Here is a 44,616-nt window from a genome sequence, read left to right on the forward strand (position 1 = left end):
ACCCACCCCGGGCCACCGGCCCGAACCGCAGATGCACCCCCTCCACCCGCGGCGAGTACACGAACACCTCACGCCACGGCCGCGGCAACGGCATCTCCGCCACCCCCACCGGATCAATCTTGAACACCACGAACGGGCGCTCCCGGAACCAGTTCGTCCGCACCGTCGCCGAAACCATCCCCAGAAACCCGCGCAGGATCCGATCCGCATCCAACCCGGCCACCTCATCGATCAACCCCGTCACCACCCCCAACGCATCGGCATGCGCACGCTCGCGCTCCTCGGCGGACAGCGCGGGGTCGAACCGGGCCCGGAACAGCTCGATCAGGCCGCGGGTCACCGCCGGGTGGGCGACGAGGGTCTCCGCGACGTACTCCGGCCCGAAGGGGCCGCCGAGCTGGCTCGCGTACCGGGCGTAGGCGCGCAGCAGCGCCGCCTCGCGCCACCCCAGCCCGGCGCGCAGCACCAGCGCGTTGAACCGATCGACCTCGGCGTCACCGCGCCAGGCCGCGCGGAAGGCCGCGCAGAACGCCCGCTCCACCTCCTGCGGACGCCGCCCGGCCAGCGCCCGCCGGGCCGCCTCGTCGAGCCGCAGCCCGAAGTCGTAGAGCCAGCAGCGGCTCCCGTCCGGCCGGACGATCGCGTAGGGCCGCTCGTCGAGCACGTCGACACCCAGGCTCTGCAGCACCGGCAGCACCGCGGACAGCGTGACGCCCGCGCCGACCAGGAACAACCGGAACCGCAGCTCGCCCGTCCCGGCGCCCGCGTCCCCGCCGGTCTCGACGGACAGCTCCATCTCCGGCCCCTCCAGGCCGCGGATGCGGCGCAGGTCGGCGACCGCCCGCACCGGATCGACGTCGTCCTTGTAACCCTCCGGCACCCCGGCCACGTAGTCGGCGATCTCGTCATCACCCGCGCCGGCCATGTCGAGCACCCAGTCGTCCCAGGTCAGGATCGCGGCGCCGAGCTGGCCCTGCAGCCGGGCCTCATCCGGTTCGGGTGCGAGGGGGTCGGCCTGGACGGTGAAGTGCACCAGCGCCAGGCGCGACTCGCCGACCCGGACGGTGTGGTCGATCCGCCAGCCGTTCAGCTCGCGCAGCAGCACCTTCTGCATGGCCAGCCGGGCCCGGGTGGAGTACCGGTCACGGGGCAGGTAGACCAGGCAGGAGAAGAATCGCCGGTAGGGCTCGCGGCGCAGGAACAGCCGCAGCCGCCGCGGCTCGGTGAGGGTCAGCACGCCGGTCGCGGTGTCGTGCAGGCTCTGCTCGTCGGCCCAGAACAGCTCTTCGCGGGGGTATTCGGCGATGATCTCGAGCATCTGCTGCCCGGCGTAGGACTCCAGCGGGAAGCCCGCCCGGTGGACGGCGGCGCGCACCCGGCGCTCGACCGCCGGGATGTCCAGCACGCTCTCGTGCAGCGCCGCCACGGTGAGCACGCCGAGGAACCGGTGCTCGCCGGTGACCCGGCCCCCGGTGTCGACGATCCGGACCCCGAGCTGGGAGGGATGGACGGGGCGGAACACACGGTTCGGTGTGCTCGCCCGGGTGAGCACCAGCGGTTGCCGGGCCGCACCGTCCGGGCCGGCGGCGGGCGCGAACGGTGCGCTGGTCAGATCGTCCCGGCGCAGCACGCCGAGGCCGGACGCGAGGACCCCGCGCAGCTGCGACTGCCCGCCGCCGGTCCGATCCAGCTCGTAGCGGCGGTAGCCGAGGAACGTGAAGTGCCCGGCGGCCAGCCATTCCAGCAGGTGCGCCGCGTCCTGGACCTCGGTGGCGGGCGACCGGGCGGCCAGCTGTGCGGCGAGGCCCTTCGCGGTGGCCGCCATCCGGTCGCGGTCCTCCACGACCTCGCGGACCTCGTCGAGCACCTGCCGCACCTCGCTCACGAGGTCCTCGGCCTCGTCGGCGGGGAACGGGTCCAGCTCGAGGCGCATCCAGACCTCGGCCAGCGCGCCCGGCGGCGGCGTACCCGGGGCGGCGGACGGCAGGACCTCGACGAGCTCCCCGGTCACCCTGCGGTGCAGCTCGACGACCGGATGGACGACCCGGCGGACCCGGGCCCCGATCCGCCCGAGTCCGGTCAGGACGGACTCCACGAGAAACGGCATGTCATCGGTGATGATGTCGACGACGGTGATCGCGCCCTCCGCAACCGGGCCGCGGAGGTCGATCAGCGGGCCGCCGGGGGCACGGCGCGCGGCCAGGGTCCGGTGGGCACGGGCCGCGTCGACGAGGGCGGCCGCGACCCCGGCCGCGTCGTCCGGGTCGACGACGTCGGCCGGGGCGTGCCGGGCGTAGAGCCGGTAGAGCTCGGCCAGTCCCGGGTCGGCCGCCTCCAGCGCGGCCCTCGTCTCGTCGCTGGTCCGACGCATCGCGCTTCCCGGATCCGGTGAGCCGCGGGGGCCGGCCCGCCGGGAGGCGGGCCGGGGCGGTCCTCAGTCCCCTGTCTCGTACTTGAAGGAGAGCGCCAGCCGGACCCGATATCCGGTGATACTGCCGTTCTCGATCGTGACGTCCTGCTTGACGACCTCCGCGATACGCAGATCGCGCACGGTCCGGGCTGCGGTATCCACGGCGTTGCGCGCCGCCGCTTCCCAGGACTCGGTGCTGGCCCCGATCACCTCGGTGACCCGGTACACGCTGTCGCTCATGGCGTCCTCCTGTGGTCGTCGGCGGTTACCGCACAGCACCCCCGCGCGACCGGGCGGTCGGACCCGGCCGGATCACCAGGGGACGGCGACCGTAGCGCCGTTGCCCCGTTCCACACGGCCACCATTGAGACCCCTTCGTGGGCCACCGAACGGCTCCGGGCCGGGCCCCGTCACCCGATCAGCGGCAGGCGGTTGTCACCGTGCGGCATCCACCCCGACGCTGCCTCGACCCGGTCGAGGTCGCCCGACAGGCCCGCCGGGCGACGCCCGACGGTGCGCCGTGCCAGGAGGTCGTCGAGGATCGCTGCCGCCAGGGCGTGCGGCCGCCGATGCTCGACCGCGTACCCGCCGCCCGGCGGTGAGCTGCGGCCATCCGCTCATGTCTCCCGGCGGCCGAGCCGCCAGGAGGCGATCGGCTCGTGCCGCGCGGTGCCACCGGGTCCGGCCCCCAGCCGGCTGCGCACCAGATGCAGTTCCTCGGCCGTCCATGACCGGCCGGCGAACTCGTCCAGCTCCGTGACGGCCGGGCGCAGGTCGGTGGCCGTCGCGCCGCTGCGGGCCAGGGTGAGATGCGGGCGGTACGGGCGGGCCTGGACCGGCAGCCGGGCGTGGCGGGCCGCCGCCTGCACCGAGGCCGCCATCCGCCGCAGCCCGTCGATCTCCCCCCGCACCCGCGTCCACAGCACCCGGTCGCCGAACCGGCCCCCGCCCCCCAGCGACAGCTCGAGCGGCTGGTGCCGAGCGGCCGCCCGGGCCAGCCGCTCGGTCAGGTCCTCGCGCGGCCGGTCGTCGACCTCGCCGAGGAAGACGAGCGTCAGGTGCCACTGTTCCGGCGGGGTCCAGCGCAGTTCCGGCCGGTCGGCCCGCAGCGGCTCCGTCGCCGTCCACAGCTCCTCGAGCACCGCCGTCGGCGGGGTCAGCGCGACGAACAAGCGCACGACCGAGATGGTCGCACGGGTGGCGGGCGGGATGTCGGCGTTGCACCGCCCGAGGTGACGATCACGCCGCTCTATCAGATGAAAATGATTCCCGTTAGTATCTGTCGCCGTGGAGTCTGAGTGGTCGGTCCCGCCCGACGGGGGGGCGTCGGTGTCGGCGCTCACCGTGCGTGACCTCGTGGTCGAGATCGGCGGCCGGCGCGTCCTCGACGGTGTCGGCCTGGACGTCGCCGCCGAGGAACGGGTGGCACTGCTCGGGGCGTCGGGTTCGGGCAAGACCCTCACCGCGATGGCGGTGCTGGGCCGGCTGCCCGCCGCGGCGTCGGCGCGCGGCAGCGTGCGGGTGCACGGGGCGGAGGTGCTCGGCGTACCGGCCGCCCGGCGCGGTCGCTCGCCGGGTGTGGCCGCGGTCTTCCAGGACTCGCTGTCCGCTCTCAATCCGCTGGTCCGCACCGGGGTCCAGTTGTGTGCGCCGCTGCGACGCCACCGCGGGCTCCGCCCCGGGGACGCCCGCAGCGCCGCGGCCGAACTGCTGGCCTCGGTCGGGTTCGACCGGCCGCACCGGATCCTGCGCAGCTACCCGGGCGAGCTGAGCGGTGGTCAGCGGCAGCGGGTGTGCATCGCCCTCGCGGTCGCCTGCGATCAGGATCTCGTCCTGGCCGACGAACCCACGACCGCGCTCGACATGGTCAGCCAGAGCCAGGTGCTGCAGGTGCTACGCGCGCAGACCGCCGCCCGCTCGGCCGCCCTGCTGCTCGTCACCCACGACATCGCGGTCGCCGCCGCGCTGTGCGAGCGGGCCGTCGTGCTGGACCGCGGGCGCGTCGTCGAGTCCGCCCCGATCACCGAGCTGATGGGTTCACCGCGACACGACTACACCCGTCTGCTCGTCGACGCGGCCCGCGCGACGAGCCTCGCCTCGGCCCGGATCGTCACGGCGACGCGCGAGCGGGCTGCCGCGCCGCACACCCCGGTCCCGATGCTGCGCGCCACCGGACTGCACCACGCCTACCGGCTGCGCAGGTCACGTCCGCCGGCCCCCGCGGAGCCGGTGCGCGCGCTGCGCGGTGTCGACCTCGACGTCGCGGCAGGCGAACGGATCGGCCTGGTGGGGGCCTCGGGGTCGGGGAAGTCGACGCTGCTGCGGATCCTGCTCGCTCTCACCGCACCCGACGCCGGGCGGGTCTGGTTCCGCGACCGGGAGATCCGCCCCGCCGGTACGGGCGCGCTGCGCTGGTACCGGCGCGCGGCGCAGTACATCGCCCAGGACCCGGCGAGTTCGCTGGACCCCCGGATGAGCGTCGCGGACCTGGTCGCCGAGCCGTTGGCCCGGCTGCGGGTGCCCGGCGACCACCGGGCCGCGGTCGCCCGTGCCCTCGAGCAGGTCGGGCTGCCCGCCGGGTACGCCGCCCGGCGACCCGACGAGCTGTCGGGCGGCCAGGCCCAGCGGGTCGCGATCGCCCGCGCCATCGCGACCCGCCCCGCCCTGCTGATCGCCGACGAGCCGGTGAGCGGCCTCGACCTGCCGCTGCGCGAGCAGGTCGTCGAGGTGCTCGACCGGATGTGCACGGCGACCGGGATGGGACTGCTGCTGGTCTCCCACGACCTCTCGGTCGTCGCCGCGCTGTGTGAGCGCACCGCCGTGATGTCGGCCGGCCAGATCGTGGAGGACCGGCCGACCGGCGCCCTGCTGCGCGCCCCCGAACATCCGCGGACCCGCGAACTGCTCGCCGCGATCCCGGAGCTGCCGACCTTCGAAGCGCCGGTCCCCCGAGCCGGCTGACACCCCATCGACCCCACCCGTCCGATCCTCAGGAGATCCATGTCGATCATGCCCGCCCGGCGTGGTGGCGGCCTCTGCGCCGCGCTCACCGCCTCCGCCCTCGCCCTGGCCGGCTGCTTCGCCGCGCCCCCGGCCCCGAGCGAAGACAGCGGTGAGCGCATCGGCCTCGCCATGCTGCTGCCCCCGCGCTCCGGCCTGACCCCGTTCAGCGACGACGCGTTCAAGCTCTCCCGCTGGAACACCGCCGAGACCCTCGTGGTGCTCGACGCGGACGGCGACGCGCAACCGGGCCTCGCGACCCGCTGGGAGCGGGTCGACGGCCGGACCTGGCGCTTCGACATCCGCGACGGCGTCCGCTTCCACGACGGCACCGGGCTGACGGCCGAGCACGTCGCCGCCGCGCTCACCGCCGCCACGAAGGCCTCGCCGAAGCCGCGCATCCTCGACGGGGTCGAGCTGACCGCGCGGGCCGACGGGAACGCGGTGCTGGTCGGTACCGCCGATGTCGATCCGCTCGTGCCGCAACGGCTCTCCAGCCCGCAGCTGTCGATCCTCGCCCCCGCGGCCTACGGCGCCGACGGGGTGGTGAACCCGGTGCGCGCGGGCACCGGCCCCTTCGTGCTCACCGCGGTCGACGGCTCGTCCGGCGCCACGCTCGACCGGTTCGACGGCTACTGGGGCGAGCCGGCCGCCGCGAGCGGCATCGACGTCGACTTCGTGCCCGACGGCACGGCGCGGGCGGCCGCGCTGCGCACCGGCACCGCCGACGTCGTCGAGGCGATCCCGGTGAGCCAGGTCGAACTGCTCGACGAGGCGCTCGTGCACGAGGTCCCGATGCCCCGGACCAACACGCTGTATCTCAACACCGAGCACGGCCCGTTCGCCGATCCGGCGGTGCGCGCCGCAGCCCGCGAGGCGATCGACCGCGCGACCCTGGTGGCCCGGGTCTACGAGGGCCGCGCCGACGAGGCGCGGGGACTGCTGGGCCCGGCGCTGCCGTGGGCGGCCCCGGGCCGCTCGGAGGGCGCCTACGCCACGGCGCTGGCCCGCCGGGCGCAGCCGGCCCCGGTCGCCGGCGTGCCGATCACGCTCGGCACCTTCACCGACCGGGCCGAGCTGCCCGAGGTCGCGGTGCTGCTCGAACAGCAACTGGAGGCCGCCGGGTTCGTCGTGACGCAGGACGTCCGGGAGTACTCCTTCATCGAGTCCGACGCCCTGGCCGGGGCGTTCGACGCGTTCATCCTGTCCCGCGCCACCGTGCTCGACTCCGGTGACCCGGTCGCCTACATGTTCAGCGACTTCGCCTGCGCGGGGTCGTTCAACATCGCCCAGCTGTGCGATCCGGCCGTCGACGCCGCGCTGCGGGAGGCGGCGGCGATCGAGGCCGGACCGCAGCGCCGGGCGGCGATCATGCGGGCGGAGGCCGCCGTGCTCGCCACCGACGCCGCCGTCCCGATGCTGCACGAGCGGGTCATCCAGGGTGAGGCGGCGGGCGTCGCGGGGGTCGCGCGCGACCCCCGCGAGCGGGAGCTGATCACCTCGGCGTCCACCGTGTCCGGAGACCAGCGGTGAGCGCTCGTCGATGACCCGGGAAACGCTGATCACCGGGGCGAGCCGGGTCCTGACGGTCGGCGCGGTGGTGGCCCTGATCGGGATCCTGCCCTGGCTGTCCGGCCGGTCACCGGAGCTGACGATCCTGCGCGCACGCTCGGCGGAGCAGGAGGCCACCCCCGAGGCGCTGGCGTCGATCCGGGGCCAGCTCGGCCTCGACGCCGGCCCGCTGACGCTGTTCGGGCGGTGGCTGGGCGGCCTGCTGACCGGGGACCCGGGCACCTCCTGGATCTCCGGGCGGCCGGTGCTGCCCGGCGTGCTTTCCGCCCTCGGGGTCTCGCTGACCCTGATGGTGTTCGCGGTGGCCGTCGCCGCCGTGCTGGCGGTGCTGCTCGCGCTGCCCGCGGTGGCGCGCGGGCTGCGGGGCACGGCGGGCCCGGCGTCCGGGGCGTGGGGCGCAGCGTTCACCGCGCTCCCGGAGTTCCTGCTGGCCGCGCTGCTGCTGGTGACCGGCGCGGTCTGGCTGGGGCTGTTCCCCCCCTACGGCTGGCAGGGACCGCAGCACGCGGTGCTGCCGGCGCTCGCCCTGGGCCTGCCTGCGGGCGGCCTCATCGGCCGGCTGCTCGCCGACGCCCTCTCCGCCACCTTCACCGAGCGGTGGCTGGCCACCTGGCAGGTCGCCGGGTTCTCCCGGACCCGGATCGCCGCCGCGGTCGCCCGCCGGACGCTGCCCGCGTTGGTACCCCAGATCGGCCTCGTGCTCGTCGGGCTGACCGGCGGGGCGGTCGCGGTGGAGCAGGTCTTCGCGATCCCCGGCCTCGGCCGGGCCACCCTGAGCGCGGCCGCGGCGCAGGACCTGCCGGCCCTGCAGCTGGGCGTCCTCGCCCTGCTCGGGGTCGCCGTGGCGGCCGGGGCCGGCGCCGGGCTGATCCGGCGCGTCCTGCTGGGACGCGCGCTGCGGTCCGGCGACCTCCCGGTGCCGTCGCCGGCGGCCGCCGGCGGCCGCCGGCAATGGGTGGTTCCGGCCGGGTCCGCGGCGGTGCTGGCGCTGGTGGTCACGGCCGGCCTGCTGCGGGATCCCTTCACCTCGGCGCACGACAGGCTGGCTCCGCCGAGCTGGGCGCTGCCGTTCGGGGCCGACGCGAGCGGCCGGGACCTGCTGGCCCGGGTCGGGCACGGCGCCCTGCTCACCGCCGGGACGGCGCTGGCCGTGGTGCTGGTCAGCCTGGCCGTCGGGGTCCTGATCGGCCTGTTCCCGCGGCTGTCCACCGGACCCGCCGAGGTCACCAACGCCGCCCCGCCGGTGATCGCGGGTCTCGTCGTCGCCGCGGTCGCCGGGCCGTCCGTCGCCGGCGCGGCGATCGCCGTCACGATCGTGAGCTGGGCCCCGCTGGCCGCCCACACCGCCGCGCTGGCAGTGGAGGCGCGGGCGCAGCCGTACGTGCGGATCCTGCCCGTCCTCGGGGTGGGTCCGGCCCGGCTGCTCGTCCGCCACGTGCTGCCGGCCGTGCTCGGCCCGGTCTTCCGGCACGCGATGCTGCGGCTGCCCGGTGTCGCCCTCGCGCTGGCCGCGCTGGGCTTCCTCGGGCTGGGCCCGCAGCCGCCCAGCCCGGAATGGGGACTGTTGCTCGCCGAGGGCCTGGCCTACGTCGAGCGAGCGCCCTGGGCCGTCCTCGTGCCGACCGGGGTGCTCGTGCTCACCTCGGTCCTCGCGGTCTCGCTCTCCTCCGTGTCGGGCCCGGCCGGCGGGCGGCGCCGCGGTGCCCCCCCCCGCGACGCCGACCCGCCGTCCGCGCCGGAGGCCGAAGCGGCCCGATGATCCGCTACGGCGCGTCGCGGTGCGCAGCGCCACCGGCCAGCGCACCGCGACGCGCCATCCGGCCCAGTACCGCGGCGCCGGCCAGCGGCACCGCGGCCAGCGCGAGCCACGGCAGCGGGGGCCACGCGGAGGACGCGTCCAGCAGGGCACCGGTGCCGGCGCTGCCCACCAGCACCGCCAGCCCGCCCGCCGAGGAGAGCACACCGAAGTAGCTGCCCAACCGCCGCTCCCCCGCCAGCCGGGGCACCAGGTCCTGCGCCAGCGGCACCACCAGCATCTGCCCGGCCGTGAGCAGCACCACCAGGGCGATCGCGGGCAGCAGCGTCCCGGGCAGCGGCCGGAGTACCGCGACGGACAGGAAGGCCGCGGACATCGTCGCGAACCCGATGACGAGGCCGCGCCCGTGCCCCAGCGCGCCCCGGGCCCAGGAGGCCACCGGGAGCTGCCCCAGCACGATCATCAGGGAGGCCAGGGCGAACAACGGGCCCAGGGCGGCCTCGTCCCCGGCGGCGCGGCGCAGCTCGAAGGGCAGCGCCAGGTAGAGCTGGTTGTAGCAGAGCAGGTAGCCGGAGTAGCCGGCGGCGAACAGCAGAAAGGTGCGGTTGCCCAGCACCTCACGCCAGCCGGCCAGCACCGGCTCGGCCGCGTGTGCGGCCGGCCGGGCGGGCAGCGCCTGGGCGTGCGCGATCCCGATGACCACGAACAACGCCGCGGCGACGAGGCACACCAGCTGGAAGTCGACCCCGAGCAGCGCCGCGCCGAGCAGCGGGCCGGTGACGGCCCCGACCTCGCCCGCGACGGCGAACAGGGCGAAGACGTCGGAGCGGCGCACCCGGCCGTCGCGTTCCAGCTCGCCCGCCTCGCCCGCCAGCGCGGATTCCACGGCCGGTGAGAACAGCGCCGCCGCGAACCCGGTCAGCACCGCCCCGCCGAGCACACCGGGCAGCGTGGTCGCGAGCCCGAGCAGCACGAATCCCGCGACCCGCAGCGCGCAGCCGGCCAGGATCACCGGCTTGGCCCCGAACCGGTCGGTCAGGACCCCGCCGACGACGAAGAGTCCCTGCTGGCTGAAGGTGCGCAGGCCGAGGACGAGACCGACGACGGCACCGCCCAGCGCGAGGTCGGCCGTCAGGTGCCCGGCCAGGTAGGGCAGCACCAGGTAGAAGCCGATGTTGAAGGCGAGCTGGGTGGCCACGAGCAGGCGCACCACCCCGGGGAGGTCCGGCAGCTGACGCAGCGTCGCCCAATGCCGGAACACGCCCTGCGAGCCCGTCACCCGGCGTGCTCCGGAACACAGGCGACCGCACGTGCCACCAGCACCGAGTTGACCACGTCGGTGCGGGGGTGCACCTCCAGGGCGACCTCGAGCCCCGGCAGGTCGTCCGGGCCGACCCGGGGGTAGAGCAGGGTGCGCAGCCCGGCGGCCGAGCGCGCCAGCACCGGGGTGCCCGGGGACAGCGCAGTGCCCAGCCATCGGCTGATCCCGGCCTTGGCGGTGGCGTCGGCGCCGACGAGCGCGGCGAGCACCACGGCGCCTGCGTCCCGGCACGCCGCCTCGACGACCTCCCGACCGGCCGGGTCCTCCAGGTCGGCGTGCACGCTGTCGACCCGGTCGCTCAGGCCGAGCGCGTGCATCAGCGCCGCGCTCAGGCGCAGGCTCTCCGCATCCCGGTCCACGTGCACGACGTGCGCGCCGTGCTCAGCGGCGAGCACCATGCCGGTGAGCGGCAACGGCCCGGCACCGAGCAGGACCACCCGCGAGGGCACCGGCTCCCCCACCGCCGCGAGGGCTGCGAGCTCGAGCCGCACGAGGTCCTGGTAGTTGGCCAGGTAGGGGAAGGCGCGTAGCGCGGCGTGCGGGTCGCGGGCCGCCACGATCCGGGCTGCCCAGTGCCGTTCCAGTTCGCACTCACCGGCGGCGCACAGGGCGCGCAGCGACGAGGCGTGGTCCACGACCTGCCGCAGCACCTCGTGGTCCACCGGTGACGGCGTCCGGCAGCACAGCTCGACCAGCTCCGAGAAGGTCGCGTTGACCTGCTCGGATGGCCGGAGGTCGGTGGCTGCCAGTCGTTCCCGCAGCTCGCGCAGCCGTCGTGCGACGGCCAGGGCAGTGGTGGCGATCGTCGTGCTCACCCGATCACCATAATGGAAATAATTTTCATGTTTGCCACTCGCCCGCCCCGGCCCCGCGAGTCGCCCTCTTTCGGCGTGCGAGTCGCCGGATCCTCGTCGAGGACCGATGAGTTCGCTGCGTTCGGACGGTCTTACGGCCACGAGCACCGGAGGACCCCTGGGCGTGGCTCGACCGCATGCACGACGGCGTGGTCGAGCCGGCCGGGGAGGTGCGAGACCAGGTGTCGCCGGCCTGGAGGGGGCGCCGGCGCCACCTGGTCGAACTCCGGTGGCGCCGGCCCTCTCGGACGGCGGCAGCTCAGGGGGCGAGCCCGGACCCGATGCCGGTCATCGCCCGCACCTCCATCTCGGCCTGCTTGCCGGGATCCGCCGGCTGCTTGCTGAACACGGTGGCGACGTAGCCGCACAGGAACGACAACGGGATGGACACGATCCCGGGGTTGCTCAGCGGGAACCAGTGGATGTCGAACCCGCGGAAGATCGACGTCGACGTGCCGGAGACGGTCGGCGAGAAGATGATCAAGATGAGGCAGGAGACGAGGCCGCTGTAGATGCTCGCCAGGGCCCCGGCCGTGTTGAACCGCCGCCAGTACAGCGTGTAGACGATCGTGGACAGGTTCGCCGACGCCGCCAGCGCCAGGGCCAGCGAGACCAGGAACGCGACGTTCTGACCGCGCGCGAGCACTCCGCCGACGATGGCGAGCGCGCCGACCAGCAGCGCGGTGACCCGCGCAACCTGCACCTCCGAGCGGTGACCACGATGGATCGGCCGGATGATGTTGGCGTAGACGTCGTGGGCGAACGAGGTCGACGCGGTCAGCGTCAACCCGGCGACCACGGCCAGGATCGTGGCGAACGCGACCGCCGACACGATCCCCAGCAGCACCGTGCCCCCGATCTTGTAGGCGAGCAGCGGCGCTGCGGAGTTCACCCCACCCGGAGCACTCATGATCGCGTCCGGGCCGACGAGAGCGGTGGCGCCGAATCCGACGACGAGAATGGCGAGATAGAACACGAACATCGTCCAGGAGCACCACACCACCGAACGACGCGCTTCCCGGGCGTTCGGCACGGTGTAGAAGCGCATCAGGACGTGCGGGAGGCTGGAGATCCCCAGCACCAGCGCCAGCGCCAGCGAGACGAAGTCCAGTTCGCTGGTGGCGGAGTCGCCGTACCAGCCGCCGGGGTCCAGCAACGCCGCGCCCAGCGAACTGCGCTGCGCGGCGTCCGACAGCAGCTGGGAGAAGTCGAACCCGTATCGGCCCAGCACGAAGGTGGCGAGGAGGAGCACGCACAGCAGCAGCAGGGCCGCCTTGATGATCTGCACCCAGGTGGTGCCCTTCATGCCGCCCATCAGCACGTAGAGCACCATGACCACGCCGACGACGGCGATGATCATCGCCTCCCCGACGCCGCCCCGCACGCCCAGCAGCAGGGCGACCAGGCCACCGGCGCCGGCCATCTGGGCGAGCATGTAGAACAGCGAGATCACCAGGGTGGAGACCGCAGCGGCGGCGCGAACCGGGCGCTGGCGCATCCGGTAGCCCATCACGTCGCCCACGGTGAAGCGCCCGGTGTTGCGCAGCGCCTCGCCGATCAGCAGCAGCGCAACGAGCCAGGCAACCATCCAGCCCACCGAGTACAGGAATCCGTCGTAGCCGTGGATGGCGATCGCTCCGGAGATCCCCAGGAACGACGCCGCGGACAAGAAGTCCCCGGACAGCGCCACCCCGTTCTGGGCGCCCGTGAACGCACTTCCGGCGGTGTAGTAATCGCTCGTCGTCGGATTGCGACTGCTCATCCGGTACACGACCGCCAGCGTGAGCACGACGAAGACCGCGAAGACCGACACCGATAATGTGGTGTCACCGACCGGGGCGCTCGAGGCGGCGGCGAGGAACAGGCTCATCTCAGTTCCCCTCGGCCCGATGGCGGATCTCCCGGGCCTGCGGATCGATTCTCGTCCTGGCGAACCGCCCGTAGGCCCAGACGATGAGCAGCGTCGACACGAACTGCAACAAGCCCAGAATCATTCCGACGTTGATCACGCCGATCACGGGCCGACTCATCATGTCGTGCGCATACGCCGACAAGATCACGAAGACGAGGTACCAGACGAGAAAAAGGCCGGTCACGGGGAAGATGAACCGCCGCAGATCGGCGCGTAGCCGGACGAACTCAGGACTGTTCTGGATGGCTACGAAGTCCGGGCCTGCAGAGTCCTCATCGACTGTTCCGAACATGGTCCCCGCGGGATCCGGATCGCCGGCGCGCCGTCCGACCGGTGGCCTGTTCAGCGTGTACGAGTGTGCACCCACGCCCTGCATCAGCGAGCACCCGCTACCGGTTGCGAGGCCGACCACTCAGCCCGATCCAGGTCGGAAATCCTGAGGTAACGCGGCCGACACCCGCCGGCACCGACGAGAGATGTCATGACACCGACGATATAAGCAGCACTTCCAGAGGCGACACCGAGGTGGTTATTCACCTCCACGGCATCACAACATCGCGCATTGTTCAATCGCCACCGCCGGACACGTGGCGTGACCACTTTTTCGGGCAATCAGAACCAACATCGCGAGCCGATTCCACGATCGAGTGATGCCGTCGTGGCCGACTGCGGGCGCGATTCCGACAGGTCACCGATCAGCGGTCACGCGGCATCCGATTCGTACATGTGGGTGCGCCGCCGAGAGCGGCCCTGCTGCGTGAATAGTCCTTTTTTGTAGTGATCGAGCGAGACGCGTCAGGCCGGGCGATGCCGGACGTCGCCGGGGCTCTTGTCCCCGCGCAGCCCCCGCCAGGCCGCGTGCCGCAGGCGCCCGTCGGGGGTCCACGTGCGGTACTCGACCTCGCCCACCAGGCGTGGCGCCACCCAGCAGGCGCGGCGGGCGTGGTCGCGGGGAACCGGCTCGTCGAACGGGCTGTCCGCCTGCCGCAGCGGCCGGAGCTGTTCGAGCAGGTGGGTCAGCATCCGCTCGGTGAACCCGGTGCCGACCTGTCCCAGGTATCGCAGCCGCCGCTTGTCGTCATAGGCACCCAGCAACAGCGATCCCAGAGTCGCGGCGCGGCGGCCCTCGCCCGGGCTCCAGCCGCCGATCACGGCCTCCTGGGTGTTCAGCAGCGCGGTCTTGATCCACGCGCTGGAACGGCGGCCGGGTTCGTAGCGAGCCGACCGCCGCTTCGCGACGATCCCCTCGAGCCCGTGCGAGCGGGCGATGTCGAGCAGCCGGGATCCCGCGACGCCGGTGTGGCTCGCCGGGACCCGAACGGTCGGGGCCGCCCGCTCCAGGTCGAGCTGCTCGAGGAGATCGCGACGGCGGTCCCAGGATTCGGCCAGCAGCGAGAGGCCGTCGAGGTGGAGCAGGTCGAACACGTAGAACGCGACCGGCGTGCGCGCGAGGAGCTCGGCGCCGGGAGCACGCACATGCATCCGGTGCTGCAGCAACCCGAAGTCGGGCCGGCCCGCCTCGTCCAGCGCGACGATCTCCCCGTCGAGCAGTACGGCGCGGCCGTCGAGGACCGCCGGCAGCCGGACCAGCTCGGGGTAGCCGGTGGTGATGTCGTTGCCGTTGCGGCTGCGCGGCTGCACCGTCTCCCCCGCTGCGGCGACGACCGCCCGCACACCGTCCCATTTGAACTCGAACGCCCACCCCGGCCCGACGGGCGGGGTGCCGGCCCTGGCCAGCATCGGGAAGACCGCAGCCGGCAGCCGTGCGCGGTCCGGGCTGCTCATCAGGGGTACACAGTGCACTCGGCACGGCCCGGCCGCCCGCGGAACCGCCCTATCGAGCGACACGATGGGATCCTCGGACCCCGGATGGCCGGTTCTCCCCGGCGCGATCGCGCCCACGCCGGGCCCGACACGTGGAGACTGGGCGCCGAAGGGAGGACGTCGACGATGACTCGCTTCTCGATCGTTCCCGAGCACTCGGAGCTGGCCGTCGAGGGCCGCTCCAGCGTGCACCCCATCCACGGCGAGGCCGGCCGGCTCTCCGGCTGGATCGAGGCCGTCGTCGTCGACGGGGAGGTCGACGCGACCCAGCCGGCAGGCGCCTACCTCGAACTGCGGACCACGGATCTCAGGGCCGACAACAGGCTGATCAACCGCGAGCTGCAGAGACGGCTCGACCCGCGCCGCTATCCCTCGGTGCGCGCCGAGATCAACGACGTCGCGCAGCTCGCCCCCGGGCGCTACCGGGTCCGCGGCACGCTGAGCTTCCACGGCGTCACCCGGGAGATGACCGCCGAAGCCGCGGCCACGGTCGACGAGCACGGTCGCATCTCGGTGACGGGAGAGACCTCCCTCGACGTGCGGGACTTCGACCTCGACCCGCCGAAGATGCTGGGGCTGCGGGTCGAGCCGGAGGTCGCCGTACACCTGACGGCCCTCGCCGTCCCGCAGGGCTGAGGTCCCGCCCGGGCCTCCGGGCGCCGGGGCGTCGGCGCGGTGCTCACGGCTACTCGAACCGGGAGGTGTCGCCGGCGCCCCGGCGCACGATCTCCGGTTCGTTCTGCGAGAAGTCGATCACTGTCGTCGGCTCGGTGCCGCAGTCGCCGGAGTCGATCACCGCGTCCACCACGTGATCGAGCCGCTCCTTGATCTCCCAGCCCTGGGTGAGCGGCTCGTCCTGGTCGGGCAGCAGCAACGTGCTCGACAACAGCGGCTCGCCGAGCTCGGTGAGCAGCGCCTGCGCGACGGCGTGCTGGGGAATCCTGACGCCGACGGTCCTCTTCTTCGGATGTTGCAACCGGCGGGGCACGTCCCTGGTGGCCGGCAGGATGAACGTGTAACTGCCGGGGGTCGACGCCTTGATCGAGCGGAAGACGATGTTGCTGACCTGAACGAACTGGCCGAGCTGGGCGAAGTCCCGGCACACCAGCGTGAAGTGGTGCCGGTCATCGAGGTCGCGGATCTCCCTGATCCGGTCGAGCCCCTCCCTGTTCCCCAGCTGGCACCCGAGTGCGAAACAGGAATCGGTCGGGTAGGCGATCAGCCCGCCGTCGCGGACGAGTTCGACGACCTGACCGATCGCACGCCGTTGCGGATTGTCCGGATGCACATCGAAGTACCTCGCCATGCATGCAGCTTAGGATCACGCCCCCGACCAGCGCCGACTCACGCGCCGACGCTCGACGGTTCGCAGACGGTTCACCGCGGAGGGCCGTGAGGTGGCGCCATCGCAGGCGCGCACGAGGCCGGTTGCTCCACGGGCACTACGCCGATGTGGCTACCCGTCGGGGCCGTCCGGAGGATTGCGTGTCACGTCCCCGAAACATCGAGCCGATCCGCTAACAGCCACGGTTTCCGTGGGCAACACCCCGGACATCGATGATCCTTTATCGTCACCCATCGGTTCTGACCGATGCGAGCATTTCCCCAGGTGGGAGACGTCTGCAGAGATGACGGGAGCTGCCCACCAGCGGTGATGGACAGCCACCGTTCCCACATTGGTACGCACGATCCGAATGTCATCGATGCGCCGCCGGCACCATGCTTGCCGGCCCGGAACCGGCGGCGCGCACGACCGCGACGACCAACCTCATCAGGTTGGGTGACGCGGGCGTGGCTGTCAAACCGCCTCGCAGACGCGTGGCGGCTGACCCTGGAGGGACGGCAATGCCACCGATCACCATCGTGTTCGTCATCACCGGACTGGCCGTGCTCGTGAACGCCTGCGCGTTCCTGGGCATCGGCAGCGAGCCGAAGGGTGACGGCCCCAGCCCGCTGGTCACCGTCGGCTGGATCACCCTCGCCGCCGGCATCGTCGACCTCATCGAGGCCGTCTACATCCTCGCCGTCCGGCCCAGCCCACGCCCCTCGGCGACCCGGCGTCGGTTCCGCTCGCCGGTCTGGTCACGTTCTACGGGACGTTCTTCGTGGCCCTGGGCGTGTCCCTGATCAAGGGCCTCGACCTGCGCCCGGTGGCCAACCTGTCGGTCGCGGTGGCGATCATGCCGCTGTTCTGGTGGGAGTTCTTCGCCGGCGGCTGGATGTTCCGCTCGATCCTGGTCGTCTGGGTGTTCGCGTTTCTCGCCGTCGCCGCGACGGTCTACGGGAAGCTCGCCGGCAAGGTCCTCGGCGGCGTGCTGGCCGTCACGTCGCTCTACACGTTCCTCACCCCGGCCGCCCTGCTCGCGCTCGGCGTGACGATCCCCTGATGAGCCCTTCGCGAGCGCGTTCCCTGTTCGCCCGGATCTTCTCCCCCGACACCGAACGCCCCGCCCGGGCCGTCGTCACGCCGGTCCCCGTAGCGAAAGCGAGCACCGTCATGTCCGTTCTGACCGACCTGGAGAAGCAGTCCCTCACCGAGATTCCGCACCCCTCGCTGCCGGAGGGGTCCAGCCTCTACGGCGGGACGAAGGTCTTCCCCGACTACCAGGCCGAGAACGGCGAGACCTACTTCACCCTGGTGCACGGCATCGCGCACGAGTCGTCGGTGAGCTTCGTGGCGATCCTGCAGGCCACCCGCGCGCTGCGGAAGGGCTTCGAGTCCGCGATCTACTTCTACGGACCGGGCTCGCTGAACTGCCTGGCCACCCGCGGGTTCCCGACCACCGGGACTTCGGCGTTCCCCGGCGAGCACAACATCAACAACTCGCTGGCGACGTTCATCGCCGAGGGTGGCAAGGTCTACTGCTGCCGGTTCGGGCTGTCGCTGCACGGCGCCCGCGAGGAGGACCTCATCGAGGGCGTCATCCCCACCCACCCGATCGACGTGCAGGACGCGCTGATCCACTACGCCCGCAAGGGCGCGATCATCAACTCCACCTACATGTTCTGAGCACGGCACGCCGCGCAGGGGCGCCTCCCCCGTAGGCAGCAACCCCTCCGTCCGGCCGGACCGCACGAAGGCCCGGCCGCCGGCCCCCTCCCCCAGGGTCCGGCGGTCGGGCCGCGGTCACGTGTCGTGATCAGGCCGGCCGGGCCCCGGCAGGCGAGTAGCGTCGGAAGATGCTCGGCCTCCCGGACGGGACGCGCGCTCTGTTGTTCGACCTCGACGGCGTGCTGACCGACACCGCCAGTACTCACGCCGCGGCCTGGCAGCAGGCGTTCGACGAGTTCCTCGCCGCCCGCGCACGGTCCACCGGCGAGCCGTTCGTGCCGTTCGACCCGGCCTCCGACTACACCGCGTACGTCGACGGCAGGCGCAGGCTCGACGGCACCCGCTCGTTCCTCGCCTCCCGGGGCATCCACCTGCCCGAGGGCGAGCGGGACGACCCGCCGGACACCCCGACCGTGTGGGGCCTGTCCAACCGCAAGAACGCGCTCGTGCTGGACCGACTGCGCACCGACGGGGTGACCGTGTACCCGGGATCGGTGCGCTACCTGCGCGCTGCGCGAGAGGCCGGGCTGCCCGCTGCGCTGGTGTCCTCCAGTGCCAACGCCGCGCAGGTCCTCGACGCCGCCGGGCTCAGCGACCTGTTCGACGCGCGCGTCGACGGCACCGTCGCGGCCACGCGGGGGCTGGCGGGCAAGCCGGCTCCGGACATGTTCCTCGCCGCCGCCCGGGAACTCGGGGTCGAGCCGAGCCGGACCGCGGTGTTCGAGGACGCGCTGGCCGGGGTGGAAGCGGGCCGCGCGGGGGGCTTCGGGTCGGTGGTCGGCGTCGACCGGGTGAACCAGGCGGACGCGCTGCACAACCACGGCGCCGACGTCGTCGTGCGCGATCTCGCCGAACTGCTGGAGCAGCAGTGAGCGCTCCGTCGCGACGGCCGTTCACCGTCGAGCCGTGGACCGTCCGTGAGCCCGAACTGGACCTGGAACGGCTCGGGCAGACCGAGTCGGTGTTCGCGCTGTCCAACGGCCATCTCGGGCTGCGCGGCAATCTCGACGAGGGCGAGCCGAACGCGATCCCGGGGACGTACCTGAACTCCTACTACGAGCTGCGCCCGCTGCCCTACGCCGAGGGCGGCTACGGCTACCCGGAGTCGGGCCAGACGATGATCAACGTCACCAACGGCAAGCTGATCCGGCTGATGGTCGACGACGAGCCCTTCGACCTGCGCTACGGCGAGCTGCGCAGGCATGAGCGGGTGCTGGACCTCCGCAGCGGCACCCTGACCCGGGATGCGGAGTGGGTCTCCCCCGCGGGCAAGGCAGTCCGGGTCCGCTCGGAGCGGCTGGTATCACTCACTCAGCGGGCGGTGGCGGCGATCGACTACCGGGTGACGCCACTCGACGCACCGGTGCTGCTGGTCGTGCAGTCCGAACTGGTGGCCAACGAGCAGCAGCCGCGGTTCGTCGACGACCCGCGGGCCAGCGCCGTGCTGGCCGCGCCGCTGGCGCACGAGAGGCACCACGCCGACGCGACGGGCGCCACGCTGCTGCACCGCACGAAGCGCTCCCATCTCGTGATGGCCGCCTCGATGGACCACGAGGTGCACGGGCCGGCCGGGCTGTCCGTGCAGTGCACCGCGACCGAACACCTCGGCCGCACCTCGGTGATCTGCCGGCTGGAGCCGGGCCAAGAGCTGCGGCTGGTCAAGTACCTGGCCTACGGCTGGTCCTCGCAGCGTTCGCTGTCCGCGCTGGACGACCAGGTCCGCGCCGCGCTCTCCGCCGCCCACTACACGGGCTGGGACGGGCTGTCCGCCGAGCAGCGGACCTACCTGGACGAGTTCTGGTCCTGCGCGGACGTCGAGATCGACGGCGACGCCGAGCTGCAGCAGGCGGTGCGCTGCGCGCTGTTCCACGTGATGCAGGCCGCGGTGCGGGCCGAGCGGCGCCCGATCCCCGCCAAGGGGCTGACCGGACCCGGCTACGACGGCCACACCTTCTGGGACACCGAGACGTTCGTGCTGGCGGTACTGACCTACCTGGTCCCGGACGCCGCGGGTGACGCACTGCGCTGGCGTCAATCGATCCTGCCCCTCGCCGTCGAGCGGGCGGCCCAGCTCGGGCTGCACGGCGCAGCGTTCCCGTGGCGCACCATCAGCGGCCTGGAGTGCTCCGGCTACTGGCCGGCCGGTACCGCGGCATTCCACATCAACGCCGACATCGCCGACGCGGTGGTGCGGTACGTCGCGGCAGCCGCCGACACCGTCTTCGAGCGCGACGTCGCCCTGGAACTGCTGGTCGAGACCGCCCGGTTGTGGCGGTCGCTCGGCCACCACGACGCGGAAGGCGAGTTCCGCATCGACGGGGTGACCGGACCGGACGAGTACAGCGCGCTCGCCGACAACAACGTCTACACCAACCTCATGGCGCGGCAGAATCTGCGGGCCGCCGCCGAGGTGGCCGTCCGTCATCCCCGCACCGCCGCCGGGCTGGGAGTGGACTCGGAGGAGATGGCGAGCTGGCGCGATGCCGCCGCGGCGATGCGCATCCCCTACGACGAGAAGCTGTCGGTGCACCCGCAGGCCGAGGGCTTCACCGACCACGCGGTGTGGGACTTCGAGGACGAACCCCCGGGGCACTATCCGCTGATGCTGCACCACCCGTACTTCGACCTGTACCGCAAGCAGGTGGTCAAGCAGGCGGACCTGGTGCTGGCGATGCAGATGCGGCCCGAGGCATTCGGCGACCTGGAGCAGATGGACCGCAACTTCGCCTACTACGAGCGGATCACCGTGCGGGACTCCTCGCTGTCCGCCGCCACCCAGTCGGCGATGGCGGCGCGCACCGGCCACCTGGACCTGGCCTACGACTACCTGGGTGAGACCGCGCTGATCGATCTGGACGACTTCGCCGGCAATACCGACCACGGCATGCACATCGCGTCCCTGGCCGGGGCCTGGTCGGCGATCGTCGCCGGGTTCGGGGGCATGCGCGCCGGGCCGGACGACCGGCTCGCGTTCGCACCCCACCTGCCGACGGCACTGGCCCGGGTCTCGTTCGGGATGCACTGGCGGGGCCGGCACCTGCGGGTGGCGATCACCCCGGACGAGGCAGAGTACCGGCTGCTCCGCGGCGAGCAGGTCCGGCTCGCCCACCACGGCGAGGAGTTCGAGCTGTCCGGAGCCGAGCCGCAGCGGCGCCCGATCCCGCCGCTGCCGCCCCGGGAGCGGCCCGAGCAGCCACCGGGCCGGGCCCCCGTACCGCGCCGTCCCGGCGGGTGAGCGACACCGCAAGCCTGCTGCTCACTGCTCCGCCACGAGGATCCGCGCCAGATCCAGGTGGAAGGGATTGGCCGTCGCCTCGCCGTCGATCCACAGCGTGGAGTGGACCTTGGAAACCCGGAGCAGCAGATCGTCGGGGAACGTCCTCGTGTCGTACATGCATGCCGTGACCTGTGGGTATGCCCGGGACCACAGGGTGAACCCCGCCTCGTAGCGAACGACGTCGTCGGCGAAGCCCGGGGTGCGCAGGAAGGGGTGCGCCCAGGTCATGTCCGCTGCGATCCGGGTGGCGCCGTGCCGGTGCGGGGTGTAGGTGGTGGCTGCCCAGTCGGCCCAGAACCGGAGCATCCGACGCGAGGAGAACCCGCCGCCCTGGAGGTAGCTGCGGCTGGGCAGGGCGAACTCCGGCATGTCGTCGGCGAGTCCGTTCTCGTCCAGCCGGGCCTTCTCGTGCTCCCTCGCCATCCTGCCGGCCATTCCGAGCTGAGCAGCCGCTCCGATGAGGCACAGACACCTGTGCCCGGCCCGCAGTCCCTCGGCGAGGAACTCGATGATCGTCCGGTCCCGCTGGCTGTCGGACTCGTAGACCAGGCACACGTGGTCACGGGCCGCGAGCGCCACCCCACCGATGGTGCACACCGCCGAATCGGCTGCGTCGTCTGTCATCAGGCCCACGCGTTTGCGAATCGGCGGCCGACGTCAGGCCGCCCTCCGTTGCGGTCGCGCTGTCGTGCCCGGCCAGGCTAGGCCCCGGCCCGCCTTGCCGTCAGGAGGGGGAGGCACACGAGAGCCCCCGGGTAGGTCCCGGGGGCTCTCGTGCTCTTTCGGGGGGCAACGTCCGACATGGGACTCGCCGGCCGGAGGGCTTGCGTTACCGCGCCGCTGCACTGAATGTTGCGGTGCCCGGACGACCACGGCAGCACTCTCGCGGCCCGGCCGGGCGCCATCACCGGGGTCTGATTCGTGCGGATCGGCCCAGGCAGCGGCTCGTGGAGGAGTTCCCATGACGGAACCGGGGTTCTGGAGCGATGTCGAGCGACACCTCGTCCGCTACGGCGGCTCATTCGTCCCGGCCGTCATCGAGCGGGCGCAGGGTTCGTTCGTCTACGACAGCTCCGGCCGGGCCGTCCTCGACTTCACCTCGGGACAGATGAGCGCGATCCTCGGCCACGCCCACCCCGAGGTGGTCGAGACCGTGCAGTCGTCGGTGGCCACGTTGAGCCATCTGTTCAGCGGCATGCTGAGCCGTCCCGTGGTCGAGCTCAGCCGGGCGCTCGCGGAGACGATACCCGGCCCGCTGCAGAAGTCCCTGCTGCTGACGACCGGGGGCGAGGCCAACGAGGCCGCCATCAAGATGGCGAAGCTCTACACCGGTGGGTACGAGATCGTGAGCTTCAGCCAGTCGTGGCACGGGATGACATCGGGGGCGGCCGCCGCGACCTACAGTGCCGGGCGGCGCGGGTACGGCCCTCCGGTACCGGGCAACTTCGTCATCCCCGCACCCAATCCCTACCGCAGCCGGTTCGTCACCGGCGGGCGCTACGACTGGCAGGGCGAGCTCGATGACAGCTTTGACCTGGTCGACCGGCAGTCCACCGGCAACCTGGCGGCCTGCCTGGTCGAACCGATCCTGAGTTCAGGCGGGGTGCTCGACCTTCCGGTCGGCTACCTGGCCGCGCTCAAGCAGAAGTGCGCCGAACGGGGGATGCTGCTGATCCTCGACGAGGCGCAGACGGGTCTGGGCCGCACCGGTGACATGTTCGCGCATCAGCGGGACGGAGTCGCGCCGGACATCCTCACGCTGTCGAAGACCCTCGGCGCGGGACTTCCCCTTGCCGCGGTCGTGACGACCGCCGAGATCGAGCAGCGGTGCCACGACCGAGGGTTCCTGTTCTTCACCACCCACGTCTCCGATCCACTGCCGGCCGCGGTGGGACTCACCGTCCTGACGATCATCGAGCGGGACCAGCTGCACGTCCGGGCCGGGGCACGAGGCCGGCGGCTACGGACGGGCCTGCTGGAGCTCCAGGAACGGCACGAGTGCATCGGGGAGGTCCGTGGCCGCGGCCTGCTGCAGGGCATCGAGCTGGTCCTCGACCGCGAGAGCAAAGCCCCGGCCGACGAGCTGGGCCGCCTGGTCACGGCCGAATGCCTTGCGCTGGGCCTGCACGTGAACGTCGTCCAGCTACCCGGCATGGGCGGCGTGTTCCGCATCGCGCCACCGCTCACCGTCTCCGACGAGGAGCTCGATCTGGGGCTGGGGATCCTCGACCAGGCCCTGGGGAAGGCCGCCGCGGCCGGGTAGCCGGTGCCGAGTCACCGCTGCGGAATCGAGCAGCTCGGGAGTCGACTGTGTGGATGCACACGATGTCACCCCCGGCGCCTCGGGGCAGGCGCAGCCGGTCCGGCTCGAGCCGGTCGTCCTTGTGCCGGGTGGGCAGCGGTGGGACGCTGACGCGTGGCAGTTGCGCCTGGCACGGCCGAGCGCGCCCGGCACTGGGACGAGGTCTACCAGCGGCTGGACGAGACCCGGGTGAGCTGGTTCGAACCGGAGCCGGCGTTCTCGGTGGCGTTGCTCGATGAGCTCGGGGTGGGCCCGGGTCTGTCCGTCGTCGACATCGGGGCCGGGGCCGCCCGGCTGGTCGACGCCTTGCTGGCCCGGGGGTTCGGCGACCTCACCGCGCTGGACGTGTCCGACGAGGGAATGGCTCAGGCCAGGCGGCGCCTCGGCCGCAACGCCGGCCGGGTGCGGTGGGTGGCGGCCGATGTGCGCAGCTGGCATCCCGGCCGCCGGTTCGACGTCTGGCACGACCGGGCGGTGTTCCACTTCCTGACCGAACCGGCCGACCGGGACCGCTACCTGGCGGTGCTGGCGGGGGCCCTGTCGGCGGGGGGACGTGTGGTGATCGGCACGTTCGCCGGGGACGGCCCGCCACGGTGCTCGGGCCTTCCGGTGGCGCGCTACTCCCCCGCGGCGCTGGTCTCGGTGCTGGGGGACGAGTTCGAGGTGGTGCGGACCTGCCGGCAGGAGCACCGGACACCGGCCGGGGTGGTGCAGCCGTTCACCTGGCTGGCGGCCCGACGCCGGCGGTGACGGGTGGTCGCGGCGCGGCCGGTCAGCGGTGGACCAGGGCGCGGCGCAGGCCGTAGGAGGCGGCCCCCAGGGCCAGCACGACGGCGCCGGAGACGACCGAGGAGACCGGCAGGGCGAAGGCCAGGAGCACGCAGCCGGCCAGGCCGAGCCCGGGTACGGCGCGCGGTGGCCGGCCCTCCGCCGGGGTCAGGGTCCACGCCGCGGCGTTGGCGATGGCGTAGTAGGCCAGCACGCCGAAGGAGGAGAACCCGATCGCCCCGCGCACGTCCACCGTCGCCGCGAGCACCACGACCACCGCGCCCACGGCCAGCTCCGCGCGGTGCGGCACCCCGAATCGGGGGTGCACCGCGGCCAGGGCGTGCGGCAGGTTTCGGTCGCGGGCCATCGCGAAGGTGGTGCGGGACACGCCCAGGATCAGCGCCAGCAGCGACCCGAGAGAGGCGACCGCGGCACCGACGCCGACCGCCGGGACCAGCCACGGCGCGCCCGCGGCCCGGACGGCCTCGGCCAGCGGCGCGGCGACCGCGCCCAGCCGCGCCGGGCCGAGCACGGACAGGACCGCGACCGCGACCGCCGCGTAGACGACCAGCGTGATGCCCAGCGCGAGAGGAATCGCGCGGGGGATGGTGCGCTGCGGGTCGCGGACCTCCTCGCCAAGGGTGGCGATGCGCGCGTACCCGGCGAAGGCGAAGAACAGCAGGCCCGCCGCCTGCAGCACGCCGCCGAGCGTGGCGTCCGCACCGACGTCCAGCCGGGCCGGGTCCGCGCTCGGCGAGGTCAGGCAGACGGTGGCCACCGCGGCGAGGACCGCGAGCACGACGGCGACGATGGTCCGGGTGAGCCAGGCCGACTTCTGCACCCCGGCGTAGTTCACCGCCGTCAATGCCACCACCGCAGCGACCGCCACCGCGTGCGCCTGCGCCGGCCAGACGTAGAAGCCCACGGTGAGGGCCATCGCCGCGCAGGAGGCGGTCTTGCCGACCACGAACCCCCACCCGGCCAGGTAACCCCAGAAGTCCCCCAGGAGCTCCCGGCCGTAGACGTAGGTGCCGCCCGACGCCGGATGGCGGGCGGCCAGTCGCGCCGAGGAGGTCGCGTTGCAGTAGGCGACCACCGCGGCCACGGCCAACCCGAGCAGCAGACCGGATCCGGCCGCCCTGGCCGCTGGGGCGAGAGCGGCGAAGATGCCGGCGCCGATCATCGACCCCAGGCCGATCACCACCGCGTCGAACACCCCCAGCCGGCGCGGCAGCCGCTGCGGGCCCGCGCCCGCGCTGGACGATGACGTGCTCACGGCTGCCTCCTGGCCGGCGCCCACGGACCGGAACCGACGGTCACCGATTTCGGATCCGACACGCACCGAGTATGGAGATCCCCCATCGCAGGCCGCCCCGCACCCCGGACCCGACAGCGCCGATCGCTGTTCGGCTCTACCCTCGCTGCGCCCGGCGGCCTGCCAGCAGCATCGCGCTCAGGGCTGCGCGGCCCTCGGTTGCCAGGCCTCGCGCACTGGCATCGGAGGCCTGGGCGGACCATTGTGGTGGCCTCCACGCTGCCGCAGTCGGTGCCGGAGGCCGAGGCAGAACGCGCACGACACTTTGGGGGCCGCATGAATGCAGGAGGCGACAACGCCCGGCTCCGCGACCTCGTGTCGGCGATCGTCGATCGGATGCCGGCGATTCTCGACGAGGTCCGGGTGCTGCTCGAGGCAGAGCATCCGGACTACGCGGCGTTCCTCGCCGAGGAGATCGACGAGGTCGTCGCGGTGTCCGAGGGCTACGTCGGCAGGCTGGTCGGCCTCGTCGAGAACCCCACGGCGTCCGCGCCAGGGGCCGGGATGGAACAGGCGCTGTTCGAGGAGATCGGACGTCTGCACCACCGGCAGGGCCGGGACATCACCAGCCTGCTCGCCGCGTACCGGATCGGCGCCACCGTCGCCTGGCGGCATGTCGCCGAGTCGGCCTTGCAGCTCGGCATCCCGGTCGAGGCCTTCGCCGCGCTCGCCGGGGCCGTGTTCGCCGCCGTGGATCAGCTCTCGACGGCGTCGCTGCACGGGTACGTCCAGGCGCAGTCCGACGACGCGCATGCCCGGGAGCGGTTGCGCGAGGAACTCGGCGAGCTGCTGCTGTCCGACCGCTCCGACTCCGCCGCCGTGCGGGCCGCCGCGGCACGGGCCGACTGGCCGATGCCGCGCGGGGCCGCGGTCATCGTGGTCGATCCCGACAACGAGGTCGGCCGGGCGTCGCTCGCCCGCCTGGACGACTCCTGCCTGCGGGTGCGGCGCCCCGACGCGTTGATCGCGATCGTGCCGGATCCGTCCGGCCCCGGGCGCCGCTCCCGGCTGGCGGAGGTCCTGCGCGGAACGGCCGCCGTCGTCGGCGCCGGCGTTCCTCTCGACCGTCTGCCCGCCAGCTTGCACTTCGCGGAACTGGCGGTCCGGCTCCGGCGCGCGCGTGTGCTGGACGACGACCCGCTGTTCGTCGACGAGCATCTCGACGCGATCATCGTGCACCACGACGAGAGGCTGCTGGCCGCGCTGCGCCGGCAGTACCTCGCCCCGCTCGACAGCCTTCCCGAGCCCACCCGGGAGCGGTTGGCGGCCACCCTCACCTCGTGGCTGATGCACATGGGCAATCGCCAGGCCGTGGCCGCGGAGTTGCACGTGCACCCCCAGACCGTCCGGTATCGGCTCGCTCAACTGCGTGAGCTGTTCGGCTCTGCGCTGGCCGACCCCGCGTCGCGGGCGACCCTGCTGCTGGCGTTGGCCTGGGGAGCGGCCGAGGACGACACCGGGGAGCAGCGGGCGGCGTCGCCGCGCCCGGCGCACCGCGACGACGCCGCCCGCGACACCCGGGCCCGGTGAGGTGCACCGCGGCCACCCTGCCGGTGGCCGCTCTCAGGCCATGACGGTGTTCACATCGGCGACCGGGCTCCGGCCGTCCGGGCGCAGCGGGCGGCAGGCGCGCACGATGCCTGCGGCGTCGATCCGGTGGTCGGCGAGCAGGTCCCCACGAGAGCCGTGCGGGAGGAACGACTGGCACAGGCAGACGCTCCGCACCGGCACGTCCGACCCGGTGGCGCGCACCGCCCGGGCGAGGGCATCGCCGAATCCTCCGGCCCCGCCGTTGTCCTCCACGGTGACCACCAGCCGGTAGCGGTCGGCGAGGCCGGCGAGCGCCGGGTCCACCGGCAGCAGCCACCGCGGGTCGACCACGGTGACGTCGGTGTCCGCCCCCACGAGCTGGGCTGCCGCCTCCACCGCCGCCCGCGCGCACGGCCCGGCCGCCACCACGAGGACACCGCCGCACCCATGACGGGCGAGCACGTCGGCCGCGCCGATGCGGTCGAGGGCGGGGAGATCCTCCCCGGCATCGCCCTTGGGAAACCGCAGCGCGGTCGGTCCCGGGTGATCGACCGCCTCGCGCAGCAGCGCGCGCAGCTGCGCGGCGTCGCGTGGCGCCGCCACCCGCATCCCCGGAACGACAGCGAGCAGGGACAGGTCCCACATCCCGTTGTGCGAGGGCCCGTCGTTACCGGTGACCCCGGCGCGGTCGAGGACGACGGTGACCGGCAGCCGATGCAGCGCGACGTCCAGCAGCAGCTGGTCGAACGCCCGGTTCAGGAACGTCGCGTACACGCAGACCACCGGGTGCAGCCCGCCCATCGCCAGGCCGGCCGCGGAGCCGAACAGATGCTGCTCGGCGATCCCGACGTCGAAGACCCGATCGGGGAACGCCCGGGCGAACTCCCCCAGCCCGGTCGGCTGCAGCATCGCCGCGGTCAGGGCGACCACCTCCGGGTGCGCCCGGCCGATCGCGACGAGCTCGTCGGCCAGCACCCCGGTCCAGGTCGGCGCGCCGGAGCCGGGCGGGGACACGGTGTGCATGCAGTCCAGCTCGTCGTCCTCGGCCGGGCGGTGGCCCTTGCCCTTGACCGTCACGCAGTGCACGACGACGGGCCGGCCCAGCGCCCGGGCCCGGCGCAGCGCCTGCTCGGTCGCCGTGATGTCGTGCCCGTCGACCGGACCGAGATAGGCCAGGCCCAACTCCTCGAACACCGAGCGCGACACCCGACGGCGGCGCAGCGCCGCCAGGTGCCCGGCGACCGCGCCGACCGTCGGGGCGTAGGAACGGCCGTTGTCGTTGAGCACCATGATCACACCGCGGTCGGGGGCCGCGCCGATGTTGTTCAACGCCTCCCAGCACATCCCGCCGGTGAGCGCCCCGTCGCCCACGACCGCCACCACGGCCCGCTCGGCCTGGCTGCGCAGCGCGAAGGCCTTCGCCAGGCCGTCGGCGTAGGACAGGGCGGTCGAGGCGTGCGAGTTCTCCACCAGATCGTGCTCGCTCTCGGCGCGGCTCGGATAGCCCGACAGCCCACCGGCCTGGCGCAACCGGGCGAAGCCGTCCCTGCGCCCGGTCAGTAGCTTGTGGACGTAGGCCTGGTGGCCGGTGTCCCAGACGATCGCGTCCCGCGGGGAGTCGAACACCCGGTGCAGCGCGATGGTGAGCTCGACGACGCCGAGGTTGGGCCCGAGGTGGCCCCCGGTGCGGGGAACCGAGCCGACGAGCATCTCCCGGATCTCCGCTGCGAGCTCCGGCAGCGCGGCCGCGGGCAGCCGCCGCAGGTCGGCAGGGCCGGTGAGCTGCTCCAGCAGCGAGGACACCGGATCTCACCCGCCCACGACTGCGCGGATCGTCTCCCGCAACGACCCCATCGTCGCGATCACCGCCGTGGGCTCGTATCCGCAGTGGGCCATGCAGTTGGCGCAGCGCGGGTCGCGCCCGCGGCCGAACGCCGACCAGTCGGTCTCCTCGATGAGCTCCTGGTAGGTCTGCGCGTAGCTGTCATCGAGCAGGTAGCACGGCCGCTGCCAGCCGAGCAGGGAGTACGAGGGGATGCCCCACGCGGTGCACTCCAGCTCGCGGCGGCCCTCCAGGAAGTCGAGGAACACCGGCGAGTGGTTGAGCCGCCACCGCTTGCGCCGACCGTCGCCGAACGACGTCGCGAACAGCTCCCGGGTCTGCTGCACCCCCAGCCAGTGCTCCTGGTCCGGCGCCTTGCTGTAGGCGTAGGCCGGGGAGATCTGCATGTTGTCCACGCCGAGCTCGTCGTTGAGGTAGTCGAGCACGTCGACGACGTCCTGCGGGGTGTCGGTGGTGAAGAACGTCGTGTTCGTCATCACCCGGAACCCGGCGTCCTTGGCCATCCGGATGGCTTCCACGGCCGCGTCGAAGCCGCCCGTCCTGCGCACCGACGCGTCGTGCCGCTCGCGCAGCCCGTCGATGTGCACCATCCAGGCGAAGTCGCGGTGCGGGGTGAACCGGTGCAGGTGCTTGGGCAGCAGCAGCGCGTTGGTGCACAGGAACACGATCTTCTTGCGGTCCAGCAGTTGCCGGACGATCTCGTCGATCTGCGGGTGCATCAGCGGCTCGCCGCCCGCGATCGACACCATCGGGGCACCGGACTCCTCGACCGCGCCGACCGCCTGCTCGACCGGCATCCGCTGCTTGAGCAGGGAGGCGGGCTGGGCGATCTTGCCGCAGCCCGCGCACGCGAGGTTGCACGCGAACAGTGGCTCGAGCTCGACCAGCAGGGCGAACTTGTCCCGGCGCAGCAGCTTCTGCTTGAGCAGAAAGCCGCCCAACCGCAGGGACTGACGCAGCGGCATGGCCATGATCAGGTCACCTCTCGAGGCAGTGCGAACGTCACGTCTTCGTCCGTCAGCCGGGTCTCCCGGGTCGTCACCGGCCCGAGGTCCGCCAGACAGTCCACGCCTCGTCCACCAGGTGCGGCGGAGCCGAGGCGCCGGCGGTGAGGCCGACACGGATGGTGCCCGCGAGCCACCGCAGGTCGATCTCGCCGACGTCGTCGATCAGATACGCCGGCACGCCCTCGCGCGACCCACGCCTCCACCGTGGTGGACAGGTCGCCGGGGCCGCCGTGGAACCTCGCCCACGTGCCGTCGCAGCGCTGCTGCGAGCGGATCCAGCGCGCGGTCTCCTCGGTGAGGGCGGCGGTGCGGACGCCGAGGAACTCGCGCAGCAGCAGGTCCTCGGCCTCCATGGTCACGTTCGTGGCCAGCTCGCCCCTCCACCACCCCGACGGGTGCTGCAACCCGCACAGGTGCCGGACCGCCGCGTCCAGCGCCGCGGCGGGCGGACCCGGCACACCGGCGCCGGTGGCGGCGGCCGGGGCGGTACGCGGCATCAGACCTCCCGGGTCGCGACGAAACGGGCGAGGGCGGCCAGCTCCGCGCGCGGCCCGTCGGGCATGCCGGCGGCGGCCAGCGCGTCCTCGGCGGCGCCGACGCGGCGCCGGGCCTCGGCGGTGGCCCAGCGCCGGCCGCCGGCCTTCTCGACCAGCCCGGCGGCCCGCCGCAGCGCGGCCTCGTCGTCGCCCGAACCGTTCCCGGTCCGGTCGGCCGGGGTGGCGAGCCAACCGGCCAGCTCCTGCCCGGCCGGCCCACCGTGGGTCACGGCGTAGGTCACCGGCAGGGTCCGCTTGTGCGCGCGCAGGTCGGAGAACACCGGCTTGCCGGTGGCCGCCGGATCGCCCCAGATGCCGAGCAGGTCGTCGACGAGCTGGAACGCCATGCCCAGCTGCGCACCGAAGCGCGACAACGCGTCCACGATCGCCGGCGGTGCACCGGCCAGCACGGCGCCGATCGCGGCGCTCGCCGAGAGCAGGGCGCCGGTCTTGCCCGCGACCATGTCCCGGCACTCCGCCAGGCCGACCTCGGCACGGCGTTCGAACGCCAGGTCCTGCACCTGCCCGCGAACGAGGTGCCGGGTGGTCTCGGCGAGCAGCCGGGCGGCATCGGCCCGGTGCGGCGAGGCGCAGTCCAGCAGCACCTCCTGGGCCAGCGCGAGCAGCGCGTCACCGGTCAGGATGGCGCCCTCCGCACCCCACACCGTCCACACCGCGGGTCGGTGCCGGCGCCGGGTGTCGCCGTCCATGAGGTCGTCGTGCACCAGCGAGAAGTTGTGCACCAGTTCGACGGCGACCGCACCGGGAATCCCGATGTCGGCCGGTGCACCCGCGGCCCGTGCCGACAGCATGGCCAGCGCAGGCCGGAGGCTCTTTCCCCCGCCGCGCTCGACCGGAACGCCGTCGATGCGAGTCCATCCGAGGTGGTAGGAGACGATCGCGGACGTGGCGTCGTCCAGTCGCGCGACCGCCGCCTCCATGGCGGGCCGTAGCCCGTCCCGGGCGTCGTGCAGTGCGGCCGGTATCGCCGCGTCGGCGAGCGGGAGCACGTCGGCGCTCATGGCATCACTCCTGTCGGAGACCGAGCGGGGGGGTGTGCGGACCACGACGGGTGCGCGTCGGGCGCGCTCCGGTCGAGCAGCGCGGCAGCGGCCTCACCGCTGCGCACGGCGCCTTCCATCGTCGCCGGCCACCCGGTGGCGGTCCACGCACCGGCGAGGACGAGCCCACGGGCCGCGGTCCGCCCCGGCGGTCGCAGCGCCGCGGAGCCGGGTGCCGGGCGGAACGTGGCGTGCCGCTCGCGGGTGACGAAGAAGTCGCGCACCGTGGCGTCACGCAGACCCGGGAGGAGGGCGGCGAGCTCCGGCAGCAGCCGCGCCCGCAGCGCCGCGGTCGGGACCCCGACGAGCTCGTCGGCGGCGGACAGCGACACCGCGAGGTACTGGCCCTCGGCCGACCCGGACGGGCCGGTGCGGTCGAACACCCACTGCACCGGCGTGCCGATCCCGGCGACGAACGGCACGTCGAGCACGGGCCGGTCGAGGACCACGTGCACGTTGACGATCGGGACGCTGCCCAGCCGCCGGGACCAGCCGGGGGCCTGCTCCACGCTGCCCGCTGGGAGCAGCCGTTCGGCCGGCCCCGGCGGCACGGCGAGGACCACCTGATCGACCACGGTCGCGCCGGCGTCGGTGATCACCCGCCAGCCGCCGTCCCGCGGTTCGATGCCGCGCGCCGCGGTCGCGGTGCGCACCTCGGCGCCCGCGGCCGCGAGGCAGATCCGGGCCGGGTCACCGTGCAGCCGCCGCAGCGGCACCCGGGACCAGCCGATGTCCGCGGCCGCCGGATCGGTGAGCAGCCCGAGCTGGAACACCGTGGCGGCCAGGGCCAGTGACGCCCCGTCGGCGGGCGCGTTGAGCGTGGCCACACCGAACAGATCCCACAACGCGGCGACGGCCCGATCGCTCTGCCCGTGCTCGCGCAGCCAGTCCCCGAAGCTTCGCCGGTCGGTGGCCGGGGCCGCCGGATCGACCCGGCGCAACGCCAGCGCGGCCCGAGCGAAGCGGGCCCGTTCGCCCGGGCTCAGTGGGCGGTACCGCAGCAGCGCCCCGGCCAGGTGCGCCGGCGCCGGCAGCGGGTGACGGCGGCGCAGCCACACCGCGCGGTCGGCGCCGGGAGAACGGACCGGGATCGCCAGCCGTGGCTGCAGCCTCACGCGGTCGGCGACCCCGAGCCGGTGCAGCAGCGCCCGGTAGGAGGTGCAGCAGCGCAGAAACACGTGCTGGCCGTTGTCGACCTGCAACTCGCCGCGGCGGAACGAGTGGGTCAGCCCCCCGAGGTACGGACGGGCCTCGAACAGCGTGACCGCACACCCGGCGTCGGCGCAGCGCAGCGCCGCCGTGATGCCGGCGAGTCCGCCGCCGACCACCGCCACCCGCCGCGTCGTGGCGGTCACGTCGGCAGTCCCGACAACGCCCGCGCCGCCACGCCCGCCTTCTGCCATCCCGACAGCGACAGCCGCTGGTCGAACACCCGGCTCGGGTCGGCGGCGATGTGGTCCAGCAGGCGAAGGTAGATGCCCGACATCGCGGTGCAGCACGCCGCGCTGCGCCGGTCCAGCAGCGGGACCAGCCGCAGCCCCTCGTCGTACCACCGCCGGGCCCGGTCGGCGCTGTACCGGATCAGCGCGCGGAGGCCCCCGTCCGGGTCGGTCAGGTTGCCCCGCCGGTCGAACGCCAGGGTCACGCCGAACCGGTCCAGGTCCTCCTGGGGCAGGTAGATCCGACCGGTGCCGAGGTCCTCCCTGATGTCGCGCAGGATGTTCGTCTGCTGCAGCGCGATGCCCAGCGCGTCCGCGTACCCGGCGGCGCGGGGGTCCGGCCGGCTGTCGAACACGGCCAGGCACAGCCGGCCGACCGAACCCGCGACGCACCGGCAGTAGCCGACCAGCTCGTCGAAGCCGGCGTAGCGGCGGCCGGTCACGTCCATCTCGACGCCGTCGATCAGTTCGTCGAAGGCTTCGAGCGGGATCGGCAGCCGACGCGCGGCGTCGGCGACGGCGGCGAGCACCGGGTCGGCCGCCCGGCCCGGCTCCGGCAGGGAGCTCCGCACGTCCGCCAGGGCGGTGAGCTTGTCGGGGTCCGGCAGATCACCGTCGCCGATGTCGTCGATCCGGCGGGCCAGTGCGTACACCGAGCACAGCGCCGCGCGCTGGTCCCGGCGCAGCAACCGGATGCCGTAGTAGAAGTTCCGCGCCTGCGTCCGGGTGATCGACTCGCACAGCTGGTAGGCCTGCTCGAGGGTCCCGGTGGCCTGGTCCGTCATCTTCGCCGCCGTCCCCGTGATCCGACGAGCAGGCGCACCAGGTGCCGGAACACGTCCCGGCGGCGGGCCGGCGGGCTGCTGCTCAGCACATCGCCGTCCGCCCGGCGCAGCGCGTCGACGGCGGCGTAACCACCGGCCACGAAGCCGGCGACGGCCAGCCGTGCCCACCCGTGCAGCAACCCGACCAACGGTGCGCCGGAGTCCAGCAGCTCCGCTGCCCGCCCGGTCTCGAAGGCCAGTAGCCGCCGCAACGCCGGCGACGGGGCCGCGGCAGCCAGCTCGGCCTCGCCGACCCCGAAGGCGGTCAGGTCCTCCTGGGGCAGGTACACCCGCCCGGCCCGGTGGTCCTCCCCGACGTCCTGCCAGTGCTCGACGAGCTGCAGCGCGGCGCAGACCCGGTCCGACAGCTCGAGCGCGGCCGGGGACGACACCCCGAACACGCCCAGCACGATCCGGCCGACCGGCTCCGCCGAGAGGACGCAGTAGCCCCGCAGATCGGCATAGGTGGCGTACCGGGTGACCTGCTGATCGAGCAGGTTGGCCTGTACCAGGCGCTCGAACGGGACGCGGTCCAGCCCGTGGCGGGCGACCGTCGGCGCCAGCCGCTGCAGCACCGGGTGCCGCGGGCGGGCCCCCTCCCAGATCGCGCCCAGGTCGCGGCTGAATCCCTGCAGCAGCGCGGTGCGGTCGCCGGCGGCCTCGTCACCCAGGTCGTCGACGACCCGGGCGACGTCGTAGACGGCCTGGAGGTCGCGGCGCAGGTCGCGCGGCAGCAGCCGGAGCGCGACGGGGAAGTTCTCGGCGCGTTCCCGACGGCGCAGCGCCCATTCCCGGGTGGCGGCGGTGTGAGGCCGGGTCGATGACACACCGTCATCGTCGAACTGATTCCGGGAATAGTTCTGCATCCCGCGACACAGTTCTCGGCGCCCCGAACTGTCACATCCGAACAGCGCCGAAAGCAGCCGGGCGTCGATCCACTCGCGGCGTGCCTCCGCGTCGCGTTGACGGCAGGATCGTCGAGAATGAGGGACGTCGTGGACGAGGAGCACCCCGGGCGACGCAGCGACCACGAGAGGGAGGTGTGAGGTGTCGGTTTCGGCGCCCGCCGTGCTGGTCATCGCGGTGCCCGCCGCGGTGATCGGCGCAGCGAGCTTCGGGCTGGCCAGCGCTCTCCAGCAGCGTGCCACCAAGGAGGTGCCGACCACCGGCGCCCTCGACCCGCGGCTGCTGCTGGACCTCGTGCGCCGGCCGACGTGGGTGCTGGCGACGGGGACCGTCGTCCTCGGCCTGGCATTGCAGGTCGTTGCGCTCGCCTTCGCTCCGTTGACCCTGGTCCAGCCGTTGCTGGTGACGGGCATCCTGTTCGGCACGATCTTCTCGGCCTGGTTGGGCCGTCGCCGGCTGGACCGGCAGATCCTCCTCGGCGCAGTGGCCTGCGTGATCGGGCTGGCGACGTTCCTGTCGCTCGCCCGGCCGAGCGACAGCTCCACCACCCTCCCGGGGCTGCCCAGGCTGCTGCCGTTGGCGGTGGTCCTGGCGGCGATCATCGCGGGCTGTCTCGGTGTCGCCGTGGCGTCGCGATACGCCCGCGGCGCGCGCGTGGCCGCGCTGGCCCTTGCCACCGGGGTGTGCTATGGGGTCACCGCCGGTCTGATGAAGGTCGTGACCGGGCAGATCCGCGCCGGGGCGCCGGCCGAGATCTTCCTGCACCCCGCCTTCTACGTCGTGTGTGTGCTCGGACCGGTGGGGTTCCTGCTCAGCCAGAACACGTTCCAGCACGGCGTCCTCATCGCGCCCGCGCTGGCTGTGATCACGATCGTGGATCCACTGGTCGGCATCGCCATCGGGGTCAGCTGGCTCGACGAGCGACTGGACAGCTCACTCCCTGTGCTGGTCGGCCAGACGATCTCGGCGGTGGTCCTGATCGGTGGCGTCACGCTGCTGGCCCATCGCGGTACCCGGGTGCGCCACGAGATCGAACGGCGCGCGCAGCGCTGCGTGGAACCGCGGTGACGACGGTGCGGCCGGCCGACCGGTTCGGCTGACCGCGTCGACGGATCAGGCCGGGGCGCCCGCGCCGAACCGCAACCGAATGCCCTCGCCGCGCAGTTCCCGGCGGAACCACAGCAGCGACGCCAGCGCCGCCAGGCCCACCATGCTGTACGACACGGCGGTCGTCATCACCATGAAGTCGCCCAGCGTGGCCTTGGCCAGAGCCCACAGCGTCGCCGCCCCGTTCATGAGGAACACCACCGCCCACAACAGCGACACCCGGCGGAAGAACCGCTGGACGCGTGGGTTGCGGGTGAGCGTGGTGGGGAAGGCACAGAAGTCGTCGGCGAGCCGCGCGAGCAGCGGCCGTCGCAGCGGCACCGTCGCCAGCAGCAGGGCCGCGAACAGGAAGTTCTGCAGTGTGGGTTGGAGGAAGTACAGGAACGCGCTGCCGGTCGCGAAGCCGATGGCGGAGCGGACGACGAGCAGCCCGGTGGTCAGCAACAACACGGCGGGCACAGGGGTCCGGGTGACCAGTCGCACCAGCAGGACGGCGAGCGCCCAGCCGAGCGCTGCGACCACTCCGCCGGTGAAGTTCGTCAGCATCTGCAACAGGTAGAAGAGCCCGAGGGGTGCAAGGACCACCTCGGCGAGGTGCAGCGCCCCCCGTCGCAGCTGAGCGGAGACGGCCCCGAGATGGATCGTGTGGGGTACAGGAAGCATCACCCTCAAGGGTAGCGGCAGTCCACGCCCACAGCTCGTGTCTGGCGATCCCAGGGTGTGAACCTGCCCTCGCAGCGGGTGGCGGACCGCGACGTGGCGGGGCTCCCCGGGCCCGCGGCCCGCTGTGCCTCGAACGGCACAGCGGGCCCGGTACCTGCCGCCCCTCAGACCGCGTCGCTGCCGCGCTCGCCGGTCCGGACCCGGACCACGGTCTCGACCGGGGTCACCCAGACCTTCCCGTCACCGATCTTGCCGGTGCGCGCCGCCTCGACCACGGCATCGACCACCTTGTCCGCGAGGACGTCGTCGGCGACGACCTCCACCCGGACCTTCGGCACGAAATCCACCGAGTACTCCGCACCCCGGTAGACCTCGGTGTGGCCCTTCTGCCGGCCGTAGCCCCGCACCTCGCTGACCGTCATCCCCAGCACACCGGCCTGCTCCAGGGCGCCCTTGACGTCCTCCAGTACGAACGGCTTGACGATCGCCGTGATCAGCTTCATCGCTCAGCCCTCCTTCCCGGCGGCCGCAGGAACCTGACCGGCCGACGCGGGGACCGGACGCGCGGCGCCCGGACCGCTGCCGCCGCCGAGGCTCGAGTAGTCGTAGCCGGTCTCGGCGTGCTCGGTCTCGTCGACGCCTTCGACCTCGGCCTCCTCCTCCACCCGGAAGCCGATCGTGAACCTGATGAGGTAGCCCAGGAGCAGCGCGATGACGAACGAGTAGGCCATGACCGCGCCCGCGGCGAGCGCCTGGCGACCGAGCTGGGTGAAACCGCCGCCGTAGAACAGGCCGTTCTCGCCCAGCGCGGCCGAGTTCACGCTCTTGGTACCGAAGAAACCGATCAGCAGGGTGCCGATGATGCCGCCCACCAGGTGGACGCCGACGACATCGAGCGAGTCGTCGAAGCCGAAACGGAACTTCAGGCCCACCGCGAACGCACAGACCGCTCCGGCGATCACGCCGATCGCGAGCGCGCCCATCGGGGCGACGAAACCGCAGGCAGGCGTGATCGCGACCAGGCCCGCCACCGCACCGGAGGCCGCGCCCAGGGTGGTGGGCCTGCCGTCGCGGAACTGCTCGACGAGCAGCCAGCCGAGCACGGCCGCGCACGTCGCCAGGGTGGTGTTCGTGAAGGCGACACCGGCCAGGTCACTCGCGCTCAGCGCGGAGCCGGCGTTGAAGCCGTACCAGCCGAACCACAGCAGGCTCGCCCCGAGCAGCACGAACGGAAGGCTGTGCGGGCGCATGCGCTCCCGTGGCCAGCCCTTGCGGCGGCCCAGCACGATGGCCAGCGCGAGACCCGCGGCGCCGGCGTTGATGTGCACGGCGGTCCCGCCCGCGAAGTCCTCGGCCTTCAGGATGTTCGTGATCCAGCCGCCCTTGTTGCCGGGCCCGGTGAAGCCGTCGAACGAGAAGACCCAGTGGGCCACCGGGAAGTAGCAGAGGCTGACCCAGCCGACGACGAAGGCGGTCCAGGCCCAGAACCTGGTCCGGTCCGCGATCGCGCCCGAGATCAGCGCCGGGGTGATGACCGCGAACATCAACTGGAACATGACGAAGGTCGTCGCCGGGAGCGCGTCGGCGCCGGGCCACGGGGTCGTCACCGCTCCCGTCGCGGGGTCGGTCGTCGCGGCACCGACGAGGTGCCCGATGGTGTTCGCGAGACCGGCGAACTCGTTGTTGCCGACCAGGCCTGCGAACGCGTCATTCCCGAAGGCCCAGCTGTAGCCGAAGAGCGACCACAGGACGCCCACGACGGCCAGGCAGATGACGTTCATCATCAGCATGTTGAGGACGCTCTTGCTACGGACCATGCCTCCGTAGAAGAACGCCAGACCAGGGGTCATCAGCATCACGAGCGCGGCGCTGGCGAGCACCCAGGCGGTATCCCCTGAGTTGATCACATTGTCCTCCCGCATTCCGTCAGCTGCGAAATCGTCAATTCGACTTGTTTCAGCGAACGATTCGCACTGTTTCCGCCTCGTGAACGACCTGCACGTTTCGGTCACTCGCGCATTGCCCGCCGGTGCCGCACGGGCTTCCACCGGTCGTCACGACATTCGGTCCACCGATCAGGTGCACGAATGCTCGATCCTTCCCATCAGGGAGGAATGTGTCGTACCGGAGCAATTCCGACCGTCCCGCCGGGCCGAAAATCCGGGAGAGGTTGGGCGCGGCGGGCGGAAGCGCCGCATCACGCGGTCCTGGCACGGTTCGCTGCTGGTGCCACAGCCATCGCCCGCTCATCGAAGGAGCAGCGGATGAGATCGGGTCCGGTCCTCATCGGTTTCGACGGCACGTCGGCGGCGGAGCAGGCGCTGCGCGAAGCGGCGGAGCTGCTGGCGCCGCGACCGGCGCTCGTGGTCGTCGTGGTGGAACCGGATCGGGCCTTCACGGCGGTCCTGGGCCCCATCCTCACGGCCAACATCCCGGCGACCACCACCGAGATCCGCACAGCGGTCGAGGTCGAGCAGAAGACGATCGACGAGGCGAAGCGGCTCGCCGGGAAGGGCGCGGCGATGGCGCAGGAGGCCGGCTTCCCGGCCGAGGGCCTCGCGGTCGCCGACGATGCGAGCGTCGCCGGCACGCTGGTGCGGCTGGCCGAGAAGCGCAACGCGCAGTCGATCGTGCTGGGGCACCACAGGTACGGCGCGCTGAGCGAGATCGTGCTGGGCAGCACGGCCCGAGACGTGATCAAGCGCGCGCCCTGCCCGGTGCTGGTGGTGCGTGAGAGCGACGAGCCCAAGAACCGGTGACGGCCCGTTCGGCCGGCCGGCTCGCGGAGCGGACAGGGCGGTGGTGTCCTGGGTACATGGGCCAGCCGGATCACGGACTGTTCGGGCCCCGGTCGATCACCTGGCGGGTGCACCTCGAACCGGTCATGTGGGTGGCGGGGATGCGGGCGCTGCTGCTGCAGTCGCTGCATCCCCGGGTGATGCGCGGGACCTACCAGAACTCGGCCCTGTTCGATCCGAAGAAGGCATGGCCGCGGTTCCAACGGACCGTCGAATTCGTGGGCACCCGTACCTTCGGGACCACCGCGGACGTCGAGGCCGCCGCAGCGCGGGTTCGCGGGCTGCACAGCCGGCTGCGTGGCTATGACCCCGACACCGGCCGCGAGTTCCGCATCGACGAGCCGGCCGGCCTGCTCTGGGTGCATTGCGGCGAGATCGACTCCTACGTCGACGTCGCCCGGCGCGCCGGGATCGTCGACGACACCGAGGCCGACGCCTACGTCGCCGAGAGCGTCCGGGCCGCCGCGGTGATCGGCCTGGACCCCGCCGATGTGCCGGCGTCGGGGACCGGGTTGCGCGCGTACTTCGACGATGTCCGCCCCGAGCTGTACGTGTGCGACGAGGCCCGCCGCGCGGCCGTCAACCTGCTCGTACCGCGGGGACCGGCGCCCGCCCAGGCGAAGTTGCTGATCTCGGCGATCTCGACGCTGGGCTTCATGACGCTGCCCCGCTGGGCCCGCCGGCTCTACGGGCTCCCCGGGCTGCCGACCACGGACCTCGGGGCGTCGCTCACCCTGCGGGCCCTGCACGGGGCGACGGACCTGCTGCCCGACGTGCCCGCACCCCCGGAGATCGAGGAGGCGCGGCGGCTCGTACGCGCCGCAGCGGACGGCTGACGCCCCGGGCTGCCGTCCGCTGCGGCGCTCGCACTCGGCCTCGACCGGACCCGCCGCCGGCCACCGCGTCGGTGCCCTGCCCGCCTCGCGACGGCCGACCGAGGACGGGAGATCCGATTGGTCGTACGTCCCCGACGAAGGATGTTCCCGGTGAGTGACCCCGAGGTGCCGCCACTGCTCGACCGGATCGCCCGCGCTGTGTCCGGGGCGATCGGCCGCGCACGTCCCGAACTCGCGGCATCGGACCCCGTGGTGCGACGGTCCGAACACCCCGACTTCCCGTCGAACGCCGCACTCGCCCTGGCCGGCCGCCGACCTCACCGCCGCACTCGACGACACCGGGGTCGGACCGATCACGTCGGTCGAGCCGTCGGGACCGGGGTTCCTCAACATCTCCGTGTCCGACCCGTGATCTGGAGCCCGGTGTCCGAGCACCTGGCGAGCCCGCGCCCGGGTGCCGGCTCCCCGAGGACCGGCCCCGCACGGTGATCGACTACGCGGCGCCCGACATCGGCGTCGTGCCCCCCTCAGCCGGCCGTGCAGGGGCCTGCGCCCGCCGCGGTGGCCGGGTCGAGCGCCCGGCCCAACCAGGTCATGAACGCCGGGTGGTCCGCCGCCCGGCTCAGGCGCAGCGGCACCCCGTCCGCGGGGTCTTCGCTCATCCGGCCGATCGCGTCGAGGGCGACCGCGACGGGCGCGGAGTCGACGAAGGGCAGCCCGAGCGCGGCGGACAGGGTCAGCGCGTCGTGCTGGATCGTCGCCGGATGCCAGCCGGCGTACCAGCGGTCCAGGTGTGCGACCAGAATCGAGGCCCAGGGCGGCGCGGCGGGCGCGGCGAGCGCCCGGTAGATCGGGTGCTCCGCGGTGACCTGCAGCGCCGGGGTGAAGGTGACGTCGGAGGCGATGAACTCCGGGGCCCGCAGCTCGCCCGCGGCGACCGCAGCCAGCACCCGGTGGGCGGCCGCGACGTCGAGCCGGATGTTGTGCTCGGCCCGGTCGGGGTGGCGGTAGTTGAGCGCTCCCCCCATCTGGGTCACCCGCAGCCGCCCCACCAGCTCCGGCGCCACCTCGATCAGGTGGGCGAGGTTGGTCAGCGGGCCCATCCCGACCCAGCGCACCGGCCCCTCGGTGCCGGCGCAGGCCGCCCGGACCGCTGCGACCACGTCATCGGGTGCGAGCGGCACCGGGTCCGGAGTCAGGCCGTCCACGCAGTAGTAGCGGGTGTCCCACACCGCAGGGCCCGCGGCCACCGCCACATCGGTCCGCCCGAGGGCGTCGAGCAGGAACCGGGCGAAGCGGGCCCGCTGCCCGTGCCCGACCGGCGGCCGGGTCTCGTCGCAGGTCAGCACCAGTGCCAACCGGGGTTGGTGCCGGGCCGCGGCCGCGACGGCCAGGGCATCGTCGGCGTCCCCGCCGATGTCGGTGTCGATGATGATCGGGGCCTCGCGCAGGTCCTCCGGCGGGCCCCCGGCGGCGCGCAGCTCCGCGCTGGTCACCCGCTGTGCGGCCACGGTCGGGGAACCCGGCATCATCGTGACTCCGGTCCATCGGCTCGTGTGAGGCTGTCGGAAACATGCCGGGGTCGGCTCAGTCGACATCGACGCAGATCAGCCCCCACGGCCGGTCTCGCACCCGCGTCATGACCAGGGTCGCCCGGCGCGTCCCGGACAGTTTGAGCCGCTTGTGCAACTGGCCGACGTCACCGGCCAAGCCACGTCGTCGGATGTCGACGGCGCCGATGTCGAGCTGCCGCAGCCGGGACGGCAGCTTCTTCTGGTCCCAAGGCGCGGAGTCGATGATCCGCAACGTCCGCCCGAACGGCGTCCGCAACGGCCTGTCCGCGGACAGGAAGGCGATCTGGTCGTCGATCTTCCAGGCGTCCAGGCTCCGGGCGAGCTCCTCCACCAGGCCGGCCCTCGTGACGGCGGGGTTGGGGTCGAGCAGGAACTCCCCCGGCGCCTGCGCGGGCACCGTCGGGCCGGGTGCCGGGACGAGGGTGTGCCCCTCGGGCAGGATCGTCGCCCGGGTGCTGGAGGCGGCGAGGGCCGGGGACCAGGCGACCGCCTCCTTCAGGTCGCGGCCGAGGGCGATGAACTCCAGTTCCCATCCTGCCGGCACGGCGTCGTGCGCGAGACCGGGCGCCGCCTTGACGCCGACCGATCCCACGCGGTCGGCGAGGGCGACACACCAGTCCAGCGGCGGTTCGCTGTCCCCGACGCGCAGCCGTCGATTCCCGGATCGACGGGCAGGATCGATGAACACGGCGTCCACGTCGGCCAGATCGGCCTCCCGCACGTCCGCCTCGAGGAATGTCACGTGGCCGGCGACGCCGTAGACCGCGGCGTTGGCCCGAGCGATACGCAGATGCAGCGGGTCGCGATCGACGGCCACCGCGGCGCGGCCGTCGGCCATGGCGATCAGGTCCCCACCGATCCCGCAACAGAGGTCCGCCACACGGGTCGCGCCCGCGTATCGGCGGGCGCGATGCCGGGCCACCACCTCCGAGGAGGCCTGCTCGAGTCCGGCGCGGGTGAAGAACATGGCCTCGGCCCGGTCGAACTTCGCGTGTGCGCGCTGCCGCAGCTCGTGCTGGGCGAGCGCCTCGACGACCACCTCCGTGGGATACCGGGCGCGAAGGGCGGCTCCGAGTCGCAGCGCCGTGTCCGGACCGGCGCTCTCCGCTGCGAGCTGGTCGAGCAGATCCGCGGTGTCCGGGGCCAACAGCGCCTCGAACCGTTCTACGCTCGGTTCAGCCATGGCCGCCCACCTCGCGAGCGCACCGTGCCCACGTCAACCTCCGCTCGCCTCCTGCGTTGTGACCACACCGGTTCAGCTCTGCGAAGGCAGGACGCCGTTGCGGATCTGGGTGATCCGCCCTTTGGTGATACCGAGGGCCGTCGCGATCTCGGTGTAGGTCATGCCCTGATCGTGCGCCTCCTCGATCGCAACTCGGCGTAGCCGCGCCAGCTCGGCCGCCTGCTGCCGAAAAGCGGCAAGCAGCATTCCTGCGCGCTGCGCGCGGCGGATCGGGTCGGGCTCCTGATGGATCTGCTCGAGCTCCGAGCTAGTCGACACGGATGAAGTTTAGCCCCTCTAACCTTTGCTGTGATCACACCGGCTCCCGGGAGCGCCCACAATGAACGCCGACGGCGCAGCACGACCGTCACGTTCGAGGAGGGCGACGACCATCAGCGGTACCGAGACCTGGACCAGCCGTGAATGCGCCGAGGCCTGGGGCGTGAAGACGCCCACCTGGCTCGGGTACGTCGCTCGCGGACAGGCCCCCCAGCCATTGCCCGGCTATGACGAGAAGCGCCGTCGCCGGTGGGACGCCGAGGCGGTGCGTTCCTTCCCGCGGCCCGGCGCAGGAAGGACCCGGGCCGGCGCCACCCCCGATGCGGTGGCGCTCCTCGACGAGATGAGCGAGGTCGCCGAACGGATCGACCGGCTACGGGTGCGGCAGCGGGAACTGTTGCGGGCCGGGAAGGCCAAGGGTCTGGAGATCCGGGCGATGGCGAGAGCCCTCGGGGTCTCGCCGCAGACCGCTTACAGCTGGCTGGACGACGAGTAGCGACCCGGGTATCGCAGCAGACGGCGCCGGCACGCCGGCCGCCGGCGTCCCCGGGTGGAGGAGCTCGAGCCGACCCCACCCACGACGGACAGCACCCAGCCACACGTCGCCGTACCGTGGACGGTGTGGAATCGAACGTGACGACACCCGGTGCAGCACCGAACGAGCCGGACGAGGAGACCCTGGCGTTCGCGCATCGGATGTTCGACCTCGCGCGAGAGGGGCGGACGGAGGAACTGGCCGCGTATGTCGATGCAGGGCTGCCGCCCGACCTCACGAACGACAAGGGCGACACCCTGCTGATTCTCGCCGCCTACCACGAGCACCCGGCGACGGTGGCGGCGTTGCTCGCCCGCGGAGCCGATCACGCGCGCGCCAACGACCGCGGGCAGACCGCGCTCACCGCCGCGACATTCCGCCGCTCAGCCGAGTCGGTGAGGGCTCTCCTCGACGCCGGCGCCGACCCGGCGCAGGGTCAGCAGTCGGCGCTCGCCACGGCGACCTTCTTCGAGTTGCCCGACATGCTCGAGATGCTCCAGCGTGAGCGGCGTTCATGACGGGACCCGCCGACCGGGCCGCGCCTCGGCGCCTCGCGGAGAACCCCGGCCCTGCCCGGGAACCGGACGAGCACAGCCGCGTCTACTGGTTCGTCGGCGGACCGCTCGACGGGCGCGTCCGGACTCGACCGGCGTCAGAGCCCGCCGCCCCCAGCACCGTGCGTCACGTGCACCTGCACGACGGGCCGAAGATCGTGCACGAGTACGACCTGCACGAGGTGGCCGGTTACGGCGGGGAATACCGGCTGCGCGACGACTGAGCCACGCGGGCCACCGCTGGCGCCGCCTTTGTCCGGGCGGTGAATCGCCTATTCATGACGTCGCCGGCCACGCACAGGCCGGCGGCAAAGGCCCAAGCCGCTGTGGCGAGCTGCCCCGGGAGGCAGCCTCGGAACGACCACCCACACACAAACGGCCCCACCGATTCGGTAGGGAGCTGCCGAAAAAGGGGTGTGGCCCGCTGCGTATCCGCGGCGGGCCACACCCCATTCTTTTCGGGTTTGATGTCGGCGGCGACCTACTCTCCCACACCCTGGCGAGTGCAGTACCATCGGCGCTGGAGGGCTTAGCTTCCG

Annotated in this window: 41 protein-coding genes, 1 rRNA gene and 1 pseudogene; 18 read left to right on the plus strand and 25 right to left on the minus strand. The window is 72.9% G+C overall.

Going from position 1 to position 44,616, the window contains the following annotated elements:
- The 3 genes from HF526_RS24570 to thpR form a co-directional block, all read right to left on the minus strand.
- Nucleotides 1-2,371, minus strand: a 2,371-nt coding sequence (locus HF526_RS24570) for an NAD-glutamate dehydrogenase domain-containing protein (RefSeq protein WP_211177750.1), incomplete at its 3' end; no start/stop codon positions are given.
- 63 nt (nucleotides 2,372-2,434) lie between these two features.
- Nucleotides 2,435-2,650 (minus strand): dodecin family protein, encoded by a 216-nt coding sequence (locus HF526_RS24575; protein ID WP_169383935.1) that lies wholly within the window; start codon nucleotides 2,648-2,650, stop codon nucleotides 2,435-2,437.
- Nucleotides 2,651-3,027: 377 nt separating this feature from the next.
- Nucleotides 3,028-3,588 (minus strand): RNA 2',3'-cyclic phosphodiesterase, encoded by a 561-nt coding sequence (gene thpR, locus HF526_RS24580; RefSeq protein ID WP_169383936.1) that lies wholly within the window; start codon nucleotides 3,586-3,588, stop codon nucleotides 3,028-3,030.
- A 109-nt stretch (nucleotides 3,589-3,697) separates the two neighbouring features.
- Between thpR and HF526_RS37080 the strand changes: the two genes are divergently transcribed.
- Genes HF526_RS37080 through HF526_RS24595 form a run of 3 tightly spaced genes read left to right on the plus strand, consistent with a single transcriptional unit; the run spans nucleotide 3,698 to nucleotide 8,741 of the window.
- Nucleotides 3,698-5,371, plus strand: a complete 1,674-nt coding sequence (locus HF526_RS37080) for an ATP-binding cassette domain-containing protein (protein ID WP_169383937.1) — start codon at nucleotides 3,698-3,700, stop codon at nucleotides 5,369-5,371.
- Between the two features lie 39 nt (nucleotides 5,372-5,410).
- Nucleotides 5,411-6,943, plus strand: coding sequence for an ABC transporter substrate-binding protein (locus HF526_RS24590; protein WP_239029106.1), 1,533 nt, complete (start codon nucleotides 5,411-5,413; stop codon nucleotides 6,941-6,943).
- Between the two features lie 10 nt (nucleotides 6,944-6,953).
- Entirely contained in the window at nucleotides 6,954-8,741 is a 1,788-nt protein-coding gene (locus HF526_RS24595; RefSeq protein ID WP_169383938.1) for an ABC transporter permease subunit, read from the plus strand.
- A 4-nt stretch (nucleotides 8,742-8,745) separates the two neighbouring features.
- Here HF526_RS24595 and HF526_RS24600 read toward each other — a convergent pair whose 3' ends face one another.
- From HF526_RS24600 to ligD, 5 genes are all read right to left on the minus strand, one after another.
- Entirely contained in the window at nucleotides 8,746-10,017 is a 1,272-nt protein-coding gene (locus HF526_RS24600; protein WP_338051711.1) for an MDR family MFS transporter, read from the minus strand.
- A complete protein-coding gene (locus HF526_RS24605) occupies nucleotides 10,014-10,874 on the minus strand; it encodes a nicotianamine synthase family protein (protein ID WP_169383939.1) in 861 nt (286 codons plus the stop codon). The genes HF526_RS24600 and HF526_RS24605 overlap by 4 nt, the downstream gene beginning before the upstream one ends.
- A gap of 298 nt (nucleotides 10,875-11,172) precedes the next feature.
- Nucleotides 11,173-12,783, minus strand: a complete 1,611-nt coding sequence (locus HF526_RS24610) for a solute symporter family protein (protein WP_169383940.1) — start codon at nucleotides 12,781-12,783, stop codon at nucleotides 11,173-11,175.
- A gap of 1 nt (nucleotide 12,784) precedes the next feature.
- A complete protein-coding gene (locus tag HF526_RS24615) occupies nucleotides 12,785-13,201 on the minus strand; it encodes a DUF485 domain-containing protein (RefSeq protein ID WP_239029107.1) in 417 nt (138 codons plus the stop codon).
- A gap of 419 nt (nucleotides 13,202-13,620) precedes the next feature.
- Nucleotides 13,621-14,610 (minus strand): non-homologous end-joining DNA ligase, encoded by a 990-nt coding sequence (ligD, locus tag HF526_RS24620; RefSeq protein ID WP_239029108.1) that lies wholly within the window; start codon nucleotides 14,608-14,610, stop codon nucleotides 13,621-13,623.
- Between the two features lie 165 nt (nucleotides 14,611-14,775).
- Between ligD and HF526_RS24625 the strand changes: the two genes are divergently transcribed.
- Nucleotides 14,776-15,285 carry a YceI family protein gene (locus tag HF526_RS24625; protein WP_169383941.1) on the plus strand — a complete coding sequence of 170 codons (510 nt, stop codon included), beginning with the start codon at nucleotides 14,776-14,778 and terminating at the stop codon, nucleotides 15,283-15,285.
- Between the two features lie 49 nt (nucleotides 15,286-15,334).
- Here HF526_RS24625 and HF526_RS24630 read toward each other — a convergent pair whose 3' ends face one another.
- Nucleotides 15,335-15,955, minus strand: coding sequence for an L-threonylcarbamoyladenylate synthase (locus tag HF526_RS24630; RefSeq protein WP_169383942.1), 621 nt, complete (start codon nucleotides 15,953-15,955; stop codon nucleotides 15,335-15,337).
- Nucleotides 15,956-16,494: 539 nt separating this feature from the next.
- Here HF526_RS24630 and HF526_RS24635 point away from each other — a divergent pair.
- The 5 genes from HF526_RS24635 (at nucleotide 16,495) to HF526_RS24655 (ending at nucleotide 20,936) form a co-directional block, all read left to right on the plus strand.
- Nucleotides 16,495-16,776 (plus strand): hypothetical protein, encoded by a 282-nt coding sequence (locus HF526_RS24635; RefSeq protein ID WP_169383943.1) that lies wholly within the window; start codon nucleotides 16,495-16,497, stop codon nucleotides 16,774-16,776.
- A complete protein-coding gene (locus HF526_RS24640; protein WP_169383944.1) occupies nucleotides 16,755-17,036 on the plus strand; it encodes a hypothetical protein in 282 nt (93 codons plus the stop codon). Before HF526_RS24635 ends, HF526_RS24640 begins: the two co-directional genes overlap by 22 nt.
- Nucleotides 17,036-17,659, plus strand: a complete 624-nt coding sequence (locus HF526_RS24645; protein ID WP_239029109.1) for an MSMEG_0572/Sll0783 family nitrogen starvation response protein — start codon at nucleotides 17,036-17,038, stop codon at nucleotides 17,657-17,659. The genes HF526_RS24640 and HF526_RS24645 overlap by 1 nt, the downstream gene beginning before the upstream one ends.
- Before the next feature lie 170 nt (nucleotides 17,660-17,829).
- Nucleotides 17,830-18,573: an HAD family hydrolase gene (locus HF526_RS24650; RefSeq protein WP_169383945.1), complete on the plus strand. Its 744-nt coding sequence runs from the start codon at nucleotides 17,830-17,832 to the stop codon at nucleotides 18,571-18,573.
- Complete coding sequence (locus tag HF526_RS24655) at nucleotides 18,570-20,936, plus strand: glycosyl hydrolase family 65 domain-containing protein (protein ID WP_169383946.1); 2,367 nt, start codon at nucleotides 18,570-18,572, stop codon at nucleotides 20,934-20,936. Before HF526_RS24650 ends, HF526_RS24655 begins: the two co-directional genes overlap by 4 nt.
- A gap of 21 nt (nucleotides 20,937-20,957) precedes the next feature.
- Here the strand turns inward: HF526_RS24655 and HF526_RS24660 are convergent, their stop codons facing one another.
- Nucleotides 20,958-21,602, minus strand: a complete 645-nt coding sequence (locus tag HF526_RS24660) for an MEDS domain-containing protein (protein ID WP_169383947.1) — start codon at nucleotides 21,600-21,602, stop codon at nucleotides 20,958-20,960.
- A 337-nt stretch (nucleotides 21,603-21,939) separates the two neighbouring features.
- Between HF526_RS24660 and HF526_RS24665 the strand changes: the two genes are divergently transcribed.
- Together HF526_RS24665 and HF526_RS24670 are read left to right on the plus strand one after the other, a co-directional pair.
- Nucleotides 21,940-23,241, plus strand: a complete 1,302-nt coding sequence (locus HF526_RS24665; protein WP_169383948.1) for an aspartate aminotransferase family protein — start codon at nucleotides 21,940-21,942, stop codon at nucleotides 23,239-23,241.
- A 153-nt stretch (nucleotides 23,242-23,394) separates the two neighbouring features.
- Complete coding sequence (locus tag HF526_RS24670; protein ID WP_169383949.1) at nucleotides 23,395-24,030, plus strand: methyltransferase domain-containing protein; 636 nt, start codon at nucleotides 23,395-23,397, stop codon at nucleotides 24,028-24,030.
- Nucleotides 24,031-24,052: 22 nt separating this feature from the next.
- Here the strand turns inward: HF526_RS24670 and HF526_RS24675 are convergent, their stop codons facing one another.
- Nucleotides 24,053-25,231, minus strand: coding sequence for an APC family permease (locus tag HF526_RS24675; protein ID WP_239029115.1), 1,179 nt, complete (start codon nucleotides 25,229-25,231; stop codon nucleotides 24,053-24,055).
- Nucleotides 25,232-25,639: 408 nt separating this feature from the next.
- Here HF526_RS24675 and HF526_RS24680 point away from each other — a divergent pair, with 408 nt between their 5' ends.
- Nucleotides 25,640-26,893: a PucR family transcriptional regulator gene (locus tag HF526_RS24680; RefSeq protein WP_169383951.1), complete on the plus strand. Its 1,254-nt coding sequence runs from the start codon at nucleotides 25,640-25,642 to the stop codon at nucleotides 26,891-26,893.
- Nucleotides 26,894-26,926: 33 nt separating this feature from the next.
- Here HF526_RS24680 and HF526_RS24685 read toward each other — a convergent pair whose 3' ends face one another.
- The 7 genes and pseudogenes from HF526_RS24685 to hpnC form a co-directional block, all read right to left on the minus strand.
- Nucleotides 26,927-28,696 (minus strand): 1-deoxy-D-xylulose-5-phosphate synthase, encoded by a 1,770-nt coding sequence (locus HF526_RS24685; RefSeq protein WP_169383952.1) that lies wholly within the window; start codon nucleotides 28,694-28,696, stop codon nucleotides 26,927-26,929.
- Between the two features lie 6 nt (nucleotides 28,697-28,702).
- Nucleotides 28,703-29,707 carry an adenosyl-hopene transferase HpnH gene (hpnH, locus tag HF526_RS24690; RefSeq protein WP_169383953.1) on the minus strand — a complete coding sequence of 335 codons (1,005 nt, stop codon included), beginning with the start codon at nucleotides 29,705-29,707 and terminating at the stop codon, nucleotides 28,703-28,705.
- Between the two features lie 206 nt (nucleotides 29,708-29,913).
- Nucleotides 29,914-30,240: pseudogene (locus tag HF526_RS35715) on the minus strand (squalene--hopene cyclase); the annotation flags it as partial.
- The gene (locus HF526_RS24700) at nucleotides 30,240-31,301 is read right to left on the minus strand and encodes a polyprenyl synthetase family protein (protein ID WP_169383955.1); all 1,062 of its coding nucleotides are present in this window, start codon (nucleotides 31,299-31,301) and stop codon (nucleotides 30,240-30,242) included. The pseudogene HF526_RS35715 and the gene HF526_RS24700, both read right to left, overlap by 1 nt.
- Nucleotides 31,298-32,695, minus strand: a complete 1,398-nt coding sequence (hpnE, locus tag HF526_RS24705; protein ID WP_338051714.1) for a hydroxysqualene dehydroxylase HpnE — start codon at nucleotides 32,693-32,695, stop codon at nucleotides 31,298-31,300. The genes HF526_RS24700 and hpnE overlap by 4 nt, the downstream gene beginning before the upstream one ends.
- Nucleotides 32,692-33,564 (minus strand): presqualene diphosphate synthase HpnD, encoded by an 873-nt coding sequence (hpnD, locus tag HF526_RS24710; RefSeq protein ID WP_169383957.1) that lies wholly within the window; start codon nucleotides 33,562-33,564, stop codon nucleotides 32,692-32,694. Before hpnD ends, hpnE begins: the two co-directional genes overlap by 4 nt.
- Nucleotides 33,561-34,430, minus strand: a complete 870-nt coding sequence (gene hpnC, locus HF526_RS24715) for a squalene synthase HpnC (RefSeq protein ID WP_338051715.1) — start codon at nucleotides 34,428-34,430, stop codon at nucleotides 33,561-33,563. Before hpnC ends, hpnD begins: the two co-directional genes overlap by 4 nt.
- A gap of 220 nt (nucleotides 34,431-34,650) precedes the next feature.
- Between hpnC and HF526_RS24720 the strand changes: the two genes are divergently transcribed.
- The gene (locus HF526_RS24720) at nucleotides 34,651-35,577 is read left to right on the plus strand and encodes a DMT family transporter (protein WP_338051716.1); all 927 of its coding nucleotides are present in this window, start codon (nucleotides 34,651-34,653) and stop codon (nucleotides 35,575-35,577) included.
- A gap of 45 nt (nucleotides 35,578-35,622) precedes the next feature.
- On the opposite strand, the gene HF526_RS24725 is transcribed toward HF526_RS24720, so the two are convergent.
- The 3 genes from HF526_RS24725 to HF526_RS24735 all read right to left on the minus strand — a co-directional run bounded on the left by HF526_RS24725 (nucleotide 35,623) and on the right by HF526_RS24735 (nucleotide 38,186).
- Complete coding sequence (locus tag HF526_RS24725; protein WP_211177751.1) at nucleotides 35,623-36,279, minus strand: VC0807 family protein; 657 nt, start codon at nucleotides 36,277-36,279, stop codon at nucleotides 35,623-35,625.
- A 164-nt stretch (nucleotides 36,280-36,443) separates the two neighbouring features.
- Complete coding sequence (locus HF526_RS24730) at nucleotides 36,444-36,782, minus strand: P-II family nitrogen regulator (protein WP_169383959.1); 339 nt, start codon at nucleotides 36,780-36,782, stop codon at nucleotides 36,444-36,446.
- Between the two features lie 3 nt (nucleotides 36,783-36,785).
- Complete coding sequence (locus tag HF526_RS24735; RefSeq protein WP_169383960.1) at nucleotides 36,786-38,186, minus strand: ammonium transporter; 1,401 nt, start codon at nucleotides 38,184-38,186, stop codon at nucleotides 36,786-36,788.
- Between the two features lie 357 nt (nucleotides 38,187-38,543).
- Between HF526_RS24735 and HF526_RS24740 the strand changes: the two genes are divergently transcribed.
- Both HF526_RS24740 and HF526_RS24745 read left to right on the plus strand, forming a co-directional pair.
- A complete protein-coding gene (locus HF526_RS24740) occupies nucleotides 38,544-39,038 on the plus strand; it encodes a universal stress protein (protein ID WP_169383961.1) in 495 nt (164 codons plus the stop codon).
- A gap of 56 nt (nucleotides 39,039-39,094) precedes the next feature.
- Nucleotides 39,095-39,913, plus strand: coding sequence for an oxygenase MpaB family protein (locus HF526_RS24745; RefSeq protein ID WP_169383962.1), 819 nt, complete (start codon nucleotides 39,095-39,097; stop codon nucleotides 39,911-39,913).
- Nucleotides 39,914-40,440: 527 nt separating this feature from the next.
- Here HF526_RS24745 and HF526_RS24750 read toward each other — a convergent pair.
- From HF526_RS24750 to HF526_RS24760, 3 genes are all read right to left on the minus strand, one after another.
- Nucleotides 40,441-41,442 carry a nucleoside hydrolase gene (locus tag HF526_RS24750; RefSeq protein ID WP_239029110.1) on the minus strand — a complete coding sequence of 334 codons (1,002 nt, stop codon included), beginning with the start codon at nucleotides 41,440-41,442 and terminating at the stop codon, nucleotides 40,441-40,443.
- A 58-nt stretch (nucleotides 41,443-41,500) separates the two neighbouring features.
- The gene (locus HF526_RS24755) at nucleotides 41,501-42,670 is read right to left on the minus strand and encodes a THUMP-like domain-containing protein (protein ID WP_169383964.1); all 1,170 of its coding nucleotides are present in this window, start codon (nucleotides 42,668-42,670) and stop codon (nucleotides 41,501-41,503) included.
- Between the two features lie 72 nt (nucleotides 42,671-42,742).
- On the minus strand, nucleotides 42,743-42,988 hold the full coding sequence (locus HF526_RS24760) for a sigma factor-like helix-turn-helix DNA-binding protein (RefSeq protein ID WP_169383965.1): 246 nt from the start codon (nucleotides 42,986-42,988) through the stop codon (nucleotides 42,743-42,745).
- 163 nt (nucleotides 42,989-43,151) lie between these two features.
- On the opposite strand from HF526_RS24760, the gene HF526_RS24765 reads away from it, so the two are divergent.
- The 3 genes from HF526_RS24765 to HF526_RS24775 all read left to right on the plus strand — a co-directional run bounded on the left by HF526_RS24765 (nucleotide 43,152) and on the right by HF526_RS24775 (nucleotide 44,301).
- Complete coding sequence (locus HF526_RS24765; RefSeq protein ID WP_338051717.1) at nucleotides 43,152-43,484, plus strand: RNA polymerase sigma factor; 333 nt, start codon at nucleotides 43,152-43,154, stop codon at nucleotides 43,482-43,484.
- 125 nt (nucleotides 43,485-43,609) lie between these two features.
- The gene (locus HF526_RS24770) at nucleotides 43,610-44,041 is read left to right on the plus strand and encodes an ankyrin repeat domain-containing protein (RefSeq protein WP_420821652.1); all 432 of its coding nucleotides are present in this window, start codon (nucleotides 43,610-43,612) and stop codon (nucleotides 44,039-44,041) included.
- A complete protein-coding gene (locus HF526_RS24775) occupies nucleotides 44,038-44,301 on the plus strand; it encodes a hypothetical protein (RefSeq protein WP_169383934.1) in 264 nt (87 codons plus the stop codon). The genes HF526_RS24770 and HF526_RS24775 overlap by 4 nt, the downstream gene beginning before the upstream one ends.
- A 244-nt stretch (nucleotides 44,302-44,545) precedes the next feature.
- Here HF526_RS24775 and rrf read toward each other — a convergent pair.
- A 5S ribosomal RNA gene (gene rrf / locus HF526_RS37635) occupies nucleotides 44,546-44,616 on the minus strand; the annotation flags it as partial.

The organism is Pseudonocardia acidicola, from assembly GCF_012911935.1.
Taxonomy (GTDB): Bacteria; Actinomycetota; Actinomycetes; order Mycobacteriales; family Pseudonocardiaceae; genus Pseudonocardia; species Pseudonocardia acidicola.

Excerpts from the sequence above, each read along its gene's own strand:
- HF526_RS24575 (WP_169383935.1), bottom strand. The coding sequence starts at position 2,650 with ATGAGCGACAGCGTGTACCGGGTCACCGAGGTGATCGGGGCCAGCACC.
- HF526_RS24590 (WP_239029106.1), top strand. The coding sequence starts at position 5,411 with ATGTCGATCATGCCCGCCCGGCGTGGTGGCGGCCTCTGCGCCGCGCTC.
- HF526_RS24595 (WP_169383938.1), top strand. The coding sequence starts at position 6,954 with ATGACCCGGGAAACGCTGATCACCGGGGCGAGCCGGGTCCTGACGGTC.
- HF526_RS24610 (WP_169383940.1), bottom strand. The coding sequence starts at position 12,783 with ATGAGCCTGTTCCTCGCCGCCGCCTCGAGCGCCCCGGTCGGTGACACC.
- HF526_RS24615 (WP_239029107.1), bottom strand. The coding sequence starts at position 13,201 with ATGCAGGGCGTGGGTGCACACTCGTACACGCTGAACAGGCCACCGGTC.
- ligD (WP_239029108.1), bottom strand. The coding sequence starts at position 14,610 with ATGAGCAGCCCGGACCGCGCACGGCTGCCGGCTGCGGTCTTCCCGATG.
- HF526_RS24625 (WP_169383941.1), top strand. The coding sequence starts at position 14,776 with ATGACTCGCTTCTCGATCGTTCCCGAGCACTCGGAGCTGGCCGTCGAG.
- HF526_RS24630 (WP_169383942.1), bottom strand. The coding sequence starts at position 15,955 with ATGGCGAGGTACTTCGATGTGCATCCGGACAATCCGCAACGGCGTGCG.
- HF526_RS24635 (WP_169383943.1), top strand. The coding sequence starts at position 16,495 with ATGCCACCGATCACCATCGTGTTCGTCATCACCGGACTGGCCGTGCTC.
- HF526_RS24645 (WP_239029109.1), top strand. The coding sequence starts at position 17,036 with ATGAGCCCTTCGCGAGCGCGTTCCCTGTTCGCCCGGATCTTCTCCCCC.
- HF526_RS24650 (WP_169383945.1), top strand. The coding sequence starts at position 17,830 with ATGCTCGGCCTCCCGGACGGGACGCGCGCTCTGTTGTTCGACCTCGAC.
- HF526_RS24660 (WP_169383947.1), bottom strand. The coding sequence starts at position 21,602 with ATGACAGACGACGCAGCCGATTCGGCGGTGTGCACCATCGGTGGGGTG.
- HF526_RS24665 (WP_169383948.1), top strand. The coding sequence starts at position 21,940 with ATGACGGAACCGGGGTTCTGGAGCGATGTCGAGCGACACCTCGTCCGC.
- HF526_RS24675 (WP_239029115.1), bottom strand. The coding sequence starts at position 25,231 with ATGATCGGCGCCGGCATCTTCGCCGCTCTCGCCCCAGCGGCCAGGGCG.
- HF526_RS24680 (WP_169383951.1), top strand. The coding sequence starts at position 25,640 with ATGAATGCAGGAGGCGACAACGCCCGGCTCCGCGACCTCGTGTCGGCG.
- hpnH (WP_169383953.1), bottom strand. The coding sequence starts at position 29,707 with ATGGCCATGCCGCTGCGTCAGTCCCTGCGGTTGGGCGGCTTTCTGCTC.
- HF526_RS24700 (WP_169383955.1), bottom strand. The coding sequence starts at position 31,301 with ATGAGCGCCGACGTGCTCCCGCTCGCCGACGCGGCGATACCGGCCGCA.
- hpnD (WP_169383957.1), bottom strand. The coding sequence starts at position 33,564 with ATGACGGACCAGGCCACCGGGACCCTCGAGCAGGCCTACCAGCTGTGC.
- HF526_RS24725 (WP_211177751.1), bottom strand. The coding sequence starts at position 36,279 with ATGCTTCCTGTACCCCACACGATCCATCTCGGGGCCGTCTCCGCTCAG.
- HF526_RS24730 (WP_169383959.1), bottom strand. The coding sequence starts at position 36,782 with ATGAAGCTGATCACGGCGATCGTCAAGCCGTTCGTACTGGAGGACGTC.
- HF526_RS24740 (WP_169383961.1), top strand. The coding sequence starts at position 38,544 with ATGAGATCGGGTCCGGTCCTCATCGGTTTCGACGGCACGTCGGCGGCG.
- HF526_RS24745 (WP_169383962.1), top strand. The coding sequence starts at position 39,095 with ATGGGCCAGCCGGATCACGGACTGTTCGGGCCCCGGTCGATCACCTGG.
- HF526_RS24750 (WP_239029110.1), bottom strand. The coding sequence starts at position 41,442 with ATGCCGGGTTCCCCGACCGTGGCCGCACAGCGGGTGACCAGCGCGGAG.
- HF526_RS24755 (WP_169383964.1), bottom strand. The coding sequence starts at position 42,670 with ATGGCTGAACCGAGCGTAGAACGGTTCGAGGCGCTGTTGGCCCCGGAC.
- HF526_RS24775 (WP_169383934.1), top strand. The coding sequence starts at position 44,038 with ATGACGGGACCCGCCGACCGGGCCGCGCCTCGGCGCCTCGCGGAGAAC.